Source organism: Bacteroides faecis MAJ27, from assembly GCF_900106755.1.
Classification (GTDB): domain Bacteria; phylum Bacteroidota; class Bacteroidia; order Bacteroidales; family Bacteroidaceae; genus Bacteroides; species Bacteroides faecis.
On record NZ_FNNN01000021.1, the window covers coordinates 1 to 57,671 of the forward strand.

At 41.7% G+C, this 57,671-nt stretch carries 53 protein-coding genes and 1 tRNA gene (1 of these 54 running past the window's edge); 15 read left to right on the forward strand and 39 right to left on the reverse strand.

Annotation, left to right across the window (positions count from 1 at the left end; genetic code table 11):
- The 3 genes from BLW31_RS17005 to BLW31_RS17015 all read right to left on the reverse strand — a co-directional run.
- A partial coding sequence (locus BLW31_RS17005; RefSeq protein WP_074759628.1) for a sugar porter family MFS transporter occupies positions 1 to 1,001 on the reverse strand: 1,001 nt, incomplete at its 3' end.
- Between the two features lie 5 nt (positions 1,002 to 1,006).
- Positions 1,007 to 2,107 (reverse strand): DUF4434 domain-containing protein, encoded by a 1,101-nt coding sequence (locus BLW31_RS17010; RefSeq protein ID WP_010537713.1) that lies wholly within the window; start codon positions 2,105 to 2,107, stop codon positions 1,007 to 1,009.
- 91 nt (positions 2,108 to 2,198) lie between these two features.
- A complete protein-coding gene (locus tag BLW31_RS17015) occupies positions 2,199 to 4,076 on the reverse strand; it encodes an FAD-dependent oxidoreductase (protein ID WP_010537712.1) in 1,878 nt (625 codons plus the stop codon).
- A gap of 342 nt (positions 4,077 to 4,418) precedes the next feature.
- On the opposite strand from BLW31_RS17015, the gene BLW31_RS17020 reads away from it, so the two are divergent.
- The 8 genes from BLW31_RS17020 (at position 4,419) to xpt (ending at position 12,168) form a co-directional block, all read left to right on the forward strand.
- The gene (locus BLW31_RS17020; protein ID WP_010537711.1) at positions 4,419 to 5,627 is read left to right on the forward strand and encodes an ROK family transcriptional regulator; all 1,209 of its coding nucleotides are present in this window, start codon (positions 4,419 to 4,421) and stop codon (positions 5,625 to 5,627) included.
- Between the two features lie 129 nt (positions 5,628 to 5,756).
- Positions 5,757 to 5,829 (forward strand) — tRNA-Thr (locus BLW31_RS17025).
- Positions 5,830 to 5,895: 66 nt separating this feature from the next.
- Positions 5,896 to 6,777 (forward strand): DNA/RNA non-specific endonuclease, encoded by an 882-nt coding sequence (locus BLW31_RS17030; RefSeq protein ID WP_010537710.1) that lies wholly within the window; start codon positions 5,896 to 5,898, stop codon positions 6,775 to 6,777.
- Between the two features lie 104 nt (positions 6,778 to 6,881).
- On the forward strand, positions 6,882 to 7,919 hold the full coding sequence (mltG, locus tag BLW31_RS17035; RefSeq protein ID WP_010537709.1) for an endolytic transglycosylase MltG: 1,038 nt from the start codon (positions 6,882 to 6,884) through the stop codon (positions 7,917 to 7,919).
- Positions 7,920 to 7,999: 80 nt separating this feature from the next.
- Positions 8,000 to 9,592, forward strand: coding sequence for a thiamine pyrophosphate-dependent enzyme (locus BLW31_RS17040; protein WP_010537708.1), 1,593 nt, complete (start codon positions 8,000 to 8,002; stop codon positions 9,590 to 9,592).
- Positions 9,593 to 9,595: 3 nt separating this feature from the next.
- A complete protein-coding gene (locus BLW31_RS17045) occupies positions 9,596 to 10,180 on the forward strand; it encodes an indolepyruvate oxidoreductase subunit beta (protein WP_010537707.1) in 585 nt (194 codons plus the stop codon).
- Positions 10,181 to 10,191: 11 nt separating this feature from the next.
- Entirely contained in the window at positions 10,192 to 11,499 is a 1,308-nt protein-coding gene (locus BLW31_RS17050; protein WP_010537706.1) for a phenylacetate--CoA ligase, read from the forward strand.
- A 96-nt stretch (positions 11,500 to 11,595) separates the two neighbouring features.
- Positions 11,596 to 12,168 (forward strand): xanthine phosphoribosyltransferase, encoded by a 573-nt coding sequence (gene xpt, locus BLW31_RS17055; protein WP_010537705.1) that lies wholly within the window; start codon positions 11,596 to 11,598, stop codon positions 12,166 to 12,168.
- On the opposite strand, the gene BLW31_RS17060 is transcribed toward xpt, so the two are convergent.
- The 18 genes from BLW31_RS17060 to BLW31_RS17145 all read right to left on the reverse strand — a co-directional run bounded on the left by BLW31_RS17060 (position 12,162) and on the right by BLW31_RS17145 (position 30,558).
- On the reverse strand, positions 12,162 to 12,932 hold the full coding sequence (locus BLW31_RS17060) for an EFR1 family ferrodoxin (RefSeq protein ID WP_010537704.1): 771 nt from the start codon (positions 12,930 to 12,932) through the stop codon (positions 12,162 to 12,164). The two genes, xpt and BLW31_RS17060, sit on opposite strands and share 7 nt — an antisense overlap.
- Positions 12,933 to 13,292: 360 nt before the next feature.
- On the reverse strand, positions 13,293 to 13,643 hold the full coding sequence (gene rplT, locus BLW31_RS17065) for a 50S ribosomal protein L20 (protein WP_004297540.1): 351 nt from the start codon (positions 13,641 to 13,643) through the stop codon (positions 13,293 to 13,295).
- Between the two features lie 99 nt (positions 13,644 to 13,742).
- The gene (gene rpmI, locus BLW31_RS17070; protein WP_004297539.1) at positions 13,743 to 13,940 is read right to left on the reverse strand and encodes a 50S ribosomal protein L35; all 198 of its coding nucleotides are present in this window, start codon (positions 13,938 to 13,940) and stop codon (positions 13,743 to 13,745) included.
- A 73-nt stretch (positions 13,941 to 14,013) separates the two neighbouring features.
- On the reverse strand, positions 14,014 to 14,619 hold the full coding sequence (gene infC, locus BLW31_RS17075) for a translation initiation factor IF-3 (RefSeq protein WP_010537703.1): 606 nt from the start codon (positions 14,617 to 14,619) through the stop codon (positions 14,014 to 14,016).
- A gap of 70 nt (positions 14,620 to 14,689) precedes the next feature.
- Positions 14,690 to 16,630, reverse strand: a complete 1,941-nt coding sequence (thrS, locus tag BLW31_RS17080) for a threonine--tRNA ligase (protein ID WP_008766072.1) — start codon at positions 16,628 to 16,630, stop codon at positions 14,690 to 14,692.
- Between the two features lie 82 nt (positions 16,631 to 16,712).
- Entirely contained in the window at positions 16,713 to 18,758 is a 2,046-nt protein-coding gene (locus tag BLW31_RS17085; RefSeq protein WP_022302403.1) for a tetratricopeptide repeat protein, read from the reverse strand.
- Positions 18,759 to 18,834: 76 nt separating this feature from the next.
- A complete protein-coding gene (gene def / locus BLW31_RS17090; protein ID WP_010537701.1) occupies positions 18,835 to 19,389 on the reverse strand; it encodes a peptide deformylase in 555 nt (184 codons plus the stop codon).
- Positions 19,390 to 19,434: 45 nt separating this feature from the next.
- Positions 19,435 to 19,851 (reverse strand): Holliday junction resolvase RuvX, encoded by a 417-nt coding sequence (ruvX, locus tag BLW31_RS17095; RefSeq protein WP_008760699.1) that lies wholly within the window; start codon positions 19,849 to 19,851, stop codon positions 19,435 to 19,437.
- Positions 19,852 to 19,925: 74 nt separating this feature from the next.
- Positions 19,926 to 21,071, reverse strand: coding sequence for an OmpA family protein (locus BLW31_RS17100; RefSeq protein WP_029425511.1), 1,146 nt, complete (start codon positions 21,069 to 21,071; stop codon positions 19,926 to 19,928).
- Positions 21,072 to 21,390: 319 nt separating this feature from the next.
- Positions 21,391 to 22,359, reverse strand: a complete 969-nt coding sequence (locus tag BLW31_RS17105) for a PCMD domain-containing protein (RefSeq protein WP_010537699.1) — start codon at positions 22,357 to 22,359, stop codon at positions 21,391 to 21,393.
- Between the two features lie 18 nt (positions 22,360 to 22,377).
- Positions 22,378 to 23,484 (reverse strand): cholesterol-responsive sulfotransferase, encoded by a 1,107-nt coding sequence (locus BLW31_RS17110; protein WP_010537698.1) that lies wholly within the window; start codon positions 23,482 to 23,484, stop codon positions 22,378 to 22,380.
- Between the two features lie 11 nt (positions 23,485 to 23,495).
- Entirely contained in the window at positions 23,496 to 24,980 is a 1,485-nt protein-coding gene (gene cysN, locus BLW31_RS17115; protein ID WP_255323266.1) for a sulfate adenylyltransferase subunit CysN, read from the reverse strand.
- A gap of 3 nt (positions 24,981 to 24,983) precedes the next feature.
- The gene (gene cysD / locus BLW31_RS17120) at positions 24,984 to 25,904 is read right to left on the reverse strand and encodes a sulfate adenylyltransferase subunit CysD (RefSeq protein WP_255323267.1); all 921 of its coding nucleotides are present in this window, start codon (positions 25,902 to 25,904) and stop codon (positions 24,984 to 24,986) included.
- A gap of 8 nt (positions 25,905 to 25,912) precedes the next feature.
- Entirely contained in the window at positions 25,913 to 26,518 is a 606-nt protein-coding gene (gene cysC, locus BLW31_RS17125; RefSeq protein ID WP_010537695.1) for an adenylyl-sulfate kinase, read from the reverse strand.
- 17 nt (positions 26,519 to 26,535) lie between these two features.
- On the reverse strand, positions 26,536 to 28,089 hold the full coding sequence (locus BLW31_RS17130; RefSeq protein WP_010537694.1) for an SLC13 family permease: 1,554 nt from the start codon (positions 28,087 to 28,089) through the stop codon (positions 26,536 to 26,538).
- An 11-nt stretch (positions 28,090 to 28,100) separates the two neighbouring features.
- Positions 28,101 to 28,925 carry a 3'(2'),5'-bisphosphate nucleotidase CysQ gene (gene cysQ, locus BLW31_RS17135; RefSeq protein WP_010537693.1) on the reverse strand — a complete coding sequence of 275 codons (825 nt, stop codon included), beginning with the start codon at positions 28,923 to 28,925 and terminating at the stop codon, positions 28,101 to 28,103.
- Positions 28,926 to 29,175: 250 nt separating this feature from the next.
- Positions 29,176 to 29,670, reverse strand: a complete 495-nt coding sequence (locus tag BLW31_RS17140; protein WP_010537692.1) for an SPOR domain-containing protein — start codon at positions 29,668 to 29,670, stop codon at positions 29,176 to 29,178.
- 117 nt (positions 29,671 to 29,787) lie between these two features.
- Positions 29,788 to 30,558: an SDR family NAD(P)-dependent oxidoreductase gene (locus BLW31_RS17145; protein WP_010537691.1), complete on the reverse strand. Its 771-nt coding sequence runs from the start codon at positions 30,556 to 30,558 to the stop codon at positions 29,788 to 29,790.
- 201 nt (positions 30,559 to 30,759) lie between these two features.
- Between BLW31_RS17145 and BLW31_RS17150 the strand changes: the two genes are divergently transcribed.
- From BLW31_RS17150 to BLW31_RS17160, 3 genes are read left to right on the forward strand one after another with little or no spacing between them, the layout of a single operon-like run.
- Positions 30,760 to 30,969 carry a YtxH domain-containing protein gene (locus BLW31_RS17150; protein WP_010537690.1) on the forward strand — a complete coding sequence of 70 codons (210 nt, stop codon included), beginning with the start codon at positions 30,760 to 30,762 and terminating at the stop codon, positions 30,967 to 30,969.
- 28 nt (positions 30,970 to 30,997) lie between these two features.
- Positions 30,998 to 31,357, forward strand: a complete 360-nt coding sequence (locus BLW31_RS17155) for a phage holin family protein (RefSeq protein WP_010537689.1) — start codon at positions 30,998 to 31,000, stop codon at positions 31,355 to 31,357.
- Between the two features lie 8 nt (positions 31,358 to 31,365).
- Positions 31,366 to 31,623, forward strand: a complete 258-nt coding sequence (locus tag BLW31_RS17160; protein ID WP_010537688.1) for a hypothetical protein — start codon at positions 31,366 to 31,368, stop codon at positions 31,621 to 31,623.
- Positions 31,624 to 31,645: 22 nt separating this feature from the next.
- Here BLW31_RS17160 and BLW31_RS17165 read toward each other — a convergent pair whose 3' ends face one another.
- Positions 31,646 to 32,008 (reverse strand): hypothetical protein, encoded by a 363-nt coding sequence (locus BLW31_RS17165; RefSeq protein ID WP_010537687.1) that lies wholly within the window; start codon positions 32,006 to 32,008, stop codon positions 31,646 to 31,648.
- A 156-nt stretch (positions 32,009 to 32,164) separates the two neighbouring features.
- On the opposite strand from BLW31_RS17165, the gene BLW31_RS17170 reads away from it, so the two are divergent.
- The 4 genes from BLW31_RS17170 to BLW31_RS17185 all read left to right on the forward strand — a co-directional run bounded on the left by BLW31_RS17170 (position 32,165) and on the right by BLW31_RS17185 (position 35,817).
- Positions 32,165 to 34,492: a DUF3987 domain-containing protein gene (locus BLW31_RS17170; RefSeq protein WP_029425510.1), complete on the forward strand. Its 2,328-nt coding sequence runs from the start codon at positions 32,165 to 32,167 to the stop codon at positions 34,490 to 34,492.
- A 251-nt stretch (positions 34,493 to 34,743) separates the two neighbouring features.
- Complete coding sequence (locus BLW31_RS17180) at positions 34,744 to 35,235, forward strand: HU family DNA-binding protein (RefSeq protein ID WP_010537685.1); 492 nt, start codon at positions 34,744 to 34,746, stop codon at positions 35,233 to 35,235.
- A 27-nt stretch (positions 35,236 to 35,262) separates the two neighbouring features.
- On the forward strand, positions 35,263 to 35,364 hold the full coding sequence (locus tag BLW31_RS24510) for a smalltalk protein (protein ID WP_022302409.1): 102 nt from the start codon (positions 35,263 to 35,265) through the stop codon (positions 35,362 to 35,364).
- A 9-nt stretch (positions 35,365 to 35,373) separates the two neighbouring features.
- Complete coding sequence (locus tag BLW31_RS17185) at positions 35,374 to 35,817, forward strand: N-acetylmuramoyl-L-alanine amidase (protein ID WP_010537684.1); 444 nt, start codon at positions 35,374 to 35,376, stop codon at positions 35,815 to 35,817.
- A gap of 71 nt (positions 35,818 to 35,888) precedes the next feature.
- On the opposite strand, the gene BLW31_RS17190 is transcribed toward BLW31_RS17185, so the two are convergent.
- The 17 genes from BLW31_RS17190 to BLW31_RS17275 all read right to left on the reverse strand — a co-directional run.
- Positions 35,889 to 36,122 (reverse strand): DUF4248 domain-containing protein, encoded by a 234-nt coding sequence (locus BLW31_RS17190; RefSeq protein WP_008760682.1) that lies wholly within the window; start codon positions 36,120 to 36,122, stop codon positions 35,889 to 35,891.
- An 87-nt stretch (positions 36,123 to 36,209) separates the two neighbouring features.
- A complete protein-coding gene (locus tag BLW31_RS17195) occupies positions 36,210 to 38,657 on the reverse strand; it encodes a GumC family protein (protein WP_010537683.1) in 2,448 nt (815 codons plus the stop codon).
- A gap of 12 nt (positions 38,658 to 38,669) precedes the next feature.
- Positions 38,670 to 39,464 (reverse strand): polysaccharide biosynthesis/export family protein, encoded by a 795-nt coding sequence (locus BLW31_RS17200; protein WP_010537682.1) that lies wholly within the window; start codon positions 39,462 to 39,464, stop codon positions 38,670 to 38,672.
- 542 nt (positions 39,465 to 40,006) lie between these two features.
- A complete protein-coding gene (locus BLW31_RS17210; protein WP_010537680.1) occupies positions 40,007 to 41,266 on the reverse strand; it encodes a DegT/DnrJ/EryC1/StrS family aminotransferase in 1,260 nt (419 codons plus the stop codon).
- Positions 41,267 to 41,289: 23 nt separating this feature from the next.
- Entirely contained in the window at positions 41,290 to 41,976 is a 687-nt protein-coding gene (locus BLW31_RS17215; protein WP_029425509.1) for a sugar transferase, read from the reverse strand.
- 1,020 nt (positions 41,977 to 42,996) lie between these two features.
- On the reverse strand, positions 42,997 to 43,818 hold the full coding sequence (locus BLW31_RS17220) for a glycosyltransferase (protein ID WP_010537678.1): 822 nt from the start codon (positions 43,816 to 43,818) through the stop codon (positions 42,997 to 42,999).
- A 4-nt stretch (positions 43,819 to 43,822) separates the two neighbouring features.
- Entirely contained in the window at positions 43,823 to 44,788 is a 966-nt protein-coding gene (locus BLW31_RS17225; protein ID WP_010537677.1) for a glycosyltransferase family 2 protein, read from the reverse strand.
- Between the two features lie 12 nt (positions 44,789 to 44,800).
- Positions 44,801 to 46,024: a glycosyltransferase gene (locus tag BLW31_RS17230; RefSeq protein WP_010537676.1), complete on the reverse strand. Its 1,224-nt coding sequence runs from the start codon at positions 46,022 to 46,024 to the stop codon at positions 44,801 to 44,803.
- A 5-nt stretch (positions 46,025 to 46,029) separates the two neighbouring features.
- Positions 46,030 to 47,190 (reverse strand): glycosyltransferase, encoded by a 1,161-nt coding sequence (locus BLW31_RS17235; RefSeq protein ID WP_010537675.1) that lies wholly within the window; start codon positions 47,188 to 47,190, stop codon positions 46,030 to 46,032.
- On the reverse strand, positions 47,183 to 48,586 hold the full coding sequence (locus BLW31_RS17240; protein ID WP_010537674.1) for an O-antigen polysaccharide polymerase Wzy family protein: 1,404 nt from the start codon (positions 48,584 to 48,586) through the stop codon (positions 47,183 to 47,185). Before BLW31_RS17240 ends, BLW31_RS17235 begins: the two co-directional genes overlap by 8 nt.
- A gap of 134 nt (positions 48,587 to 48,720) precedes the next feature.
- Entirely contained in the window at positions 48,721 to 50,190 is a 1,470-nt protein-coding gene (locus BLW31_RS17245) for an MATE family efflux transporter (RefSeq protein ID WP_010537673.1), read from the reverse strand.
- A 626-nt stretch (positions 50,191 to 50,816) separates the two neighbouring features.
- Entirely contained in the window at positions 50,817 to 52,007 is a 1,191-nt protein-coding gene (locus BLW31_RS17250; protein WP_029425507.1) for a UDP-N-acetyl glucosamine 2-epimerase, read from the reverse strand.
- 2 nt (positions 52,008 to 52,009) lie between these two features.
- Complete coding sequence (locus BLW31_RS17255) at positions 52,010 to 53,215, reverse strand: polysaccharide biosynthesis C-terminal domain-containing protein (protein WP_010537671.1); 1,206 nt, start codon at positions 53,213 to 53,215, stop codon at positions 52,010 to 52,012.
- A gap of 7 nt (positions 53,216 to 53,222) precedes the next feature.
- Positions 53,223 to 54,272, reverse strand: a complete 1,050-nt coding sequence (locus BLW31_RS17260) for a polysaccharide biosynthesis protein (RefSeq protein ID WP_008763183.1) — start codon at positions 54,270 to 54,272, stop codon at positions 53,223 to 53,225.
- A 43-nt stretch (positions 54,273 to 54,315) separates the two neighbouring features.
- A complete protein-coding gene (locus BLW31_RS17265) occupies positions 54,316 to 55,380 on the reverse strand; it encodes an NAD-dependent epimerase/dehydratase family protein (protein ID WP_010537670.1) in 1,065 nt (354 codons plus the stop codon).
- A 4-nt stretch (positions 55,381 to 55,384) separates the two neighbouring features.
- Positions 55,385 to 56,701 (reverse strand): nucleotide sugar dehydrogenase, encoded by a 1,317-nt coding sequence (locus BLW31_RS17270; protein WP_010537669.1) that lies wholly within the window; start codon positions 56,699 to 56,701, stop codon positions 55,385 to 55,387.
- Between the two features lie 25 nt (positions 56,702 to 56,726).
- Positions 56,727 to 57,671 carry the end of a polysaccharide biosynthesis protein gene (locus tag BLW31_RS17275; protein ID WP_010537668.1) on the reverse strand. Its footprint extends 990 nt past the window's final position, so 945 of the gene's 1,935 nt are visible here — the last part of the coding sequence; the start codon falls outside the window, past its right edge — the gene reads right to left on this strand; its stop codon occupies positions 56,727 to 56,729.

Here is a 57,671-nt window from a genome sequence, read left to right on the forward strand (position 1 = left end):
TAGTAAACCAGTTTCTTACGTCCCACTTTGTCGATGATGACAAGCGCCAGGACGGTGGTCAAGGTGTTAACTAGTCCTACGAGAACTTGGTAAAATAAAGAATCCCCTCCGGAAAGGCCTGCATTTTCAAAAATAGAAGGACCGTAATAAAGTACGGCATTCACGCCCATGAATTGACCAAGAATCGCAATGCACACACCAATGATGACTGCCTTAAAAATTCCCGGTTTCATCAGTAAAGCCCATTCAGATTTTGTTTCAGACGTCAAAACGGATTTCGTTTCATTTAATTGACTTGTTGCCTCTGAAACAGAATTATATATTTTCTCTAATATATTGACAGCTTTTTCTTCTTTTCCTTTTACGATCAGCCAACGGGGACTTTCAGGAATGAAAAATATAATAATGAAGAACAACACAGCCGGCAACATTTCCATTCCCAACATTCCTCTCCATACTTCAGTCACAAATATTTTATTCAACCAGTCTATACTCAACTGCGAACCGCTTTGCGCATATCCAAGTAATTGATAATTGACCAGATAAGCTCCGAGAAATCCAACAGTTACCGCCAACTGATACAGAGAAACCAGACGCCCTCTGTACTGTGCCACCGAGACTTCGGATATATATAAAGGAGAGACAATAGAAACGACTCCAATACCCACTCCACCGATAATGCGATAAATAACCAGTTGAGTGAAATCCGCAGAAATAGCACAACCCAAAGCAGATGTAGAAAACAAAACAGCCGAAATAACCATCGTTAATTTTCGTCCCAGTTTGTCACTCAAAATCCCTGCAAAAAGGACACCAACAATAGAACCTATCAAAGCGCATCCCACATACCATCCTTGTTGCAAAGCATCCAGTTGAAAAAGTTGACTAACCTGAGCAATTGTTCCGGAGATGACAGCAGTATCATATCCGAACAAAAACCCTCCTAATGCAGCCACAACAGAAAGGAATATAAGATAGCTAAAGTTAATTGCAGACTTCATATTGTTTATTTTATTTCAAAATATTCTCTATATCTATCATATAAATGTCCGGCCTGCAAATAAGCAGATTGAGGACTCATAAAATGAGAAAACTCGAAGGTAATAGCCTTATCATATCCGGCTCGTTTGGCAGCTTCGAGTTTCATCCGAAGCTTATCAAATTTAATGGGTAGAAAATTAATAGGCATATCACGGTCAAAAGACTCAGCATTTGTCCAGCATTGCATACCATACCTATCTGCTAATTTTTTATTGACAGAGAAGAATGCATCCAATTCATCATAGTCAATATGTCCATCTTGAAAAGCACATGCGTCTACCACCTCATGGATACCATCGAAAATTTCATTCCATTCTTTTTCGTGTTGTTGTACAGAAACCGCATCTTCTCTGGTCAATTTTCCTGTTCCCATGATCGCTTTTTTTCCGTCAATCCACGGAGAGATAAAAGTAGGAAGTCCGTTTGATACATCTTTACATTGCTTTCCCATAGCACGAAAGGCGTCAATGGCTCCTTTCGTTGCCCGGCTAATTTCTCCGCTGATGTACCAGCCTCCAAAACTTTTATACTTCTCTCCGTACATCTTCCACACTTCGTCAATCACATACTTGTTATCCTCAATCTCCCAACTTAAATCACCTGTATCCCAATAACGTCCTGAGTCATATAATCCAAAATAGAATTTCATATTATATTTCTCAGCCAGACGCAAATACATATCCACTAAATCGACTGATGGCATATAACATCCCTTCTTCAATAAATAAGGCGAAGGATAAGTCATAAATTTACGGTAACCGGAACGAATCATGATCACCGTGTCGATACCAATTCTCTTCATGTGCTGAAAATCCAGATCCCATTCTTTCTCACCCCAATTCTGATGAGGAATATCATGAGATATTTCATCCAAAAAGGTTCCTGTAATTTTCAAGCCATTATTTTTAGGAACAATTAATTTGCTTTCCAAATCGCCAGCCTTGTTTATCGGAGAAAGTCCTCCCCTTCCCTCTCCCTCGGCTGCAAATAACGAAGGGGCAACTAAAGCGGAAGCTCCGGCCAGAGCTGCCTTCTTCAAGAAATCTCTACGATTATTAGTTTCCATAGTTTTAATTTTTTTGTTTTTACTTCATATATATGTTAACCTATTGAATATACAGAGTCTCACAAAAACAATTGAGCGGCATTTATATGGTTCAGATATATTTCCCCGTTATGCTCACCTGTTTCTTATTGAAAGGATCTAAAACCTGATCAATCAAAACAGCCATTTCTCCTCTCAAGATATCCCGATTCATATCCAACGTCTGAAATCCGTATGCTTTCCATAGAGTTTCCGGATCAACGGTAACAGCCAGCCTTTCGTTTTCCGCTATTTTCCGGACAAGCTGAACGGCTTCTGCAATACTTAATTTCTCCGTTCCGGTTTTCTTCCATTCATCTTTTGATGCAGGATATACATCAAACAATCCATCCAGTTCGGAAGCGAGTAAAACTGTATCCGCTCTCAGCCAAGTCTGATTAGACCAATCCACGTTCTTCCCTTCTCCTTTTAATATACCGGTAGAGCCAATCCGTTGATAAGACGCAAACTTCACATCCGTCACAGGCACATCCAGATAAGGAAGCAGATATCCTTTTGCATCCAGAATAGCATTCTGGACATCACGGACAGAGACTTCATCAATCTTCTGATTATTTTTTACTGCAAGCGCAGCCAAAGCACCTGCTGCCTGTCCTATCTGCAATACCACCGGCTGTAAACGAGTCGTCCCATTTATGATATTCGATACTGAAATGGATTTTTCGGCAACAATCAAGCCATCAACATCCTTCGGAATCAATGTACCCAACGGTAAACCATAAGAAGGTATCGGATGAAAATAAAGATTAGGTAATTCCTCATAGCCATGATAGCGGGTATGATGATGATCTACAGGATAATCGCCTACTGCGATACAAGTACGATATAGTTTTTCATCTTGTGTATATGGATTCAGAGCGTGATTCAGATTAAAACGAACCAATCCATGAATTCTTCTGGACTCTCTGTGATAAGGAATAAAAGGCAGCTTGTCTTCGGTCGGATATTCGTCATCTGCCAGGCCCAATGTATTGTATCCCAGCTCATGCTGCAAGAAATAGACAAAACACATTGTATAATGTTTGGCATATTCCAAAGCTTTTCCGCGTTCCTCCGGAGACATCTCAATCAGATTGATATAATAATCATTACCTTCTATCGGCCAGTTAATCATATATTTATGATTAGGCAGCTTCCCATAAGTAATCATCATTTCTTTAGACCAGACACGGTCCGGCTCCTTGGGAGTAATACATACCGGATTAGCACACGCACAAGCAAATTCTTTAGGATCATAGCCTTCCGGTTCCGGAATAGTCACATCCTTTCCATAATCCTTCAGTATGGCAACATAAGTGATATCCTGCACAATATTGTTCGGCTTCTCAGGAGCAATATCTTCGTGTGTATCATTTTTGCTCTCCATACCAATGTCATATCCCACTCCGCACATTTTTGCCACATCTCCCAGTTCAGTAGCATCAATCATCACCTTTGACCGGACAGTCTTCATTCCCTGCCCTTCCACATTCACTTTAGCTATCCACTCATCACCCACCCTTTTTACTTCTTCAAGGCGAGTCTGTTTCCAGACTTTCAGATTCTTTTCTGCCGATACCATTTCGTGAAAGATCTTATTTCCAACTGAAGGCTCAAATAATACATTGCTCACCCAGCCTGTCTTCAAGGAATCTAACCCTCCATAATAATCTGACAATCTGTTTTTGAATTCTCCCCAAAGTCCGGCAGGCAATCTATAATTTCCATCGACGGCACTTACACCTGCCGAAGTCAACATCCCACCCAACCAAGTAGTTTCTTCTAAAATTAAGGTATTTGCTCCCATACGGGCTGCCTGAATTCCTGAGGTCACACCACTGGCGCCACCACCTACAATCAGTACATCTACTCTATTATCTCCTGAATTCATACAAGAGGAATAGAATACCACCAGAAATAGCCCACAGAGTGTTTGGAGTAAGTTTTTCATTTTAGAACGATTTGGTTACAACACTTCTTAATTAATATCACGACACAAAGATAGCTATATTTATTAAATAAACAATAGATAATAAAATATTTTATTAATAAAGTTGATTTTAGCACTATTATTCATTAATAGAGGAAATATATTTATCATTTTAGAGGATAACTCACTATAATACATCATCATATAAAAAGATTTCAAATAATTATCTATAATAGATTCCCTTCTCTATGGGAAATCAACAAACCATATATAGAGATTCAATTCTAATTTTTTCGTCGCAAAACTCTTTATTTAATAAAAAAATTAATTATCTTTGTGGATATTAGAAAATAAGTAAGACGTATGAACCAACAATTTTTGAAAGAAATAGAAATGGGCTCCAAAAATGCCCTAGTTAAAAAGAGGATTATTACACATTATATATATAATGGAAGTTCCACCATTCCCGATCTTTCAAAAGAGCTGGACTTAAGTGTGCCCACTATTACCAAATTTATTGGCGAGATGTGTGAAGATGGCTACATTAATGATTATGGGAAACTGGAAACCAGCGGAGGACGCCATCCGAATCTCTACGGACTGAATCCGGAATCCGGTTATTTTATAGGTGTAGACATAAAAAGATTTGCTGTCAATATCGGGCTAATCAACTTTAAGGGTGATATGGTCGAACTTAAAATGAATATCCCTTATAAATTTGAGAACTCGATAGAAGGAATGAACGAGTTATGCAAGCTCATTCTCAACTTCATAAAAAAGCTTCCTATTAATAAGGAGAAGATTTTAAATATCAATGTCAATGTATCGGGACGTGTCAATCCGGAATCCGGCTATAGTTTCAGCCAGTTCAATTTTGAAGAACGCCCGTTAGCGGATGTTCTATCAGAAAAGCTTGGCCATAAAGTGACCATTGACAATGACACCCGTGCCATGACTTACGGAGAGTATATGCAAGGATGTGTAAAAGGAGAAAAAGATATTATTTTCGTCAACGTCAGCTGGGGAGTCGGTATCGGAATCATTATCGACGGCAAAGTTTATACCGGAAAATCAGGATTCTCGGGAGAATTCGGCCATGTTAATGCATACGATAATGAAATCATTTGCCATTGCGGCAAGAAAGGATGCCTGGAAACAGAAGCATCCGGCTCTGCCCTTCACCGTATTCTTCTGGAACGCATCCAAAGTGGAGAAAGTTCTATCCTTTCTACCCGAATATCCGGAGAAGAAGATCCTATTACGCTTGACGAAATCATCACAGCCGTCAACAAGGAAGATTTGCTTTGCATTGAGATTGTCGAGGAAATTGGGCAAAAACTGGGCAAACAGATTGCAGGATTAATCAATATCTTTAATCCGGAACTGGTCATTATAGGCGGAACAGTATCTTTAACAGGAGATTACATCACCCAGCCCATCAAGACAGCGGTACGCAAATATTCACTCAATCTGGTCAATAAAGATTCTGCCATCATTACGTCCAAATTGAAAGATAAAGCAGGCATTGTAGGCGCATGTATGCTGGCACGCAGCAGAATGTTCGAAAGCTAAACCACCGCTACTTTATGCAAAGAGTTATGGCAGAGGACGATTTTAAATTAAAGCTCAAAAAATATTCAGAATCCTTTTGTTTTCTCAAATAAAGCTGTAATTTTGCACACCGTAAACGAGAGACAAACCGCCGCTATAGCTCAGTTGGTAGAGCAACGCATTCGTAACGCGTAGGTCGCCAGTTCAAGTCTGGCTAGCGGCTCTTGACAATAAAGCGCTAACTACAGAATAGTTAGCGCTTTTCTTATTAACCCCCAAAGCAAATCGCATGAAACGAGGTAAGAGCAGGAGATTATTTAAGAAGAAGAAGTCACATTCCAGTCAGAGATTAGGATGTATCATTGCCGTCATTGTACTCATTCCCATTTGTTACGGGCTCTATCTGTACTATCAGCAATACAGTGTCCAGCACAGCAGTAGTCAGAATCAGACAGAAACATCAGTTTCCCGCCCCATCCCTTCCGACAAAGATTTGGAAATTCCCGTTTCATCAGTTCCCCGTCAGGAACAGATCATTCATCACAAGGGATATACGGTTTCCTACAATAAAGATTTGAAAATTCCGAATTGGGTTTCTTATGAGCTGACCCGTCAGGAAACAAAAGGAAAAGAAAAGAGAAGCGACAACTTCATTGCCGACCCTTTAGTAAAAGGTACAATTGCAACCAATGCGGATTATGCACGTTCGGGATATGACAAAGGACACATGGCACCTGCTGCCGACATGAAATGGAGCCCTGAAGTCATGAAAGAATCCTTCTATTTCAGCAATATGTGTCCGCAACATCCACAACTCAACAGAAGGGGCTGGAAAAATCTGGAAGAAAAAATAAGAGACTGGGCGATAGCCGATAGTGCTATCATCATTATATGCGGACCTATCATCAACCAGTCATCCCGGACTATCGGAAAAAACAAAGTAGCAGTACCCGAACGGTTCTTCAAAGTAGTCCTCTCTCCTTTTGTCAAGCCGGTCCGTGGCATCGGGTTCTTATTCAACAACAGACAAGCGGTAGAGCCGCTTTCCACCTACGCAGTGACAATCGACAGCATCGAGAAGCTGACCAACATGGACTTCTTCTCTCCCTTGCCCGATGAAATAGAAAATGAAGTAGAAGCCAATGCCGATTATTACCAGTGGCCTCACTGACATCCGACAAATTCAGCCGGATTTCAACTATTCATCACTGAAAGGAATCGCTCCTATCCAAAATCTTCCTATCTTTGACGCAATTTTTAAAGTAACGTCTCAAAATGAAAAAGAAAACAAGGAATATCTTATTATCCATTCTGATCGGAGCCTTCCTTCTGTGCGCCATTGTCGGAGGAACAGTCTATTATTATCTGTTCGCTCCGCAGTTTCATCCTTCCAAAACAGTCTATGTATATATAGACCGGGATGATACGACAGATTCTATCTACAATAAGATCAGGCAAACCGGTCATGTCAACCAATTCACCGGCTTCCTCTGGATGGCAAAATATAAAAAACTGAATCAAAACATACACACCGGACGTTATGCAATACGACCGAATGACAACGTATATCATGTATTCAGCCGACTTTCCAGAGGTTATCAGGAACCGATAAACCTCACTATCGGAAGCGTGCGGACATTAGACCGGCTCGCACGGAGTGTCGGCAAGCAACTAATGATCGACTCCGCCGAGATAGCCCGCCACTTATTCGATTCCACATTTCAGGCAGAAATGGGATATACACCGATCACTATGGCTTGCCTCTTTATCCCCGAAACCTATCAGGTATACTGGGATATGAGCGTCGACGAGTTCTTCAAACGTATGCAAACAGAACACCAACGATTCTGGAACGACGAACGCCTTGCCCGGGCAACCGCCATCGGCATGACACCGGAAGAAGTCTGCACCCTCGCCTCCATTGTTGAAGAAGAAACCAACAACAATGAAGAAAAGCCAGTGGTAGCCGGCTTATACATCAACCGCCTGCACACAGATATGCCACTACAGGCAGACCCGACCATCAAGTTCGCCTTACAGGATTTCGGCCTGCGACGCATCACCAATGAACACCTGAAAGTCAATTCCCCCTACAATACGTACATTAACACCGGATTACCTCCGGGCCCCATCCGTATCCCTTCTAAAAAAGGATTGGACAGTGTATTAAACTACACGAAACACAATTACATCTACATGTGCGCGAAAGAAGATTTCTCCGGTACCCACAATTTCGCATCCAATTATGCCGATCACATGGCAAATGCAAGAAAATATTGGAAAGCACTTAATGAAAGAAAGATTTTCAAGTAATTTTGTGATAAAACGAGCTAAAAAGGCTATCTTTGCGCGATAGAATAACAAACTGTGATCAACACTAATAAAGGAAATATATGAGCAAGCAACTCTTACTTGGCGATGAAGCCATTGCACAAGCTGCACTGGATGCCGGACTTTCAGGTGTATATGCCTATCCCGGTACTCCTTCAACTGAGATTACTGAATATATCCAAATGGCGCCTATAACCACTGAGCAGAATATACATAACCGTTGGTGTGCCAACGAAAAAACTGCCATGGAAGCTGCACTGGGTATGTCATTTGTAGGCAAACGTGCCTTAGTGTGTATGAAGCATGTGGGCATGAATGTGGCTGCAGACTGCTTCGTCAATTCTGCCATCACAGGTGTGAAAGGGGGACTGATTGTGATAGCAGCCGATGATCCCAGCATGCACTCTTCACAGAATGAGCAGGACAGCCGTTTCTACGGGGACTTCTCCCTGATACCGATGTACGAGCCCAGTAACCAGCAGGAGGCATACGACATGGTATACAACGGATTCGAATTCTCAGAAAAGACAGGCGAACCGATTTTAATGCGCATGGTTACCCGTCTTGCACACTCCCGTTCCGGAGTAGAGCGCAAAGAGCAGAAACCGCAGAATGGCATCTCATTCAGCGAAGATCCCCGCCAGTTTATCCTATTGCCGGGAAATGCCCGTAAACGCTATAAAGCATTACTTGCACGCCAGGATGAATTCATCAAGGCTTCCGAAGAGTCTCCTTACAACAAATACACAGACGGTCCTAACAAAAAACTGGGAATCATCGCTTGTGGTATCGGTTACAACTATCTAATGGAAAACTATCCCGAAGGTTGCGAATACCCGGTACTTAAAATTGGCCAATATCCATTGCCTAAAAAGCAATTGCTGCAACTGGTTGAATCCTGCGACGAAATTCTGGTACTGGAAGACGGACAACCATTCGTAGAAAAGCACCTGAAAGGCTATCTGGGCATCGGTATCAAAGTAAAAGGACGTCTGGACGGCACACTGTCACAAGACGGAGAATTAAATCCGGACTCTGTAGCACGCGCAGTCGGCAAAGAAAACAAATCCGAATTCGGCATACCTTCTGTAGTAGAAATGCGCCCTCCCGCACTGTGCGAAGGATGCGGGCACCGTGATATGTACATCACACTGACAGAAGTACTTAAGGAAGAATATCCTTCCCATAAGGTATTCAGCGACATCGGTTGCTATACCTTGGGAGCAAACGCTCCGTTCAACGCAATCAATTCATGCGTAGACATGGGTGCTTCCATCACAATGGCGAAAGGTGCGGCTGACGGAGGTCTTCATCCGTCCGTTGCCGTTATCGGTGATTCCACCTTTACACACTCCGGAATGACCGGCTTACTGGACTGTGTCAACGAAAATGCCAACGTCGTTATCGTCATTTCAGACAATGAGACAACAGCAATGACCGGCGGCCAGGACTCTGCCGGCACAGGACGCATCGAATCCATCTGTATCGGTCTGGGAGTCGATCCCGCCCATATCCGTGTCGTTGTTCCATTGAAAAAGAACCACGAGGAAATGAGACAGATCATACGCGAGGAAATCGAATACAACGGCGTATCCGTCATCATCCCGCGCAGAGAGTGTATCCAAACATTAGCACGCAAAAAAAGAAGTAAGTAAGCCATGAAAAAAGACATTATACTATCAGGAGTAGGTGGACAGGGAATTTTATCCATCGCTACAGTAATCGGTAAAGCTGCTTTGAAAGAAGGACTTTACATGAAGCAAGCAGAAGTACACGGAATGAGCCAGCGTGGTGGAGACGTTCAATCCAACCTCCGCATCAGCGACAAGCCGATTGCTTCGGATCTGATACCATCCGGCAAATGCGACCTTATCATTTCGCTGGAACCGATGGAAGGTCTGCGCTATCTTCCTTATCTCAGTTCGGAAGGCTGGCTGGTAACCAACGAAACTCCGTTCGTCAACATCCCCAATTATCCGGAAGAAGACAAAGTAATGGCTGAAATCAATAAATTGCCGCACAAGATCGTACTGAATGTGGATAAAGTGGCAAAAGAAGTAGGTTCTGCACGGGTCGCCAATATCGTTTTGCTGGGGGCAACCATTCCATTCCTCGGTATCGATTATGAGAAGGTGCAAGACAGCATCCGCGAAATCTTCCTGCGCAAAGGAGAAGCAATTGTCGAAATGAATCTTAAAGCACTGGCTGCCGGCAAGGAAATTGCAGAAAAGCTAATGCAATAACTATCACAATCATGAGTACACAATACTGGGAAGAAGAAATTGAAACCATGAGTCGCGAGAAGTTGCAGGAACTGCAGCTTCAGCGACTCAAAAAAACGATTAACATAGCCGCCAACTCACCTTATTACAAAGAGGTCTTCAGCAAGAACGGCATCACCGGAGACAGCATCCGGTCATTGGACGATATCCGCAAAATCCCTTTCACCACTAAATCGGACATGCGCGCCAACTACCCCTTCGGACTAGTGGCAGGCGACATGAAAAGCGACGGTGTACGTATCCACTCTTCCAGTGGAACCACAGGAAACCCGACAGTCATCGTACATTCACAACATGACCTCGACTCGTGGGCCAATCTGGTAGCCCGTTGCCTTTATATGGTAGGAATCCGCCAGACAGATGTCTTCCAGAACAGTTCCGGATATGGGATGTTTACAGGTGGACTGGGCTTCCAATATGGCGCGGAGCGTCTTGGCTGCCTCACCGTACCTGCCGCTGCCGGAAACAGCAAACGGCAGATAAAATTCATCAACGACTTTAAGACAACCGCTTTACACGCCATTCCGAGCTACGCTATCCGCCTTGCCGAAGTGTTTCAGGAAGAAGGAATCGATCCGAGAGAAACAACTCTGAAAACCTTAGTGATCGGTGCCGAACCACATACCGACGAACAGCGCCGGAAAATAGAACGGATGTTGAATGTGAAAGCATACAACAGTTTTGGTATGACGGAAATGAATGGTCCCGGCGTTGCCTTCGAATGTCAGGAACAGAACGGAATGCACTTTTGGGAAGATTGCTACCTGGTAGAAATCATCGATCCCGAAACAGGCGAACCTGTTCCCGAAGGAGAAATCGGTGAGTTGGTACTCACTACACTTGACCGTGAAATGATGCCGCTCATCCGCTACCGCACCCGCGACCTCACCCGCATACTACCCGGAAAATGTCCGTGTGGCCGTACTCATCTCCGCATCGACCGAATCAAAGGACGCAGTGACGATATGTTTATCATCAAGGGAGTCAACATCTTCCCGATGCAGGTCGAAAAGATTCTGGTTCAGTTCCCGGAATTAGGCAGTAACTATCTGATTACACTGGAGACAGTCAACAATCAGGACGAGATGATCGTCGAAGTGGAACTAAGCGATCTTTCTACAGACAACTATATCGAACTGGAAAAGATCCGCAGAGATATTATCCGTCAATTAAAAGATGAAATACTGGTTACTCCAAAAGTAAAACTGGTAAAGAAAGGGTCTCTCCCGCAAAGCGAGGGAAAAGCCGTCAGAGTGAAGGACTTAAGAGACAACAAATAAATATTCAAATAGCCGATGTGCTAATATGCCAACCCAATACTGCGTGATATCAGTAACAAATGGCATATTAGCACATTATTTAATTATTAGATTATAATGCAATTACTAAAAAAAAGAATCCTGCAGGACGGAAAGTGCTACGAAGGAGGTATCCTGAAAGTAGATGGTTTTATTAATCACCAGATGGACCCTGTCCTGATGAAATCAATCGGAGTAGAATTTGTCCGCCGCTTTGCAGCCACAAACGTAAACAAGATCATGACTATCGAGGCAAGCGGCATCGCTCCTGCCATCATGACCGGCTATCTGATGGACTTACCGGTCGTATTCGCCAAAAAGAAATCACCCAAGACCATTCAGAACGCACTAAGCACTACCGTACATTCATTCACTAAAGACCGTGATTATGAAGTGGTAATCAGTGCCGATTTTCTGACTCCCGGTGACAATGTCCTTTTCGTTGACGACTTCCTCGCTTATGGAAACGCCGCACTAGGCATTCTCGACCTCATAGAGCAATCCGGAGCAAAATTGGTAGGAATGGGATTCATTATCGAAAAAGCTTTCCAAAACGGGCGCAAAATACTGGAAGAGAAAGGCGTCAGGGTAGAAAGCCTTGCCATCATCGAAGACCTGTCCAACTGCTGTATCAAAATAAGAGATCAATAAGCAGAGTCGGGGTTGAAATAATGCCCCTTGCCTTTGGTCTTTTTACCATACTGCACCGCTTGCTGAGGACACACATGATAACATGCCAGGCAGGCGGTGCAGTTATTCCCCCAGGCAGGCTTTCTGTCCTTCATCGTGATATTCCCTACCGGACAACTTTTCTCACACCGTTTGCATCCGATACAGTCGTCCGTAGCATAGAAAGGCTTGGGAGACATCTGATAACGGACAAATAACGGATTTATAATCCGTGTCTTGAGAAAAGGGAAACTCCCCTCTTTACAAGCAAACACATATTCCTTTTCGGCTATCAACCGATTGACCCTTTCCAGCGCCGGAACCGCTTCCGCCAGTTTCTTCTCTTCCAACTCCTTGCTATCCACATCAAATCCGGGAAACAAGACATAGTTATTGGGCATAATCACCGAAAATCCGGCATTACACGTCCATCCCTTCGCAGCCAGTGCTTTTTCCATCACCTGCCGAGTCAGCCCCGTATCATCTCCACACGAGCACACGAAAAACAAATATTGCCGCCGATAACCTTTCAAAGACAGCTTACGAATAAACTCCTGTACAATCACAGGAGGCGCCCACGAATATACCGGAAAGACAAAACCGATCTTCTCATCCTCCCGCAGAGAGAACTCCCATGTATCATTCTTCCATGCATCGGGAATAAAAAACAAATCTTCTTGTTGTTTTTTGGAAAGCTGATTCGCAATCCATTTAGAGTTACCTGTACCTGAAAAATAGAATATCATAGAAAAGTATATAAAAAAGCCGCATCGACGATGTGATGAAACTCTGATAGAACAAGATTTGAGCGCTCGCCCTCTTTGTAATCCACCGGCTTAAAAGCTGTCCCGAAGGATGTGGCCCGCCATTGAAGAACGAAGCTTTCTCGGTGCATCAGATTAATTTGAAGAGTTTCCCGATCCAGTCGATACGGCTAATATTTTTGTATCACAAATGTAATAAGATTCTCTGAGAATAGCAAGAAAAAGAAAGAATTTGTTTGCCTACTAACATTTTTTTTTCATCCTTTCTCTCCGCCTAACAAAAGAAAAGTGCCAGTTACCGCTTCGATAACTGACACTTTGTAAATCCTAAACGATTGAAACTTAAGCAGCTTTTGCTTTAGCAACCACAGCTTTGAAAGCTTCCGGATGATTCATTGCTAAATCAGCCAAAACCTTACGATTTATTTCAATACCGGCTTTGTGCAAACCGCCCATCAATTTAGAATAAGACATTCCTTCAAGACGTGCAGCAGCGTTGATACGTTGTATCCAAAGAGCGCGGAAGTTTCTTTTCTTATTTCTACGGTCACGGAACGCGTAAGTCAAACCCTTTTCCCAAGTGTTTTTAGCTACGGTCCATACATTTTTTCTTGCACCAAAGTAACCTCTGGTTAATTTCAAAATTTTCTTTCTTCTTGCTTTTGAAGCAACATGATTTACTGATCTTGGCATAGTTTTACTTTTTTTGAATGTTAGCGCCGTTACTTCACGCAACGAACTTCAGGCTAAAGCATTCGGTTAATACTTTAATAATACTTTGTACGCTTTTGATTACTTCATTGCTAAGAGTTCCTTAACCTGGCTTACATTTGTTGTATCAACAGTTGTTGAGTAGCACAGATTTCTTTTTCTCTTTTTCGATTTCTTAGTCAGAATGTGACTGTGAAAAGCGTGCTTTCTTTTGATTTTACCTGTTCCGGTAAGGGTAAACCTTTTTTTAGAACCGGAGTTAGTCTTCATCTTTGGCATCTTACTTGTTTTTAAAATTATTAAATATATAATGGTGACGCACTATACCTGCGCGCCACGCACTCATTCTTTTTTATTCTTCCTCGCCTGCTTCCGGCTTTTCAGCCTTTTGCCCCGGAGTTACCGGTTTGGAAACTGAAGGCTTCTTAGGCGCTTCTTTCTTCTTCGGAGAGAGCTGGATTGTCATACGCTTTCCTTCCAGTACCGGCATCTGATCCACCTTTGCATAATCCTCGAGATCGTTGGCAAAACGAAGCAGCAACACTTCACCTTGTTCCTTGAAAAGGATGGAACGCCCCTTAAAGAATACATAAGCCTTTACCTTATCCCCGTCTTCCAGAAAGCCTCTGGCATGTTTCAGCTTAAAGTTGTAATCATGATCGTCAGTCTGAGGTCCGAAACGGATTTCCTTCACGTTCACTTTAACCTGCTTCGCTTTCTGCTCCTTCTGGCGTTTCTTTAATTGATAAAGAAATTTAGAGTAATCAATAATACGACAAACAGGAGGTTGAGCATTGGGGGAAATTTCAACTAAATCCAGTTCTTTCTCTTCGGCCATTTTCAAGGCCTGAAAGATAGGATATACTTTCGGTTCAATCTCGTCGCCCACGATGCGGACTTCTTTGGCACGAATCTGTTCATTGATTCTATATTGCCCTTTTAAAGTGTCATTCTTCATTAAAAACGTTTACTTCCTAGTTTGATTTTTTATTGTTCTACTAAATATTTATCATGAAACGGCTGCAAAGTTACCATTTATTTATCATATTCTGAACTTCTTCGTTCAAAATTTTAGCAAATTCTTCATATTTCATGGTTCCTTTGTCGCCTTCCCCTTGTCTGCGAACAGAAACTTCACCATTTTCAGCTTCTTTTTCACCTACAATCAGCATATAAGGAATGCGTTTCATTTCATTGTCACGGATCTTACGCCCGATCTTTTCGTTGCGGTCGTCCACAATAGCGCGAATCTCATGCATTTTCAGATACATCTTCACCTGTTCCGCATACTCATTGAACTTCTCACTGATCGGCAGGATAGCCACCTGATCCGGAGTCAGCCACAACGGGAACTTACCGGCAGTGTGTTCGATCAGTACGGCAACAAAGCGTTCCATTGATCCGAACGGTGCGCGGTGAATCATTACCGGACGGTGTTTCTGGTTGTCAGATCCCATGTATTCCAGTTCAAAACGTTCCGGTAAGTTATAGTCTACCTGAATCGTTCCCAGCTGCCAACGGCGACCGATAGCATCTTTTACCATAAAGTCGAGCTTAGGACCATAGAAAGCGGCTTCACCGTACTCAATCTTCGCCGGCAGACCTTTTTCCTCACAAGCTTCGATAATAGCCTGTTCAGCTTTCTCCCAGTTGTCGTCGCTACCGATATATTTTTCACGGTTCACTTTATCACGGAGTGATATCTGAGCCTCGAAGTTCTGGAAATTCATTGAACGGAACACGATAGAAATGATATCCATCACACGGAGGAACTCATCTTTCACCTGATCCGGACGGCAGAAAATATGCGCGTCATCCTGAGTAAAGCTGCGTACACGAGTTAAACCGTGAAGCTCACCACTTTGTTCATAGCGGCATACCGTACCGAATTCTGCGATACGCAACGGAAGATCCTTGTACGAACGCGGGAAATTCTTGTATATCTCGCAGTGATGCGGACAGTTCATGGGTTTCAGGAAGTACTCCTCTCCTTCTTCCGGAGTATGAATCGGTTGGAAAGCATCCTTACCATATTTTGCATAGTGGCCGGAAGTTACATACAACAGCTTGTTGCCGATTGGCGGAGTAATTACTTCCTGGTAGTCATAGCGTGTCTGGATACGGCGCAGGAACTCCTGTAGGCGCAGACGCAACGCAGTACCTTTCGGCAACCACATCGGAAGTCCCTTACCTACCGTTTCGGAGAACATAAACAGCTGCATTTCCTTACCGATCTTACGGTGGTCACGCTTCTTGGCTTCTTCCAGTAATACCAGATATTCATCCAGCATTTTCTTTTTCGGGAATGTGATACCATAGATACGGGTCAGCATCTTACGGTCTTCGTGACCGCGCCAGTAAGCACCGGCAACTGTTGTCAGCTTGATAGCCTTAATCGGAGCAGTCGTCATCAAGTGAGGACCACGGCAAAGGTCAGTAAATGCACCCTGAGTGTAAGTGGTAATATGTCCGTCTTCCAGTTCGGAGATCAATTCACATTTATACGTTTCGCCACGGTCGCCGAACATTTTCAGAGCGTCCGTCTTCGAAATGCTTTCTCTGACTACCGCTTCTTTCTTTGCCGACAATTCAAGCATCTTCGCCTCGATAGCAGGCAGGTCACTTTCTTTAATCACGGCTTCTCCCGGGTCTACATCATAGTAGAAACCGTTTTCGATAGCCGGTCCGATACCAAACTGGATACCCGGATAAAGTTCCTGCAAAGCTTCAGCCAGCAAGTGAGCGCTTGTGTGCCAAAATGCATGTTTACCTTCTTCATCATCCCATTTATAAAGTACGAAATCAGCATCTTCATTAATAGGACGTCCTAAATCATAAGTCTCGCCGTTCACGCCACATGCCAGCACATCCTGTGCCAAACGTGAACTGATACTTTCTGCAATCTGTAAACCGTTCACTCCTTCGTTATACTCACGAACGGAGCCATCGGGAAATGTTATCTTTATCATAATATGATGATGTTATATTTTCATAATTAGCATGCAAAAGTAACGAAATCTTTTGAGTTTTCTATTTTTTATCAAAAAAATGTTATTCTGCCTGTTCTGTGAAACGTTTGATCACGTTGTAAGCAGAAACAACTCCCAGTTCGCCGGCTTTGCTCAAATCAGAGATTCCCGCCTTATTGTTACCCAAGAAAATATGCGTAAGGCCCCGGTTGAAATAAGCGTCCGCAAAGTCCGGAGCCAGCTGAATCGCCTTATCATAGTCGACAATCGCAGCCCGGTAATCCTTCAGCATAGCCGCTACATTGGCACGATTATAATAAGCGTAAACAAAGTCCGGAGCCAGCGTGATCACCTTGTCCAAGTCTTTTCTGACCACTTCATAATCCACCGCACTCACTTCCTTGGCAGCACCGCCGCTCGGCAAGTCCGCTTCGGCAGCCTGTTCAGCCTTCTGGTATTCCAGTTGCTTACAACGAATCAGCGAGCGCATGAAATAAGCCGGGAAGAAATCGCCGTCCAGCAATATAGCCTGAGTCAGGTCGGCAACCGCACTGGAGAAGTCCTGCACCAGATAAAAATCAATGGCACGGGCAAAACGCTTCGGAGCACTTTTGTCATCGGCTACAATAGCCGAGGTGTGCGTGTCTATCAAGGCAAAATGGAATTTCACCTGTTCTTCTGTCAGCGGAGCTTCCATATTGGTGATACGGATACGCTTCGGCAGTACATTCGACAGATTCAAATCTTCGATAAACTTGTGGAAATTCACCGAACGCTTCACTTCACTCGACTTCTCATAATAAGTCAGAGCAAACATCGGCTCCAGTTTAATGTTCACATTCTTATCCTGTACCCGTCCGCGGTAATCACTTGTATAGCGCTGGTCAGCTTCAGAATCATCGGCAATCACAATCTTACGATAGTTGTTCATGTTCTTATCAGACTTCTTACGAGTTTTTCCTTCCTCGCCTTCGTCTCCATTCTCGCCGTTCTGATTCTCCTTGTCCTTATTCTGGGCAACGTCTTTGTCCGCTACTCCATTCTGCTTGTCAAGCTGCGCCTTCAGCAGTTTAAAGTCATCCTGTTCCGCCCCCTTCTTGTCGCCGATCTTCTTGCGGGCTTCCGCACGATGATAATATCCTGCGAGGAAGTTCGGATACTGGTCGATAACTGTCGTATAGTCCTTGATAGCCCCACGGTAATCTCCCGTCTGTGCACGAAGCAACGCACGGTTGAAGATAGCCATCATATTATCCGGTTCCATCTGGATCACAAAATCGAAGTCTTCGATGGCACGGTTATCATCCCCGACACGGGCACGGAGCAAACCACGGTTATAATGTCCGATAAAGTTGTTCGGATCAATATCCAAAGCCAGATCATAATCGCTCATGGCCCCTCTCAGATTATTCTGATGAAATCTGGCCAAAGCACGATTAATATAATTTCCCGCATTCTTCGCGCTCAGATGAATCGCACGGTCCAGATCCGCTTCCGCCTCTGCATAGTTCGCCTGCTGCAAGCGGACGATAGCTCTTGCCGACCAGGCATCCGGATCATACTTATCCAGTTCGAGAGCCGTATTAAAGTCCTTCAATGCCGCAACCGTATCCTTCTGCTGCAAAGAGACCTCTCCCCTCATCAGATAAGCACGTGTATATCGCGGAGAAACCTTCAGCAAGCTTTCCAAATCCTCCTTTGCCGCATCGTAATCCTTTTTCTGAATATGAGATAAGGTCAGATTATGCCACAAAGTGATATTTTCGGGATCATAGTGCAATGCTTTCTGATAATCTTCGATCGCTCCGTCAAATTTATTCTGACGAATCCGCGCCAATCCACGAACCTGATATGCCCCTACAACAAACGGATTCCGCTTGATTGCTTCATTACAATCCGCTTCCGCTCCCTGGTAATCTTCCAGGTTCACCTTTGCCAGCGCCCTGAAAAAATAGGGCTCATACAAATAGGGCTTCGCGTTAATTACCTGGTTGAAATACTGGATAGATAGCACATAGTCCTCAAAATACAATGCATTGCGGGCAATAGTCATCACCCGCTCTGTATTAATCTGAGCACAAACCAGTGTGGGGAACAGCAATAAAACTGTTAGTATTCTTTTTATCATTGATATTTTATGCTTGTAAACGAAACAAAAATAATGCTTTTCGCTTACTTAACAGGGATATAAACGTTTTTTATCTTTATTTCACCTGTTTCATCTTATATGAACTACGTGCTTTTCCTTTCAGCATCGTATTTAATTTTCCTCTTATCATTTGTTTGCGTAGCGGAGAAAGGTGGTCGATAAACATCTTTCCGTCCAAATGGTCGAACTCGTGCTGCATCACCCTTGCCAGATAGCCTTCCACCACCTCATCGTGCTCCACGAAGTTCTCGTCCATGTATTTCACACGGATCTTATCCCCTCTTTTCACAGCCTCATGAATACCGGGCAGACTCAGGCAGCCTTCTTCCATACAGACTTCTTCGCCACCTACTTCGATGATATGAGGATTTATATATGCTTTATTAAAATCCTTAAATTCCGGATAGTCCTCCGAAAGCGGATCTAAGGTAATTGTAACGACACGGATCGGCAGTCCGATCTGCGGAGCAGCCAGTCCCACGCCATCTGCATGCACCATTGTTTCAAACATATTTGCAATCAGCTCTTTCAGGTTCGGATACTCCGGGGTTATGTCCTCTGCCACCTTTCTCAGAACAGGCTGGCCATATACATAAATTGGTAAAATCATATTTTTATACTCTGCTAAAAAATTAAATTATTCTCTGTCTTATTATTAAAAACGTTTACTCTCCAAATATGTTTGCAGAATAATAGTCGCGCTTATCTCATCCACCAGTGCTTTATTCTGCCGGTCCTTCTTTTTCAGCCCCGCCTCCAGCATGGTGCGATGCGCGAGAACGGACGTAAAACGCTCGTCCACATATTCTACAGGAAGCTCCGGAAAGCGTTTCTTCAATGAACGGACAAAGGGTTCGATGTTCTTCATATTTTCCGACGCTTCATTATTCATCTGTTTGGGCAATCCTATGATGATCCGCTCTACCGGTTCCTTTGCCACGTACTCACCGATAAAATTCAAAAGTTCGTGTGTAGGCACCGTGGTCAGTCCGTTTGCAATCAGTTGCAACGTATCGCTTACGGCTATTCCCGTACGCTTCCTTCCATAATCTATAGCTACTATTCTGCTCATGGGGTACAAAAATACAAAAAAGACGCTTCCCGCGAAAGGAAACGTCTTTTTTATTCTATTATTTCAAATCTGGATTATTCTTCCACGATAGCAACACGGCTCAACTTAGCGTCGTCGTAGAACATATTGCCTACACCACCCTTGTAATCAACCTTCAGTTGAGAAGCAGGTACACCAAATTCGTTTACCATCAAGTCACGTACAGCTTCAGCTCTCTTCTTGCTCAACTTCATGTTGTATTCAGCAGAACCGGTACCCTTGTCAGCATATCCTGTAACAGTAAATGTCTTTTCCGGATTAGCCTTGATACCCTTAGCCATAGCTTCGATGTTCATGTATTCTCTCTTGCTGATGTTGCTCTTGCCAATGTTGAATACAACTACCAGACGCGGAACGAAACCGCCTTCTTTCTTCACGATAACTTCCGGCTTCTTGTTGCGTGCTTCAACCAGGTCACGTTTCAGAGATTCGTTTTCACTCTTCAGAGAGTTCATTCTGTTTCTCATGTCGTCCAACTGGCTTTCCGGTACCATCGGTACAGTAGGAACAGCGTTGAATCCGCGTTTCTTGAATTTGTAAGTTACACCCACAGTTACACCGGCCATACCTTCTTTAGAAGTTCCGCCGAATGCATCCTTCATCAAAAGGCCACGCAATTCAAGGTTGATATCCCAAGCGTCCGATACACGGAAACGGTTGATCAAACCAGCGTTGATACCCAAGTTTTGCTGATGAGGTTCTGACCAGGAAAGAGCCACACCCGCACCTACGTAAGGAATGAATGAGTAAAGACGGTCTTCGTTGTAACCGCAGAACATGTTAGAAAGGTTGAAAAGAACATCACCGTGGAAGTTAGCCATGTTCCATTTCTGCTTGTAGTAGCCATTAGAGTAAGTCCCCCCCTTTGTATACAAGGCACTGGCGCTGGGAGCAGCTCCCTTAGCTTGAAGACCATTGTATGCTACACGCAATCCGATACCCGGAGTAAACCATTTACCTACGGCAATATCAAGTGCCGGAGCAATGCGTTTTCCGAAATCCGCTTTACCGTCGTTGTCGCCAAAGTACATTTGACCACCAACGCCACCACTAATGAACCAATTGGCCCCAAAACGATTAGTTTCTACAGTGTAGGCTTTACCTTCTGTTTTTCCTTTTTCCTGAGCAGACAGGCACACAGAAGCCCCTACCATTAAAATAAACAATAAACCCTTTTTCATCTCAATTTATTTTAGTAAATAATATAATGCAGTTTGTGTTACGCTATAACAACAACTCTACAGGCTCTAAATCTTAATACTAAAGAGATATAAATCTCCACCCTTTTTCTATAAATTTAGTGCAAATATAGAAATTTATTGTAATACACGCAAAAAAACTCGTAAAAAAACATTTCCCCATGATATTTATATGAGATGATAAAAGTGTTAGATAGGCTACAGCCGTCTTAGCCAACATTTTTGAAAGAAAAACAAAAGCAAAAAAAATAACCAATGATATCGATTATCATTGGTTATCCTTCCTTTTTCCGTTACATTATCAATATACCAGTTTTACATTATCCACCCATAATGAATTTCCGGGTGAGCCGATGTAAGCTCCGCCGTGGCTGGCTGTAAACTGAATATACAGGTGAGTCGGTTCGTCATTTTCATCTCCCCATCCTACTTCATGGATAGGCACACTCTCACCTTTACTGTTGACTGTATAGTTCTCCGTCACCTGCAGACGCATCATATGAGGTTTATATTCGGGACGGCTGGTGATGTCTCCATACATAATTTCATACGTGGCATTATTCTTCCAGTCGGTAGAGTGATAGTAATAAGTCACCAACGTTCCGATGCGCTTGGCATAAACATTTCCGTCGGCATCTTCCCAGCGTTTCTGCAAAAATAAAATAGCAGCCGGATAATCCTTGCCCGCTACATCTGTAATTTTACTGAAACCGGTAGCACGAATACGGTTTTCCCTGCCGGACATCTTCACTTTATAGTCAAACTGGAGAGCGACCGGTTTCTTTGTAAACGGAATCCCGGTCTGCAGCATTTTCTGTGGGTTCTTGGTGCCCTTGATCGGTTCGTGCACAGATCCCGTAAAGATAGAGCCGGCGGCCAATACGGTAATATTGACAAGTCCCAATACCTTCACACTTTCCATACGTGTATCTAGACGTGCGCAGTAACCATCTCCCCGCTTTTCCGGGAAAACCGACGTATTCGTTTTGGTAATACCCGCTACTTTCGCCATCACGTTTGACGTCGCCCACGGCGAGCCACCCATATTCTTATACACCTGATCTCCCTTGACCACGCTCGTCGGACCTATCGCATATACATTCTTCGTATTTCCCCCGATAATCCCCGACTCTTTTATCTGGCGGTCTACCCACTGGTCCATATCCCCGAAGGGGACCATTTCCACTTTAGGCTGCGCCATCAAAGACAAGGAAGAAAAAAATGCAACGAAGCCTGTCAGAAACAGGCGATGAACCATTTTCTTAATCATCAATACTTATCCTTTCTTTTATAAATTATAATCCCATTGTTTCAAAGCAAAATCCCAGTTTTCTTCTACCAATCGAATTGTCCGGTCGTCATATTTATATTTATTCTTCTTGTATCCCTTCTTGCCGCCGACATATTTCGCGATATCTCCTTGTGCTTCGGCGAAGCCGGGGATAGAAAGTGACTGATAAATATTCTCCGTCATTCCCATCGCGTCCGCTTCGAAGTCTTCAAACTTCACTTCGATCAGGTTGCCTTCGGGAATGTATTTCTTATCCGATTCATACTTATGATACAGCTTTGCATAGATAGAAAGGATATTCTCCTCCAATTGTTCATTGCTGATATCTTCCAGTTTCAGGGGTTGGATGGTATTTGTAAAGAAACTGCGTGTAGATTCAAATACCGTATACGGGTTACGCATCAGGTAGATAAACTTGGCGTTCGGGAACATTTTCACCAGTTCTTTCACCCTGCCCGTATGAGGAGGGTTCTTGCTGAGAAATTGCGTACCCTTGGTGTTCCACAAAGAAATCTTGATCAATTTCGTGAATACCTCTTCAAATACTTTCAGTTCCTCGTCGCTGATATCATCAAACAGCAGATACTTGTCCGCATATTCCTGTTGATATTTAGGCAGGAACCAGAAGTTATAATAGGTATAAGGCATCATGTTCGACAAGGCAAACTCTTCCTCCTGAGGAAGATCCACAGCCAGTTCCATATTATCAGTCGGACGTTTGTCCGGCATCAGCCAGCTCATATTCTTCTTGAAGAAAGGCTGTCCCCACATCATCAGATGCGGGAATACAGTCTGGTAAGTCGTATTATAGCCAAAATGCTTATCGCAAGAAAATACGTTATGTACAAAAGTCGTTCCACTCCGCCAATGTCCCAGAATGAATACCGGATCATGTTCGAGCGGTTGATTTGCCAGCAACTTTTCGTAACGTCTATCCTGCAATGCAGCCAGCGGAGAAAGCAGGCGGCACACCGCTTTAGTCAACCGATACTTCCCTTTATAAGCAGCATCAATATCACGACCGGCAGTGATCGCCTTAAACGTTTTCCAGTCGGCACCTACCAACGTATTAATCGGAAGTTTATTAAATTCTAATAATCCCATCGTTCTACATTTTATTTAATCACTTTTATGGAGAGTCCCTGGCGTTCCAGTTCCTTCACGGCTTTCTCTATGGCAGCGTGATGTTCCGGAGCGATGTCCAGCTTCGACAGATCCAGTACGGGGATATCGTCTGTGGCGGCCATATCTTTCATTTCTACCCGGTCGATAATCATACCTACGGCAGAAGTATTGTTCGTAATCGGATCGATCAGAATAAACGAACCGCAAGATTTATTTTTCTGATAAGGATCAAAGAAAAGCTCCTTGGCAGTAGTCAGCACAACGCGGGCGATCTGATTGAGCTGCAATGGCAAATTGTCCTTTGTCAGTTGTCCATTGTCAATGGAAAGATGCTCCATCGTGTTGACATCCACTTTGTATTTGATCGCGTCGATACGGGTACGGCTTAAGTTGGTCGTCTGCTTGATAAAGAAGGATTTATTGATATCCATCGGTTCTTCATCCATCCATACCATCATTGCTTCAAAGTTACGGTCGATCACCGGCAGGTTATCCGGGTGCACCAGCATTTCACCGCGGGAGACGTCGATCTCGTCCTCCAGTGTCAGCGTAACCGACTGCGGCGGGAAAGCATACTCCAGTTCGCCGTCATACGTCACGATGCTCTTCACTTTGGAAGTCTTTCCGGAAGGCAGTGCCATGACTGTATCTCCTTTGCGTACGATACCCGATGCTACTTTACCACAGAAGCCGCGGAAATCAAGATTCGGGCGCAGCACATACTGTACGGGAAAACGGAAATCCGTGAAGTTATGGTCATTATCGATCTGTACTGTTTCGAGGAAGTCCAGCAAAGAGATTCCTTTATACCACGGCGTACGTTCGGACTTGTCTACTACGTTATCTCCGTCCAGTGCAGAAAGAGGAATACAGTTCACATCCGGAATACCCAATGGTTCTACAAACTTCTTGTATTCCGCTACGATTTCATTGAACCGTTCTTCAGAAAAGTCCACCAGGTCCATCTTATTGACAGCCAGCACCACATGTTTAATGCCCAGCAAAGATACCAGAAATGTATGGCGACGTGTCTGAGTGATGACACCGGTGCGGGCATCTACCAGAATAATTGCCAGATTGGCCGTAGAGCCACCGGTAATCATATTACGTGTATACTGTTCGTGTCCCGGAGTATCCGCAATGATAAATTTACGGCCATTGGTAGAGAAGTAACGGTAAGCCACGTCAATCGTGATTCCCTGTTCACGCTCCGCTTTCAAGCCATCGAGCAACAAAGCATAGTCTATATGTTCGCCTGCATTCCCTACGCGCTTACTGTCACGTTCCAATGCATCCAGCTGATCTTCGTACAGTTTCTTACTGTCGAACAACAGACGTCCGATCAAAGTCGATTTTCCGTCATCTACCGAACCGGCGGTCAACAGTCTCAGCAAGTCCTTCTGTTCATCTTTGTCCAGAAAAGCCTTTATATCCAGCTTATTATCCATTTCCATTTTTAGTCTCTGATTTTTAATTGCTTAAAAGTACCCTTCACGTTTCTTCTGCTCCATACTTCCTTCCTGATCGAAGTCGATCACACGGGTAGTACGCTCGCTCTTGGTAGTTGTCATCATCTCTTCCACGATCTCTTCAATGGTAGCCGCACTGCTCTCTACCGCGCCTGTCAACGGCCAGCAGCCCAATGTACGGAAACGCACCATCTTCATCTCGATCTGGTCACGGTATTTTTCCGGCAGACGTTCATCATCCGCCATAATGATATTACCATCCAGATTGATCACAGGACGCTCTTTAGCATAATATAGCGGAACAATCGGGATATTCTCCAGGCGAATATATTGCCAGATATCCAGTTCCGTCCAGTTACTGATCGGGAACACACGGATACTTTCTCCCTTGTGCACACGGGCGTTGTAGATATCCCACAATTCAGGACGCTGATTTTTCGGGTCCCACTGGTGGAATTTATCACGGAAAGAGAAGATACGTTCCTTGGCACGCGATTTCTCTTCGTCACGACGAGCGCCGCCGAATGCGGCATCAAATTTATATTTATCCAGCGCATGCAGCAATGCCTGCGTCTTCATCAGGTCCGTATGTACCTTGCTTCCATGCGTGAAAGGTCCTACCCCTGCATGAAACGCTTCCATATTACTTTCCACAATCAGGTTCCAGCCATATTTTTTGGCATATTCGTCGCGGAACTGGATCATTTCCTTAAACTTCCACTTCGAATCGATATGCATCAACGGGAAGGGAACTTTTCCCGGATAAAACGCTTTTTCAGCCAAGCGCACCATCACCGAAGAATCTTTTCCGATGCTGTACAGCATCACCGGATTCTCAAATTCCGCCGCCACCTCGCGGATGATATGAATTGACTCGGCTTCGAGTTCTTTCAAATGGCTCAGTTTATATTCTTCCATCTTTTTTGAGATTTCTTCATTTATTTCTTTTCTATTTTCGGCAACACCATCTCCAACAGACGATTGACCGACTCTTCCAGACTCAGCTTCGAAGTATCCAATGACAACGCCGGATGTTCGGGCACTTCAAACGGTGCAGAAATTCCGGTGAAATTCTGAATTTCCCCTCTGCGTGCCTTGGCATACAGCCCTTTCACATCCCGCTTTTCGCATTCTTCCAGCGGAGTACTTACGAAAACTTCCAGAAAATCATCCTTTCCGATAATATTCGCCGCCATTTCACGGATATCATTATTAGGGCTGATAAATGCCGCAATCGTAATGATACCGCTGTCCAGAAACAGTTTGGAGACTTCGGCGATACGACGGATGTTCTCCACACGGTCGGTTTCGGAGAAGCCCAGATTGTTATTGATACCGCTGCGGATATTGTCGCCGTCCAGAATACGGCAAAGCAATCCGCGCTTATGGAGCTCGCGCTCCAATGCAATCGCAATCGTGCTTTTTCCCGATCCGCTCAGACCTGTAAACCAGATCATCACGCTGTGCTGTCCCAGAAGTTCTTCTTTGTCCTTCCGCGTCATCATGCGGTCAAAGATCGGATATATATGATTCTTTTCTTCCATTTATAAATTATGTTTATTTAAAAGTTCCAGATCAACGGGATCAGGATAACAGAGATTAAGAAAGTGATAATATTGAGCGGCAGACCGATACGGACAAAATCCGTAAACTTGTAGTTGCCGATACCCTGCACAATCAAATTCGTCTGATAACCGATCGGTGTGGAGAAGCTGGCAGACGCAGCCATACAGATCACGACGAAGAAAGGAGTCGGACTTACGCCCAACTGTGCCGAGATAGACAGTGCCAAGGGGAATGCCAGAGCCGCTGCCGCATTGTTCGTGATCAGTTCCGTAAATAAATTCGTGATGACAAACAATATAGCAAGTAATACATGCGGTCCGTAATCGTCACTCAAACCGATGATAAATCCTGCCACACAATCGGCCACACCGGAGTTCACCATAGCCTTACTGATGGCAAACGCGCAGGCAATCGTAATCAGAATATCCCACGAAATATATTTGGTATATTTACGGGCAGGGAAAATATTGGTCCACGCCATGATAATAGTAGTAATGCAGACAAAGAAAAACATATCCAGCTTGATATCGGGAAACATCTCTTTGGTTGCCGGCAGTTCGCCCACCGTAGCACCGACAATCATCAATACCAGCAAGATCAGCGCCAGCCAGCGCTTCTTCTTTCCCGAAGTATCCGGATCATTGCCGTTGGTAAGCAGCACGAATACCGAAGATTCTCCCCAAGTCGGGATAAACGTATCATCCGCCATCACCACAAGCGTATCACCCTCACGGAGCACTACATCCTCCAGATGATCGACATAGCGCTGACCGTTACGTGTTTTGATCTCTTTCACTTCCGCACCATAGTGACGCTGGAAATTGAAATCACTCAGTTTCTTGTTGATACCGGGGAAACGGGCTCCCAATACAGCTTCTACACGATGCAGCTTCTCTCCTTCCTCCACTTCTTCATCGGGCACAGCCGTATCCGGACGTGCATCGGGCAAGAGCCGTTTGGAGAAAATGAAAAGATATATGATACCGGCAATGGCAATGAAGATGCCGACCTTTCCCAGTTCGAACATGGTGAAGCCTTCATAGCCGGCTTCCAGAATCATGCCGTGCACAACCAGATTGGTAGAAGTACCGATCAGCGTACAGATACCACCCAGAATGGTCACATAAGAAAGAGGAATCAGGAACTTGGTGGCCGGAAGCTTTACCGATTTCGCCCAATGCTTGATGATCGGGGCAAAGATGACTACAACCGGAGTATTATTCAGAAAAGCAGAAATGAATGCTACCGAAGGCAGAATACGCAACTGTGCCTTAAACACCGTCGTTTTTCCCTGCGGAAGCAGTTTTTTGATCACCTGCCCCAATGTACCCGACTGACGGATACCCTCACTTACCAGGAACAACAGGGCAACGGTAATCATCCCTTTATTACTGAAGCCCTCGAGCATTTCTTTCGGAGTCAGAATGCCGGCACACAGGAATAAAACCACTACCGAAAAGAGCACCATGCCCGGTCGCATCTTATCTGCGATCAGGGCAGCCATCATTCCTAATAAGGATAATAGTACAAATACAATTTCGAATGTCATATAAACATTAATTAGTGTTCTCTTTTTGCTTCAACAATAAACCACGGATTCAGCAGATCCTCTTTGTTGTATCGCAAAGGTTCCTCTTTTCCAGCCTGATACACTTCCATTCCCGCGGCACGGGCTATCGCATGTCCGGCAGCCGTATCCCACTCCATCGTCGGAGCAAAACGCGGATAGACATCCGCCTTTCCTTCGGCAACCAGGCAGATTTTAATAGAACTTCCGCTCGATATCAGTTCCACACTGCCGTGTTTCTTTTTTAAGTCTGCAATATATGTTTCTGTTTCAGGCGTCAGGTGCGAACGGGAAGCGACAGCAATAAAATGGTCGCGCGCATCCGCCAATGGCATCCGTTCCGATTTCCCAATCATCTGTTGCAGGGTCACTCCCCCGTCTTCCAGACCGACAATGCCGGAACACTTATAGGCACCTGTCCCTTCCACTGCAAAATAAAGTTCTTTTTTTACGGGCACGTAAATAACACCCATTACAGGTACAGCATTCTTCACCAAAGCTATATTTACCGTAAATTCTCCGTTACGCTTGATGAACTCCTTCGTTCCGTCCAGCGGGTCTACAATCCATAAAGTATCCCAATCACGCCGCACCGCATAGTCCATATGCTTTCCTTCTTCACTAAGAACCGGAAAAGGAGTTTCATTCAAAATGGCAACAATCGCCTCATGGGCTTTTCTGTCTGCTATCGTTAAGGGAGAGTTATCCGCCTTCCTCTCTATTTCAAAATCCGACTTCGGATCTTCATAGATAGAAAGGATTTTTTCACCTGCTTTCAACGCTGCATCGATAGCAGCCATTACATATTTCTGTTCCATTCAATTTCATTATTAAAACCTCTTTTACACTAAGGCAATAAATCCTCCAAGATAAGAGTTGACAAAAGTAAAAACTTTCTTTGCTATAAAAGTTTCCCACCTGCTATTTATAACTTCTTTTAGTAGAATGATAAAAATTTCTAAAAAACGAATTTACATTGTGCAACAAAAAAGCAGTAACTTCCCAGTTACCGCCTTCTTATTTCGGGAAAATAATTCATTCATCCCGATATATATTACCAAAAAGAAATCAATAAATGCGATACAGCAACCAAGCTCCCTGGAAGTCTGTGCGACTCGGGTATTTAGCCTTGAATGCATTACGTGCATCGATAGCAGCCGCTTTATCAGCGAATGAGCTTACAATCACACGGTACATTGCTTTTTCTGCATTGAACGCAATTGTAGCGTTGTAACCCTGACCGTCCAACCAGTCTTTCAAGCCTTCCGCATTTGCCTTCACGCCAAAGCTGCCCACTACTACGCTGTAATCTTTCAGTCCGTCCGTTCCGGAAACAACTGTAACCTTTTCCTGACGAACGCCGGTTGTATCTGTAGCCTTAGGTGTTGTCACAGGAGCTGCAACTACTGGAGTCACTTCTACCGGAGCTTCCACCTGCGGTTCTGCCAATTCTTGCTGTTTTGCTTTCTCGTAAGCTTTTTTATAGGCGCTCTCACTGGATTTACAAGATGCAAACGCAAGCACCATGCATACTCCCATTCCTAATACGACCAATTTTTTCATATCCAATACTCTGTATTTAATTAATAATTCAATAATCTTGTTCGTTCACATTTAGTTTTCGGGCAACAAAATAATAGAAATTTTATCATCCGGCAAAGAAATCCGGCGAAAAAACGTCTATTCTGCCTTCTTCTTATAAGAAATAGTGCCTGTTGCCTGATAAGTTGGCATCAAAAGCACCTCTGCAATCTGAATATGCGCGGGAGCCGAAGCTGCATAATACACCGTTTCGGCCACATCGTCTCCGGTCAGCGGACGTATCCCTTTGTAAAAATTGTCAGCCGCCTGCTTGTCGCCACGATAACGTACTACTGTAAAGTTTGTTTCTACCATGCCCGGTTTGATATTCGTCACCCGCAGCGGAGTATCCACCAAGTCTATCCGGAGTCCGTCCGAAAGTGCCTTCACGGCAGCTTTGGTAGCACAGTAAACACTGCCTCCGGGATAAGCGGCATCTCCGGCGATAGAGCCTATATTAATAATGTGTCCGCGTCCGCGCTCCACCATGCCGGGAACAACCAGGCGCGTCATGGCCAGCAGACCTCTTATATTCGTATCGATCATGATATCCCATTCATCCAGACTGCCTTCGAACTCCTTGTCTACTCCGATCACCAGTCCGGCATTATTCACCAATACATCGATCGATTTCCATTCTTCCGGCAATGCTTCCAATGCGGCAGCAGCCTGTTTCCGGTCGCGGACGTCAAAAGGCAGCACACAGACCTGTACTCCATATGCCTTTTCCAGCTCCTCCTTCAGTTCTTCCAGCTTCGAAACGGTGCGGGCATTCAAAATCAGGTTCCATCCTTCCTTCGCAAATTTGCGCGCGCATCCCTGCCCTATTCCGCTGCTTGCTCCGGTTATAAAAACAATCTTTGCTTTCATTATGTTCTGAATTACAATATTGAATGACAAAAGTACGCCTTAAGTCCCATTTGTTAGTCCAAAAGTCTAGTTAAATAAGATTAAACCATAAAAGAAATCAAGAATGATAAAAAGAGAGTACTTTTTTCTTGCTTTTGCGAACAACCTTTTAAGAAAAATGTTATATTTGTTGTATCATAATCATTTTAAACAGTATAAATTATGAAAGGATTAAATGTATTAGCAGCTTTTTTGGGTGGTGCAGCCGTAGGCGCAGCCCTTGGTATTTTGTTTGCTCCTGAAAAAGGAGAAGATACCCGTCACAAGATCGCAGAAATTCTTCGTAAAAAAGGAATCAAGCTGAATCGCAACGAGATGGATAATCTCGTTGATGAAATTGCAGCTGAAATTAAAGGAGAAATAGGAGAATAAGTAAGTAAAGGACTAAAACAGAGCGACCATGTTTGCAGACGATAAGAGTATTGAGAACTTTCAACAGTTGTTTTTTGAGTTCAAAAAGTATCTGGAACTTCAGAAGGAATACACCAAATTAGAATTGACGGAGAAGTTAACCATACTTCTTTCTACGTTGATCATGATTGTAGTACTTATTATCCTCGGCATGGTGGCCCTGTTTTATCTGTTATTTGCTCTGGCTTATGTACTGGAGCCTTTAGTAGGCGGACTCATGGTAAGTTTCGCCATTATAGCCGGTATCAATGTCCTGATTATGGCTTTAGTCATTATTTTCCGCAAGCAGCTTATCATCTCTCCCATGGTAAACTTCCTCGCCAACTTATTTTTAAACGATTCAAAATAATTTAAGTTATGAGTGCGCAAACACCTGCCAAAATTACATTAGAAGAGATTACTCAACGCAAAAAGAAGCTCTTGAACGAGATTCATGCCCAGAAACGAGCCATGACAGCTACCACCCGTGAGATATTCGCTCCGCTTGCGCCCGCCACCAATAAGGCGGATTCGCTCATGCGTTCGTTCAATACCGGTATGGCTATCTTTGACGGAGTAGTGATGGGCATCAAGATCATGAAGAAAATACGCGCCTACTTCCGGAAGCTGAGATAACATTCAGGGTAAGACAATCCAATCAGCCTCTTACCCCGTCCCATTTCATTACCACCATCCACTCTGCCGGCTGACTGTTTCCATAAGGCCGGTGAGGAACTGTACCAATCACCAAGTCACAATGGGCTGTCAATACCGTTTTCAGTTCCTTCAACAATACATTCAACAGAATTTCCAGATGTATCTCATCCATGATACAGTTCATCACGCGCACATATTGATAGAGGTGTAAGTCTTTCCCTTGCCGCATGGCACACACATCCCTTCTGGAAACATGTATTTCCGTCTCCAGAAAAGAGATGGATACTGACGGATCGACATTCATTAAACTCACTACCATATTTCCCAAAAACTCATAAGGTCCATGATTGTTTTCTTTTGTCATGTTTGCTCTTTGTTTAAATATTTATAAAAAATAGATTTATATTTGGTTATTCAACCTGTTTCAACCTATGAAACCGCCTCCAAATCCGTATTCTTTACCTTTGCACCCGTTATCCCGATAGCGGGTGCAAAAGTAATTCTAAAACTTCAAAATCAAATGAAAGTACTCGAAGAAATTAAAGTTTCCGTTTACGAAAACGTGTATTCTAAAAAACCAAAAGTCATGTCTTTTCTCGAAGTCATCTTTATGTGTATCCATCCGGTTTATGCCTCCATCATTCAGGCGATCCGGCGGTATCATCAGGAGGGAGACCATGAAGCGGCACAAAAAATAAAAAGCCAGCTCCCCTGCTTCACCCCTGCCGGCACTTTCGACGGAGCGCATGCCATCCGAAATTTCCGGCTGCCCAGTCACATTATCGGGCTCGACTACGACCACGTTCCCAACCGGCTGGAGATCATCCGTCTTTGCGCTGCCGACCCTCATACCGTAGCTGCTCTGGAAAGCCCTACGGACGGCGTGAAAATCTTCGCCTATGTGGAAGGCATCGAAGGCCGTCACCGGGAAGGGCAGCTACTGGTCAGCCGTTACTACGACCAGCTGACCGGCCTTACCAGCGATCCCGCCTGTAAAGACGAAAGCCGCCTGTGTTATTTCACCTATTCACCGGACGGATACGTAGCCAGTCTTTATCAGTCATTCGTTCTGGAAGCGGCTGTGGAAACACAACCGTTCCAGCCGACAGCAGAAAACCTCCCCTCTCCTCCGCTACCGGCAAAAACAAGCGAAACCTCAGAGAACTTCTCGGAAGAGGAAGTCAGCTTGTTCCTTTCGTCCTACATTTTCTTAAATCCATTGACTGCCGGGCAACGACACACCAATCTGTTTAAACTCGCCTGCGAAGCTTGCCGGAGAAGGTATTCGCAAGAAAGCATATTACGCGGGATTACGGTTTATTTTGAGCACTCCGACTTTCCCGCTCAGGAAATCAGGAGCATCCTACAATCTGGTTACCAAAAAGTTACCTCTACCCCACATGTCTCCGCCTCTCCGCTTTGCTCTTCTCCTCATAAGGACAAAATGACAAAAGCGACATATAGCCCATCCGAAAACGTCTATGAAGCAGATGAAGCATATTGGCAAGGCGAAGAATTCAGAAAAAAAACGCCCTGTTTTCCCAAGAGCGTGTACAAATATCTGCCCGATCTGCTGAACGAATGTATCCTCGAAGAGGAAGGTGATCGTGAACAGGATCTTTCCTTTCTCTCCAACCTCACCGCATTGAGTTCCGTACTGCCCGCCACATTCGGCATCTATAATCACAAAAAGTATTCGCCCCATTTCTACAGTTTCGGCATTGCCCCCGCCGGAAGCAACAAGAGCATTGCGCAAACAGGACGTTATCTGCTGGAAGAGGTCCACGACTGGATACTTTCCAATAGCGAACTTCAGCAGAAAATTTATAACCATAAATACACCCAATGGAAACTGGACTGTACTTATAAGAAAAAGGAACATAAAGAGTGTCCCGAAGAGCCGGAAAAACCGGCTTACAAAATGCTTTTTCTCCCTGCCACTACCAGCTACAGCCGTATGCAAATCCAGATGCGGGACAACGGCCCGCAAGGAAGCATCATATTCGATACCGAGGCGCAGACGCTGGCTACAGCCAATCATCTGGATTGCGGTAACTTTGACGATATGCTCCGCAAGGCATTCGAGCATGAGAATATTGATTCCGCTTTCAAGATCAATGGCTTAACCCCCATTTATATCCGTTTTCCCATGCTTGCCATGTTCCTCACCGGCACCCCGAGTCAGATGGCTTCACTGATAGAGACTTCGGAAAAAGGACTTCCGAGCCGTATCATGCTCTACACTTTCCGCAGCATTCCGAAGTGGAAGCCCATGGGAGATGACAGTATCTCGCTCGAAGAGTCTTTCAAGCCGCTTGCCCATCGTGTTTTCGAACTTTATCATTTCTGTGAGAATCATCCTGTATTGTTTCACTTCAGCCGTTCTCAATGGGATTATCTGAATCATACGTTTTCCAAGCTGCTTGCCGAAGTGGTTCTGGAAGGTAACGATGACCTTCAGGCCGTAGTCAAGCGGTATGCCTGTCTTGTGATGCGCATCAGCATGATCCAGGCACGCATCCGCCAGTTCGAGGCGAATGATGGCGCACCGGATATCTATTGTAAGGATGTAGATTTCGAGCGCTCTCTCCAGATCGTTCTCTGCTGTTATGAGCATAGCAGGCTATTATTGTCTTCCATGCCGTCTCCCCAGTTCCATCCGTTGAAAGATCCGAACAGTACACGAAAGTTCATCGGCGAGTTGCCGGAAACATTCACTACCGAAGAAGCAATACAGATTGGCGTAAAATACGATTTCAGCCGCCGCAAGATCAGCAGACTGTTGAAATCGCTCATTGACGTCAAAATCAATAAGATATCTCATGGGAAGTATCAGAAGATCTCATAAAATAGTCCTATCTGTCCTTTTGGTCCTTTTGTCCTTTTGAAGACTCCCTGAAAACATTGGGAAGTTTGAAAAAAACGTCTCAATGATCGGATGCAAACATTGGGAAGATTCAATACAATCTTCTCAATGTTTTTTCCTTTTATCAGTGCGTCTGTGTGCGTCACTGCACATCACGAGCACTTGCTCATGTAGTATCTTTGCTAAGTAATCGGTTACAGGTAATAAGTATTAAGTAATAAGTATTAAAAATTATGGCACAGAATTATGTTGTTATGGCTCGCAAGAACCTGTTGAAACCTAGTGAAGCACCCAAGTATTATGCAGTGGCACGCAGCGGACGCAAAGTTACCGTTAAGGAAGTCTGCAAGCGTATTACGGAACGTTCCTCGTACTCCAAAGGAGAGCTGGAAGGCTGTATCGGTGAGTTTCTGCTCGAAATCGTCAATGTACTGGATGAAGGGAATATCGTTCAGATGGGCGATCTGGGGAATTTCCGCATGAGTCTCAAGACGGCAACGGCTACCGCAACGGAGAAGGAATTCAAAGCATCGTGTATCGAGAAAGGTAAAGTGCTTTTCTATCCGGGAAGTGATCTCCGCAAGTTGTGTAAAACGCTGGACTTCGCACTGTATAAGAGTGACGGCAAAACTGATTCGGGAGACGAACCGCTGCCGGACGATGGAAAAGGCGGAAATACAGATGGCTCAGGTGACGACGAAGAAGCACCGGACCCGACCGTTTAATTGATTAATCATTAAAATTTAAATCGTATGAAAAAACAAGTTTGGAAGAATATTCTTCAGTTCATTGTGACAATTGCAACGTCTATCATTTCTGCTCTCGGAGTAACGTCCTGTGCGGCTCATCTGTAATACATCCGTATGGAAAGTTCTAAAGATGAGTATCTCCCCAGAGAGATTAAGTTGTTGGTGATTCATTGCAGCGCTACGCGCTGCAATGTTCGCTTCAGTGTAGAACAGCTTCGCGAATGTCATTTGCAACGGGGCTTTCTTGATATCGGTTACCATTTTTATATTACCCGTGACGGAGTTCTTCACCATTGCCGTCCCATCTCTGAGATGGGTGCTCATGTGCGTGGATTCAACAGGCATAGTATCGGAATCTGCTATGAAGGCGGACTGAATGAAGATGGCAAACCGGCGGATACAAGAACTGCCGCGCAGCGTTTTGCCCTGATCGATCTGCTGACGATTCTCAGGCATCAGTATCCGGAGGCGCAGATAGCGGGACATTATCAGCTTAGTGCCTCGATTCATAAAGCATGTCCTTGCTTTGATCCGAAAAAGGAATATTCAGGGTTATAAAAAAACTGCGGGAGATAGCGAAAGTGCTGCCTCCCGTAGTCATTGTGATGAATAATAAAAGGATTTTGAGATTATAAATCTCCCGGCTTACCCAAATAGTAAGTAATCAACCTTACTTCCCGCACAGAAAAAGCTTTCGTTTTCGGATGAAAATCCGTAGAAAGTATCTCATCCATTAATGGCTGACATCTACGCATCCAACGACGAAGTTTATTTACTGAAGCGCGAACTGTTATATCAGGAAAATACATTTGGGCTAAGTCTTGTTTATTGTAGCATTTCACTACAAAATCTGGTTGATTCATTGTATCTTTATGCTTGGTTTATAAGCTATAAAGATACAAAATAAATCATCCTTTTTCAACGTTTTTTTCATATTTATTTCAAAATTACTAGTCTTTTCTTTCACTTTTGGTCTGACCATATCCATAGCCGTAACCATAGCGTTTGCCATAGCCGTAGTGCTTACCGTACTTGCCGTAGCCGTAGTAATAACCGTATTTTCTCTTTTTCAAGTCCACACCGTTGATTACGGTACAAAGATTAGGAAGTTTCTTCTCAATAGACAACTCATTGATCAATGTATATTCGGCTTTATGAGTATAGTCGGCACGGCATACGTAGACGGACAAGTCAGCTACACGGCCTATCAATAAGGTATCGGTTACCATACCGATAGGGGCAGTATCCATTATTACATAGTCGAAGTGCTTCTTCAAGGTTTCTATGGCCTTGTCCAGTCCGTTACGAGCCAGCAGTTCGGTCGGATTAGGAGGAACAGTGCCACCCAAAAGGATATATAGGTTCTTATTGATATCCGAAGGCTGTACCAGTTCCATCAAATCCGTTTCAGGATTGGAAAGATATTGGGTAATACCTTTTTCCCTGTTCGAAAGCTGGAATACCTTATTAAGTCCCGGCTTACGAATATCAAGACCGACAATCACCACTTTCTTTCCCAAAAGAGAAAGACTGATAGCCAGGTTTGCCGAAACAAACGATTTTCCTTCTCCACTAACGGTCGAGGTCACAAGGATAACCTTCTGGTCATTATTGAGCATAAACTGAAGATTGGTTCGAACATTACGGAAAACCTCACTCATCAGATTGTTCTTATTCTCAAATACCGCAATAGAACCATTTTTATCATTCTTTTCGTCTGTCAATGGAATATCACCGACAACAGGGACAGTCGTTAGCTTCTCTACATCGGCACGACCTTCGATTTTGAATTTCGTCAGGTCAATCAGGTAGATGATGCCAACAGGGATTCCAATACCTAACACCAATGCAATCAAATAGATCATAGATCGCTTGGGAGACACTGGAATATCATCAGCTATCGCTTCATCAATAATCTTTGCATTATTCGCTGTAGCAGCTAGCGCGATCGCATTCTCTTCGCGTTTCTGTAACAACATCAGATACAAGCCTGCTTTAATCTCTTGCTGGCGGGCAATACTTACATAAGCTCGTTCCTGCCCCGGAGCATTACTGATACGACGAGAGTAGCGGCTCGCTTCACGGTCTAGGTTTGATTTAGTGATCATCAATCCCTGCAAAGTTCCTTCAAGGGTAGCCTGTACATTGGCTTTCATAGCACGGATGCTCGTATCCAGATTCACAATAGTTGGGTTATTTTCAGTTGATGTACGTAACAGACGTTTACGTTCCACCAACATTTCATTATAGCGTTCAATCGCACCAATCAAGGCAGCATCCTGTAAACCCACATTACTCGGCAATACTTCATATTCATTACCTTGCATATATTTACGAAGGTCATTTACCAAACTGATTTGAGTACGATTCTCCACGCTCTTCTTTTCATATTCAGCATTACCGGCCAAAGCAATCTGAGCTTCACTCGTCAAATCTGTGATACCCGCATCACGCTTAAAAGTCTCTAAATCCGCTTCTGTACTTCCCAATTCTTTTGAAATAATACTAATACGTTCATCAATAAACTCAGCTGTTTTCTGAGCAATTTCATTCTTATCATTATTCGTATTGCGATTATACATTTCCAGTAATTGGTTGATGAAATCCTGCCCACGCTGCAAACTGGAGTTCTTCAATGAAATCACAGCCACAGAAGTAGTTTTGGAAGTAGGCGCAATAGACAGGCTTTTACAATAGCTTTTTGCCACTTTCATCGGTTTGTTGATAGTCGCAGTTATATGACGTACATTCTTCTCTATTCGAGATACTTTCGTCCCATCCTGCAAAGCTACCGAATCCGCTTCCTGAAAGAAAGCCAGTGTACCTTCATCAGTCGGAAAAATGGCAGGCAACTTTTCAAAATGCTTCTGATATCCTTTCTCACCTACAGTCACGTTCACATCCATACTACCCTTAGGTTGCAGTGTCATTTCCACTACCATCGGAGAGCTTAGTTTCTCAGCCTCCTGAGGTGTCAAACTCACTTGTACCGGAGACGTCTTATATAAACCTTTAGCTGGGAATTCATCCTCATCTGCATAAGTTATATACAGATTTAATTGATTAACAACCTCTTTCACAAGCGTTTTAGAACGTAAAACCTCCAACTCATTGTCAATATTTTTGGAGGAAGTCATCAGACCGCTTAAGCCCATATCCTCCAATTCCGAAGAGAGTCCTACACCTCCACCTTTCTTCTCATCTTTTATAAGAACAGTAGCTGAAATATTATAAATAGGTGTAGCCCAATGCAGATAAAGCCATGCAGCAACAAGACATAGTAACACTGCCGTTACAAACCAAGGCCAATGGATAATATATTTAAAAAGTAACGCCTGAAAATCTATCTGTTCTTCACTAGTGACATGACCTTTCTCATATTGTTTTTCTTCTTTCATAACTCTTTCTTTTTATTTCAGGATATTAAACAACAAACTGGCAATCGACACAAGGATAGAAGTAGCAGAGAACCACAAGCTCGTACTAGTACCGATATCTGAATTTCGAGCTTTTGCCTTATTCGGAGTTACGTAAATAATATCATTCTGCTGCAAATAATAATAAGGAGAAAGGATAGTCTCCGCTTTATTCAGATCCAAAGGAATAATTTCCTGTTTGCCATTGGCATTCTCTCGTATAAGTTTAACATCATCACGCAGACCATATACAGTCATATCTCCTGCCATAGCCAAAGCTTCTAAGACATTCACCTTTTCATTAGAAATAGTAAATGTACCGGGACGGGCAACCTCACCAATCACAGAAATCTTATAATTCACCATACGGACCGTTACAATAGGGGATTCCGTTATATAAGGTTTCAGTTTTTCTACGATCATCTGTTCGGTCGCCTTCTTGGTCAGTCCGCCTACATGGAGTTCCCCCAGTACAGGGAAATTTATATTACCGTCATTATCCACTAGATATTGCTGTAGGACCGGCTGAGTGGTAGCATAATTCAAGGCCATATTATTCTGTGTTGCAACAGTCAAATTGAAAGGTACTGCCAATTCAGGACTGGTGCACGAAACTACAATGGTTAACAAATCCTTTGGCATAATCTTTGCGTCATATAGTTGCGCATCTTGAGTACTATACAATACCACTTCAGCATCCTGTAGGTAAGGCACTTTTTTGTAAGACTGACAGGCTGTTAATAGAAAAGCTGCCAATACGTAATAGATTAATTGTTTCATTCCATTCATAATATTTCTTTCTATTGCTTTTATTTTATCCTATTAAAACTCAATTCCTTTTTATCAGTAGCATTCCTCGATTCATTATATACCCATCTTTTACTTCAAAAATAACAGAAGACGCTATAACATTTATGTATACCCATACCTCCTTCAGGTATTTGGATATCTAATTTACCTTCTAAAGGAGATAGTATTTGATGTAAAACTTCTTCAGAACTTTTTTGTCTTATCACATCATCATAACAGAAAGCTGTTTCATATAGATATTTCATAGATAATTTCTTCTAATTTAGCAACAAGACATATTACAGTTTCTGCTGTCTTTGCATGTCGATGAATAAGCATTTCTATTTTTGGCTGATACCAGCAGATAAAGTACGTAAGTCGAGGAAGTAATGTAAACGTGGATTTTTCACCACTTGTTCAAAGAGTTTTCCTAATAGTTTTTATCTAATTTCATTGTTATCAGTTATTAGGCAATCTGTTGGGTTTTCTTAGAATGAAAAGATATCGGCAGAAAATCCAAACAGAAACAGGTAGCATCTCCATTATTTTACAATAGCCTCCTTGATACTCTCCACAATATAACGTACATCATCATCCGTCACATACGGACCAGCAGGCAAACACATACCGACCTTAAAAACAGCCTCCGATACTCCATTCACGTATGCAGGAACATCTTTGTATACCGGCTGCTTATGCATCGGTTTCCATACCGGACGTACCTCAATCCGCTTCGAAAGCATGAATACGCGTAGTGCCTCCACATTATCGTTCGGTTGACAGTCTGTAGTCGGGCAATCCACTACATGAATTACTCCAGCAGCACCTCCCACGGCAGTTTTAATAACCTCTTTGTAAACATTCTCCTGACCCTTGATTTTGATAGAAGGATCTAAGATGATGGTGCAAAGCCAAAAGTTTGAATCATACTCTCCTGTAGCTGGTTGTTTGTGTACAGTTACTCCCGGAACATTCGCCAATAGTTCCTCATAGAGAGCCTGTACATGCTTATGGTGCGCTATATGAGCATTCACCACCGTCATCTGACCACGACCAACACCTGCGCAAATATTCGACATACGGTAATTATAACCAATTTCCTCATGTTGGTAGTAAGGATAAGCCTCACGAGCCTGAGTAGCATACCACATAATCTTATTTTTGAGTTCTGCATTTTCACAGACTAATGCGCCACCTCCAGAAGTTGTAATCATTTTATTTCCATTGAAACTCAACACTCCAAACTTGCCGAAAGTACCTAAAACACGACCAGCAAACTTCGAACCAAATCCTTCAGCAGCATCCTCGACCACGGGTATATCATAACAGTTAGCTATTTCCATGATGCGTGTACAGTTATAAGGCATACCATATAAAGCTACAGGCACAATCGCCTTCGGTTTATTGCCAGTTTTAGCAATACGATCCTTGATCGCTTCCTCCAACAAATCCGGATCCATATTCCAAGTATCAGGTTCCGAATCTACAAATACAGGCGTTGCACCAAGATATGTTATCGGATGTGAAGAAGCACAGAATGTAAAACTTTGCACTAACACCTCATCGCCCGGTCTCACACCACAAGCTAGCAAAGCCAAATGCACTGCTGCTGTTCCTGACGAAAGTGCCACAACTTCATTTTTTCCACCTACAAAGTTTTTCAAATCTTCTTCGAAAGCGTTCACATTAGGCCCCAAAGGAACCACCCAATTTGTATCAAATGCTTCCTTTACATATTTTTGTTCGATGCCCCCTTCGCTCATGTGAGCAAGACAGAGATAAATTGTTTTTCTTTCTTCCATAGGTCTATTAGCTTTATTTATTTTTAAATTATTTCACCAGCATACTGTATCCGCTTACCCAAAATGGTAGCAAAAATCATTTGAATATCTTTTATAAAACTGTAATTATGATAATAATAACAGTTTATGCGTACTTTATCTGGATAAATAATATTGTCGTTATACCAAATAGCAATTTGTTCATCAGTCATTCTCGTAAAGTCTACCTCTTTGTATTGATTGAGTATAGACAAATCTCTTTTTTTTACCTTTCCAACAAACTGTGCTATCATTTCTTCTTCATCTCGATATTTAAGAGAGGCAGGTCCCGTAATTCCCGGACGAAGCTTCAATACATCTCTATCAGAATCTTCCAACAGATCCGCATATCCCGGAACATCCGGACGAGGTCCCACAAAGCTCATCTTTCCGATAAAAACATCCCATAATCCAGGTAACTCATCTACTTTATATTTACGAAGTTTTGAACCTAATGGTGTTATACGAGTTTCACCTGCAACACTAACTGTAGAACCACCATGATCCACTTTCATTGAACGAAACTTATGGCAATTAAACACTTTTCCTCCTTTACCCACTCGTTTCTGTACAAACAGCACAGGACCAGGCATTTGTTTTTTAATCAACAGAGCTACGATTAACAATAAAGGCCATAAAAATAATAAGCCGAAAAACGCTACTATTCGGTCAAAAAGATATTTTGAAAACATTTTTTACATTAGCGTCCAATCTAGATATATAATGTATTGGAAAGTACTTCTCAGAACTTTCTACATATATAAATATCAAAATGGACATTGTTTTTTAAATTTTATTTTTGTTTTAAACCTATAGTCATCGGTAAGAGATTTTCATAACACCAATAATTCATTACTATTTCTTTAAAGAATTTATTAAAGAATTCCAAAACTGAAATACCATGTATTTAGATATAAAAACAACAGGAAGCCTTCGTCAACAATTCACCTCTTAGTGGATGACTGTCAGCCAACCAAACACTTAATTTACTTTGAAATGAACCAATAACTTCCTAGCTTATTAAATTAAAAAAATCTGTTTGAGTGATAATCTCGCTGGTTGAAAAATCCGTATCTGGAAGAGGTTAAGAATTGAATGTGTCACCAATCAAATCACTTGAAATACACGTAATGTCATCGTTTTTTATCCAATAGCCAAGGTCATCATTTTATGCTTTTAAGTTAGGACATCAAAATTGGACGCTTATCGGAGTTATCCCTCGTTTTATTTATGAATTTTATTATAGATAAGACATTTTTTGCAACAATTCCATTACGACAAACAAACTTGTGTTTCTAAGTCCAACCTGCTCCCCCCCTTCAGAAGACTTCAGAACCCATGACTCCACTTATTATGTTAGAGGATTGGCTATTTCATCTTTTATTGATAGCGGAAAAAGATATCTTGTATCAGAGAGGGACTTTCTGCTCCTTTAACTGACAAGTCTTCTTAAACCTGACCAACCAATCAAATTCCACACCTCATCCTTACAATACTTACACATACGATATTACGGTTTTAATTGTAGTCCTACATGACCTTTCTAACACTCTTTGCTTTCTTTTTTGTCGTTTTCATCAAGAAAAGAATAAACACATTTGTTCTGATTCATAGAATACTAAGCTGTATTGACGGCCTACCCTTTAATATATTAAAAAATTGATCTAAGTATTTGGAAGGTACATTTTTCATACAACAAATGCTGCTCTAGTTTATCTAAATATTTTATATACAATTTTCTTGACCCAAGGAGGAGACACTAGCATACCAAACATCATATAGCCAAATACAGTGGCCCCACCCCCATAGCCAAGTGTCTTATTTATAATTTTGCGATCATGCAATTGCTTCTTTGCGAAAGCCCAACCGTTGCGCCTCTTTTTGAATAATGAGTTAGTAAACCGAAAATACAAAACAACATCTTGTAAATTCGCATGTTGTGTACCGGCTTTCATACCATCAAACCAAAGCATAGTATCTTGATTTTGTCGATATTCAGGACGATACTTACAGCCTGTCTTATCGAAAAAACTCTTTCTGAACATCACAGCAGGATGAGCATGAGGGTTTCTACGAGAGAAGAAATTATAGCATTCTTTGGGAGTTAAAGGGTATACTATTCTCTTGCCTCTACTTTCACTATTTTCATCTATCTCCTCTATAGCTCCACCTACAACATCAATATTGGGATGCTTCAGTAGATAATCCATTTGCTTTGCAAAACGTTCCGGCATAGATATGTCGTCTGCATCCATACGAGCAATGTATTCATAGCCACTATCGAAGCAGATATCAAGCAAATCGTTAAGAACAATGGCAAGTCCTCGATTCTCCTTAAACCACTTTACCGTAACATGCTCATAGTGCTCATACTGCTGCAAACATTCTTTCAGATCATCACCGACAGGACCATCCACTCCAATATAGAGGGATAAGGCCTCGTAAGTTTGGTTTAGTATACTGTTAAAAGACAACTTAATATACGGAACTTTATCGTTTTTATATACCGGTAAAATTACTGCAATACTTTTCATATAATTATTTCATAAGACGTTTACTTCTGCTAATCGCTCTAATTAATGAGAAATGCCGTCCTAAAAGCAGTTTACCTAAGAATTTTGCTTTCAGAGACATATGATTGTAATCTATGGGATATGCCTTATCAAGTTTGTCTATTAAAGAGATATACAGACTTTCAATTTTTTTTCTATACTCTTCCCTTTTGTAATTTACTGCCAATCTATCCGCAGAGACGGCAGCAGCCGTTAAAATGAAAGCATTAACTGTATCTGCGTATTTAGCATAAGATCCATTATCGAGAGTCTTTGCTTTAAGAGCCAAAGCCACTTCCCCCCATGGGTCATCCATTTTTGTATGCGACAAACTATCCGCCCGCAGAATGTAAAAATATGCCGGCTTCTCTATAAAAGCAATTGTTTGGGAATAATATACCGAGCAGTATGTAAACAGTGCTTCTTCACCTACCTTATGATTCGAATACTTGATGTTATTCTTTTCAAGAATTTCACGCTTCACTACCTTTCTGACACCACCCCAATTTATTTTACCTGTCATCTGCGCACGCATGAAGTCGTCTTTTTTCATGTTCTTATATACTGAAAGATACTCCTTGCGAACTATAGATCCATTTCCATCTACAGCTTCAACATTAATAAAAACGACATCCTCAGTATGGTTTGATAGTAACTCAAAGTAATATTCAGCCACATAATCATCAGAATCGATGAATACAATATACTCTCCCAATGCCTTGGTAAGCCCTGTATTTCTTGCCGCACCTGCTCCTGCATTCTCTTGATGCATAACTTGAATACGGTCATCTATCTCAGCATACTTCTGACAAATCGCCAAACTATTATCATTTGAACCATCATCAACCAAAATCATCTGCCAGTCACCGAATGTTTGAACTTGCACACTCTCAATACAACGCCCGATATAACTTTCAGCATTATAAACCGGTATAATAACACTAATTTTCATCTATTCATTGAATCAAATATTACTAATAAGATTAGCAGTATAAGAGGGAGTTGAAGATTCAAAATTGGATACAAACTCATCAAACACTTTCCTATCATGAGTATCTAAGAAATTAAGTAATAAGTGAATATCAAAATCTTTATTTTCATTAATTAATATCGCATTACCATACTTTTTAAGTGGTTCTATACATGGATCCTTGTCCCAAGTATAAAAATGGATAATTGGCTTACCCGTCGAGATATATTCATAAATCTTTGAAGGCGCCATAGGACTTTCTTTATTACCTATACTTAAAAGAACATCTGCGTTATCTAGATATTTTAAAGCGACATCATGAGGCTGCATACCAATATACTCAATTGCATTGTTTGTTTGCCTTTGATAGTTGCGCAATATATCAAAACAGTCTCCTCCTCCCATAAAAACAACTTTCATATCTATATAGGTAGTTAGACTCTTAAGAATTGTACAAGAATATACAGGGTTTCTGAGTACTTTGTATAATGTTCCTACATACACGAACAACTTTTTTCTACTATCCTTTTTCTCTTCAGCCATTTTTGTTTCTATGGGTCTAATAACCATTGGAAAATTCGCAAAAGACATTTTACTAAAAAACTTTTCAAATCTATTAGTTTTATAAAACGGAGCATGACATTCCATAATAATTATCTTATCAAATGCGGAGAAAAAATCATGTTCCCACTCAAACCCTTTTTTTTCTCTTTTTTCTGAAGTGAGAAACCCCGCATCTCCTTGCTCGTTTGATAAAGTATCTGTCGAATAGTATACAGTCCTTATATCTGGGTACTTTTCTTTTATCTTTTTTAATGCAACAACTCCCTCCAATGGAGTGTATGATGCTATTATCGTTGTTTTATTAACATCATCTATCAATGGAAGAATAGTCTTAACATAGCGTCCCACTAGAGTTGTACTTCTTAAAGGATATTTATTAATGTGGACTAATTTTGCTAGAATTGATAGAGCTCTTATTGCTAACACAAATAACGGTATATTATTTTTTACATCTCTAAGATAGACAGGAGTTGGTATATAAAAAACCTTAACATCATCTATTACTTGTACATGATAGTTTCTATCAAAACTATAGCATACCGTTGCTACTGATTCTCCTCTCTTAGCCAATTCTGTAGCAACATTATGCACACACATGCCTGTTGCTCCTGGTTTAGGAAGATATTGATTTGTCAAAAAGATATATTGTTTCATAATAACTACGAGAACAATTTATTAATATTATTAAGGACTCTTGCATTAAATGAATGTGATTCGGCAAGTTCTTTTTGAAGCCCTTGATATATTTCATCATTTGTGAGAACCCAAAAGATTTTTTTTGCTAATCCATCTATATCACAAACAAAACCATTCTTATTATTGTGAATAAATTCTGATGCAGATCCAAAATTTGTAGTAACTACAGGAGTATTTAATATCATTGCTTCATTGAATACCATTGGGCAAGCTTCTGATTCTGACGTACACACATACAAATCAGAATTTACAAAATAACTATATGGATTTATTTTATTACCTAAATAATGAACATAATTATCTACACTATATTTTTCAATATTAGCTTCAAGCCTATTATATTCATCTCTTACAGCAATAGGTCCCAATATATACCATTGAAAGCATAAACCTCTATCTATTAATTCTTTAGCAATCTTCGGTATAGATGAAAATCTTTTCACAGGGTCTATTCGCCCTGCAGAAATTATGACACTTCTTTTCCCAATTTCAAATCGATCGTCATCTATAGGCTTTCTAGATTTTACAAGAATTGATTCTGTATCAATAAGATTATAAATAGAACTAACCTTAGCATTTAAACGTGGATATCGAGATACGAAAAGCCGTGAAGTATATTCTGATACACAAATGATATTCTTATATTGACTGTAAATATCTTCTTCGCTTACTCCTAGAGGGCAATACTTATTATAGTTACAATGAATCCACGCTATTTTATTCGCATTTTTAAAGTATAACACAAACTTAGTAGGATAACTTTCTTCGAAGGCTACGACAAAATCATAAGTATATTTTTTCTCAATAATATGTGTCATCCGTTTATACAAATAATCTAATATATCGTACCCTAATAACCTTCTTATTATGGTTCTAATAGTCTTTAAAACCAAAACAGCAAGACATTTATACCATTTTTCTTCGATAGCATTCACATGAAAAGCAGAAATTATAAATGGCGAATACCTAACAACTTCATCAAAGTTATATTCTGCATTACGTTGGTTCGACAATGTGAATACAGTAATGTCATATTGTTTTTTGATATTTGAATATAAGGCAGATAGTGATGAATTCGTTCCACCAGTTTTTAGGCCAGGGATAACAAAAAGAATTTTATACATACGTTTTGGGTTTTGTATAGAAATAAATACCTATTAAAAGAAGTAAATATGTAGGACTTAAAATATCTGAGACAAAATCAGCTGCACCTGCTCTAGGTGCATAAATAATTGCATTTACCATATAGAATGAGATAGCGCAAATCCATACATTTTTTCTTGCCCAAACAAAGAATTTTGCTAATATTACTCCATAAACGACACTAAAACCAACAACACCCAAGTAACCAAAATCCAGCCAAGACTCCGCAATGAAACTTGATCCCATTCCTCCTCCAGCAAGATATCGTTGGGTTTGATAAGTATATGTCAAGTAGTTAGCGAGAGAATGGCCATTGATTGCAAAATCAACAGTATTAGCTTTAAATGCTTGTCCAATACCCAATATTTGGAATAGAAAATTATTATCATAACTATCTATAACTCTACCAAATGACCATATTCTATATGGAATACGATCTGCATTTTCATAAGAAACTCCAAGAACTTCAAGAATACTGCCTTGCTGATAAATAGAGTTTATTACCATATCCACAAAGCTAATATTACTTACAGAAGACTCCCCTCTCATTAGCATTACAATAAACATTAAAGCTGTAATGAAGGGCAATGAAAAAAGAATCGCTATTTTCACCTTTCGTGTCAACCAAGGATCATAAGGATCGATTCTATTACGAAGTAGTAAATATACCAAAAGTGTTATAAGGCTCATTATAAATCCTGTGCGTGCCCCTGTTAATAATGAGAAAACAGCAACTAGCATAAATACAATCAGTATTGGCTTTGCCTCTTTTTTAGAAGGCAACGTTACAAGAAAGAGATAAAAGCAAAGTGCATTTGTTGAAGCAAACTTACTTAAAACTGTAGGCAAACTGTTACTGTAATCAATATAGGAATCCATATAGCCATATGCCGCAACAAAACTAAAACGAGTATATATTGAATAAACGACAAGAATTACAGATAGCAAGTATAAATACTTTGATATTTTGCGAATTTGGGTTATTTGATAGCTGTTTGGGTCAATATTCAGCCTATAGTCAGAGTTAATATTTGCACTCACTAAGTTGAATCCTACTAAAGCTCCGACCAGCGACAGAAAACATGCTCTTGCTACAAAATTATGCACATCCTGACTAAAACTCATTGAATAGAGTTGACTATCCTGTATAAAATCATTTATATAATACTCAGGAATAACAATTCTTGTCATACAAAAAACAAATACCGTAAAAGCAAAAAGCATGAGCAGTACTCGTTTTTCAATATTTAACATACAGTAAAACATCAAAGCCACCCAAAAAAGAAACGATATATGTACATCATATTCTGGTGTAACAATTAATACAATCCCTAAAATGACTGCTAGAGGATATATTAAGTTTTCAATTTTAATCATATAGAATGTTGTTTATTGATTCCCATGTAATCCATACATCTCATCAGACAAATAATACACAATATTTTACAATTTATACAATTATATTTGTTTTAGATTAAAAATCAATTGAACATCAGATATAGCTATAATTATCATAGCTTATTTTTAACTTTTTCAACAAATACTTTTACTAAATACTGTTCATCCTTTGACAAAATAATGAAATAAGCTGCCCCAGCTGAAAAGAGTATAGATATTATTCCGACAATAGCAAGTCTGCCCCAAGACTCGCCCATCAAACTGTGAATAACAAATGGAATTAGCGGAGTTATTAGACTGAAAAGCAAACATGGTAACAAGACCTTTCTATAATAATCAAGATAGGAATAATTAAAAACCTTCCTTAACAAAAACATACTTACAGGCTGATTAATCAAATTAACAATTATCAACACAACAAACACCATATAAGCAGGAGTTCCATCAGCTAGAATTAGCCAAGAAACAGGAAGAGCACTTATTACAATTACACTTCGTACTGTTTGATAAATTCTAATTTTTCCAACAGCTTGAATCGCCTGCGAAATTGGAAGATTAAGACTTCCTAGGAGCATATTTAAAAGAATTAAATTGGTAAAAATTGAAGTATATTCTGGTACTTCCCCCCCTAACCACATATTCAAAATATATTCAATTTCAATAGATATTGGTAATGATAATACAAAAACCATTAGGTAGCACAACCTAGACATGCAAAACATCAAATTCTTTGTTCTTTCAAATTCGTTCTTAGCATAACTTTCTACCAACTGGGGTTTGAATGCAACAGCAATATTTTCGGTGAAACCACTAAGCGCTGCTTGTACCTGATAGGCAACACCGCGTGCAGCATTAACTACTGGACCAAAAAATACGTTCATTAGCATATTCAACCCCTGCCCTTGCATAGTGTAAGCAAAAGAATCAAAGACATTCCACCCCGAAAAAGCCAACATACTTATAAACTGCTGTCGATAAAAGACATGATGATACCTAATCTCCTCAAAGTTTTTTTTAGCATATACAAAATAAAGGAATATATTCGCTATTGATATTATCAACATAAAGATTCCATAATAAATCAATCGATCATAAGGAATATATGGAAGAATAAAGGCAATAAACAATTTCAGGATTACATCAACCATACTTACGATTGCATAAAAACCCATCTTTTCATGTGCCACTACCGCAGCTCCATATGGGATTTGCAGTATTAAGAGAAATAAAGAAATTACAGAAAATTGGAAAACACACATTGCTGCTGAAATTCTATCAACAGGAATTACCATTTTATTATTTATGTACCAAATACCGATAATCTCAAGTAAAACAACAGTTATTATCCCTAGTGTTATTTGAATTTGAAGTGACGTTATATATACTTTGTTAAGGTTGTCGCTATTCGAATTTCCTCGTTCAAAGTTAAAAAAACGTTGTATTGTATTTGTCATTGAAGAGTTCAAAAAAGCGAACATTAGCACAAACCCTGCAACAACATTATATATACCATAGTCCACTACTCCTAATGCATTAAGAATGGCACGAGTAGAATATAAAGATACAAGTAATACAAATATCATTCTGATATACAGAAACAAAGTATTCTTGGCTATTCGTTTATTATTTGATGTATTGTCTGACATTATTAAAATAGCATTAAAAAATCGCTACAATATTCTACAAATAAGAGATACAATCCCACTTATTTTCTTTGACTACCATTTCCTTTATTTATATTACTCTTCAACTTCAGTACAAGGCTTAGCTCCAAAGACTTATTTTTATAAAAACATAATAGAACCTCAGATAAGTCAATCCATTTTTATTCGTTTCTACCATTATTATAATGTAAATCTACCTGTGACAATAAGCAAAAATCGTCTTTTACAACTTCCATTATTATCTATTTGTCCGCAATAAGATTCCTTTATGGAATTTTATAAAACATCTACAGCCTATTGAGATATGTATAATCCTCTAAAAAACATCTTAGAGGATTCCTCCAAAGATGTACATTTATAAGACTAATAATTTAATATCATCGTGCCACTTAATATAATCTTGTATTTCTATATTTATTTTGTTACCTGTTAACGTGTAAATTCTGAAGCAAGTGAGAGTATCGGACCTTGTATTCAAATGAGAGCTACCTGTACACTTACTTAACCTCATATTATGAATTAATGGAATAGAAAGGAAAAAGGGCCTACATTTCCTTTCTCCAAACCATCTTATTAACCACCCCTACGTAAGACTGGATAATCTTCACAACCTTATTAGAGACATCATCAGTATAGTTAGGAACAGGGATACCATGATTACCATCCTTAGTCATACTGACTGCAAGATCAACCGACTGGAGAAGTCCCTTAGTGTCAATACCAGAAAGAATGAAACATGCCTTATCAAGAGCTTCCGGACGTTCTGTACTCGTACGGATACATACTGCAGAGATTGGCTTGCCGATAGATGCATAAAACGAAGATTCCTCTGGAAGTGTACCACTATCACTGACTACACAGAAAGCATTCATCTGAAGACAATTGTAATCATGAAAGCCAAGCGGCTGTTGTACTTGTACCCGAGAATCAAGTTTGAAACCAGAAGCCTGCAAGCGATTGCGGGAGCGCGGGTGACAACTATAAAGAATTGGCATATCATACTTATCTGCCATAGCGTTGATAGCAGTGAAAAGTGAGAAGAAATTCTTCTCGGTATCTATATTTTCCTCACGATGAGCGGAGAGAAGAATATACTTGCCTTTCTCTAAGCCAAGACGCTGGTGCACATCGCTTGCTTCTATTTCTGCGAGATTATTATGAAGTACTTCTGCCATAGGAGAGCCTGTAACGTAAGTACGCTCTTTAGGAAGACCGCAATCTGCAAGATATCTTCGCGCATGCTCTGAGTATGCCATATTTACATCACTGATGATATCAACGATACGACGGTTGGTCTCTTCAGGGAGACATTCGTCTTTACAACGGTTTCCAGCTTCCATATGAAAGATAGGGATGTGCAAACGCTTGGCTCCTATAACACTGAGACACGAATTAGTATCGCCTAGCACAAGCACACCATCAGGCTTTGTCTGCGCAAAAAGTTTATAGGAACAGTTGATGATATTGCCACAAGTGGCTCCCAAATCATCGCCTACAGTATCCATATATACTTCAGGCTCTGCCAACTTCAAATCTTTAAAGAATATACCGTTGAGGTTGTAGTCGTAATTCTGACCGGTATGGGCAAGAATCACATCAAAATACTGACGACATTTGGTGATAACAGCTGCCAAACGGATAATCTCGGGACGAGTACCCACTACGATGATAAGCTTCAACTTACCATTATCCTTGAACTTTATATCTGAATAATCGAATTTGGGTTGTTTTTCCATGATCATTTTTTCACTTTATCAAAGTATGTATCCGGTTTATCCGGGTTGAATATCTCATTGCAGTACATAACCGTTACCAGGTCTTCCGTATCGGAGAGATTGATGATGTTATGGGTATATCCGGGAAGCATGATAACGGATTGTATTTTGTCACCACTTACCTCGTAGTTCAGTACTTCGTCTGTACCTTCCTTGCGGAGTTGGATAAGTCCATGACCGCTGACAACGATAAATTGTTCCCATTTGGTATTGTGCCAATGTTCACCCTTAGTAACACCCGGTTTGGAGATATTTATACTTACCTGGCCACAGTTCAAGGTATGTACAAGTTCTGTAAATGAGCCACGCTGATCTACATTCATCTTCAGATCAAAGATTGCTTTTTCTTTGGGCAAATAACTCAGATAAGTGCTATACAATCTTTTGGCAAACGAGTCTGACGGGATTTCAGGGATCATCAGCGTCTCTGGCATTTCTGCAAACTGATGCAGCAAATCAACTATTTCACCTAATGTAACCTTATGGGTAACCGGACAATAACAGTATCTGCCATCCACCAATGGATGTACATCAAGACCTTCAAACTCGCAACGATATTCCTCGCCTTTCAAGGCATGAATCATCTCGTCTACGAGATCGTCAATGTAAAGCAGCTCCAGTTCTACACGTGGGTCATTGACTTGTATCGGAAGGTCGTTAGCGATGTTGTTGCAGAATGTAGCGACAGCACTGTTGTAGTTGGGACGACACCATTTGCCGTAAAGGTTCGGAAAACGATAAACCAGCACTTTGGCTCCCGTATCTTTACCATACTGTAGAAATAAATCTTCACCAGCCTTTTTGCTGCGACCGTATTCGCTGTTGCCAAAACGACCTGTCAGAGAAGCTTGTGCACTGGAAGAGAGCATGACAGGACAAGTATTATGATGTTTCTTCAGTGTATCAAGCAATGTGCCTGCAAAACCGAAATTACCTTTCATGAACTCCTCATTGTCTTTGGGACGGTTCACTCCGGCAAGGTTGAACACAAAGCCGGCTTTCTGACACCAGACATCTAATTGTTCGGAAGTGGAATCGAGATCGTACTCAAAGACTTCATCAATCTTCAGATCACCATAACAACGAGCCTTTCCGTTTTTGATATTATTAAGTTGGGCACAAAGATTTCTACCAACAAAACCTCCGGCACCAGTAACTAAAATATTCATAACTCTATTATTGTACGAAATTACCCTCGCCACTCAATTCCTTTTTGATGTAATCAAGAGCAGCTATTTTAGCCTTGGTCTCTTCTACATTCAATATATAAGTATTATTAGAATTGAACTCCGTAAGTGTGTTACGTTCCGTTTCACCTTCTTTGAAGAATTTGTCATAGTTCAATCCACGATTATCTGCAGGAACGCGATAGAAATTGCCCATATCTTCTGCCTTGGCACATTCCTCATTGGTGAGCAATGTCTCATACATCTTCTCACCATGACGGATACCGATAACCTTGATATCTTCTTTCTTGCCGCCAAATAATTCACAAACAGCCTCCGCCTGAGTCTGAATAGTACAAGCCGGAGCTTTCTGTACGAGGATATCACCGTTCTGCCCATGTTCGAATGCAAATAATACAAGGTCTACTGCTTCTTCCAGCGACATGATAAAGCGCGTCATCGTAGGCTCAGTTAGTGTTATAGGATTACCGTTGCGGATTTGGTCAATCCAAAGAGGAATTACAGAACCACGAGAGCACATCACATTACCATAACGGGTACTGCAAATCTTGGTCTTACCTGAATAGCGGCTCTTAGCTACAGCAATCTTCTCCTCAATAGCTTTCGTGATACCCATAGCATTGATAGGATAGGCAGCCTTATCTGTTGAAAGACAGATTACAGCACCAACGCCAGCCTCAATAGCAGCTGTCAATACATTATCTGTACCGACAACATTAGTCTTTACTGCCTCCATCGGAAAGAACTCACAACTTGGAACCTGTTTCAAAGCCGCAGCATGAAAAATATAGTCAACACCAGGCATTGCATTCTTACATGACTGCAAATTACGTACATCGCCAATAAAGAACTTGATTTTATGTGCCACATCAGGATACTTTACCTGATATTCGTGACGCATATCATCCTGCTTCTTTTCATCCCGTGAAAAAATACGGATTTCGCCGATGTCGGTACGGAGGAAACGATTCAAAACCGCATTGCCGAAAGAACCTGTTCCACCAGTAATCATAAGGGTTTTACCTGCAAAAATGCTCATAATGATTTTATCTTTTTATTTTTATATAATCGATTTATGGATGTTATTTAAATGTGCCATAATACTTAGCATACCACCCCGCAAACTTTCTCAATCCCTCACGTAGTGATGTTGACGGTTTAAATCCAAAATCTTGTTCCAAAGGGGTCGTATCAGCATATGTCACAGGCACATCCCCAGGTTGCATCGGTACCAATTCTTTGTGCGTCTCAAAATCGTAATCATCAGGAAGTACCTTGGCTGCTATGAGCTCTTCCTGAAGAATGGTCACAAAATCAAGAAGATTCTCGGGTGAGTTGTTACCAATATTATATACCTTGTATGGTGGAATTGGAAGTCCGTCATCGCCATTCTGTTTCTCAGGTGCATGTCGCATGATCCGAACAACGCCTTCCACAATGTCATCAACGTAGGTGAAATCTCGTTTGCAGTTACCGTAATTAAAGATCCGAATAGTCTTGCCTTCACGGAGTTGGTTGGTGAAACCGAAGTATGCCATGTCGGGACGACCGGCAGGGCCATATACCGTAAAGAACCGCAAACCTGTACTTGGTATGTTGTAAAGCTTACTGTAAGCGTGAGCCATTAGTTCATTACTCTTTTTAGTAGCAGCATAGAGTGATACAGGATTATCCACCTTATCATCGGTACTATAAGGCACTTTCTTATTACTTCCATATACACTACTGGAAGATGCATATACCAAGTGCTCGACACCATAATGACGACAGGCTTCTAAGATGTTATAAAATCCAATAAGGTTACTTTCAATATAGGCATCAGGGTTAGTGATGCTATAACGCACACCGGCTTGAGCAGCAAGATTCACGACTACCTGTGGGTGGTGGTCAGTGAAGATGGAGTCAACAACTCCCTTTTTAGCAATGCTGTCTTTAATGAAAACAAATCTGTCACCATAAGCAGACAATTCTTGCAAGCGTTCATATTTTAAACGTACATCATAGTATTCGGTAATACTATCAATACCGACAACCTTCACGCTATCAAATTCATTCAGCAAGCGTTTTACCAAATTGGCTCCGATAAAACCGGCTGCACCAGTCACCAAAACCACTTTATTCGCTAAACTAACATTGTATGTCACCATAAAGTTAATCTCTTTGGAAAATGTCACGGGTATATACCTTGTCTTTCACATCATCCAGACAAGAATCGTAGCGGTTGGCGATGATGGCCTGACTTATTTCCTTGAATTTGATCAGGTTATTGACCACTTGGCTACCAAAGAATGTTTCACCATCCTGCATAGCAGGCTCGTAAATTACAATAGTAGCGCCCTTCGCCTTGATACGTTTCATAATCCCCTGAATGGCACTTTGACGGAAGTTGTCAGAATTGGACTTCATGGTCAGACGATATACGCCAATGGTTATTTTTTGCTCTTTCTGGGCATCCCATGAACAGGAGGCAGTATAATACCCCGCTTTACGCAGCACTTGATCTGCGATGAAGTCTTTTCTTGTACGGTTACTTTCTACAATAGCACTCATCATGTTCTGAGGTACATCCTGATAGTTAGCCAAGAGTTGTTTCGTGTCTTTAGGCAGACAATAACCGCCATAACCAAACGATGGATTATTATAATGTGTTCCAATACGAGGATCAAGACCAACACCCTGTATGATTGACTGAGAATCCAGACCTTTTATCTCTGCGTAAGTATCCAATTCATTAAAATAACTGACACGCAAAGCGAGATAGGTATTAGCAAACAGTTTGACAGCTTCCGCCTCCTTTATTCCCATAAAAAGTGTAGGAATATCTTCCTTGATTGCACCTTCCTGAAGCAATGCTGCGAAAGTATGCGCAGCTTTCTCTAGGGCGGGAACATCAGCAATGGACTTAATTGCTTCGTTTTCCTCGTCAAACTGCTCGCCATCAATCAGTTTTGGATAGCCAACAATGATACGACTTGGATATAAGTTATCATAAAGAGCCATACTCTCACGAAGAAACTCCGGAGAAAAAAGCAGGTTAAGCTTCCTGACTCCCTTACGGGCATACTTCAAATAAAGTCCCCGGCAATATCCAACAGGAATAGTAGACTTGATTACCATTACCGCATCAGGATTGACACTTAAAACCAGGTCAATGACATCCTCTATATGATGGGTATCGAAATAATTCTTCACAGGATCATAGTTAGTAGGAGCCGCAATGACCACAAAATCAGCGTCACTGTATGCCTTGGCACCGTCAAGCGTAGCAGTCAGGTTCAATGTCTTTTCAGACAAATACTTTTCAATATATTCATCCTGAATAGGTGATTGCTTACGATTGAGCATATCTACTTTCTCAGGAATCACATCGACTGCCGTCACCTGGTGATGTTGCGACAAAAGTGTTGCTATGCTAAGACCAACATAGCCGGTACCTGCAACAGCAATCTTCAAATCTTTTGTATCCATTGTTGATTTATGTTAGTGTTATAGATTATTCCGGTTGCTTATCCAGAACTTCAAATCGAGGTGAATTCTTGGATTTAAACTCAGGCACCACTTTCTTCATCAGCTTCACTGTATCCATGATCTTTACCGTACGGGATAGCTTCTCAAACTCTGTATAAGTATCAAGGATATCAGCATATTTATAGTGACGTACCTTCGCTATCATTATCTTCTTATTCTCAGTAGGAATCGTATTCTCCTTATCACTCAAGACTTCTTCATAAAGCTTCTCACCGGGACGCAAGCCCGTAAACTTGATCTCAATATCTTCACCAGGACGATAACCGGCAAGTTCAATCATACGGGTAGCCAGGTCGACAATCTTCACAGCCTTTCCCATCTCAAAAACAAAAATCTCATTGCCCTCACCCATCGTAGCGGCCTCCATTACCAGACGACAAGCTTCGGGAATTGTCATAAAGAAACGGATGATATCAGGATGAGTCACTGTGACGGGACCACCATTCTCGATCTGCTCTTTAAAACGGGGAATGACAGAGCCGTTACTACCCAATACATTGCCAAAGCGGGTAGTGATAAATTTGGTATGGCCTTTCACTTTGCCCTCACGGATAGCACATCCCAGACTCTGTACATAGATTTCGGCTAATCGTTTCGAGCATCCCATGACATTAGTAGGATTCACAGCCTTATCGGTAGAAACCATGATCATCTTCTCAGCTCCGTATTCCACTGCCATATCGGCAACCTGACGGGAACCGACAACATTGACCAATACAGCTTCACAGGGATTTTCCTCCATTAACGGAACATGCTTATAAGCAGCGGCGTGAAAGATTATCTGAGGCTGATAGATATCGAACACCATACGAAGACGTTCTTTCACGCGGACATCTCCAATGACAGGAACAAAATCAAGACCGGGATAATTCTTCTCAAATTCAAGACGGACATTATGCAAAGGAGACTC

Bases quoted from the DNA above. Each gene is read 5' to 3' on its own strand.
- BLW31_RS17010 (WP_010537713.1), bottom strand. From the start codon at position 2,107: ATGGAAACTAATAATCGTAGAGATTTCTTGAAGAAGGCAGCTCTGGCC.
- BLW31_RS17015 (WP_010537712.1), bottom strand. From the start codon at position 4,076: ATGAAAAACTTACTCCAAACACTCTGTGGGCTATTTCTGGTGGTATTC.
- BLW31_RS17020 (WP_010537711.1), top strand. From the start codon at position 4,419: ATGAACCAACAATTTTTGAAAGAAATAGAAATGGGCTCCAAAAATGCC.
- BLW31_RS17030 (WP_010537710.1), top strand. From the start codon at position 5,896: ATGAAACGAGGTAAGAGCAGGAGATTATTTAAGAAGAAGAAGTCACAT.
- mltG (WP_010537709.1), top strand. From the start codon at position 6,882: ATGAAAAAGAAAACAAGGAATATCTTATTATCCATTCTGATCGGAGCC.
- BLW31_RS17040 (WP_010537708.1), top strand. From the start codon at position 8,000: ATGAGCAAGCAACTCTTACTTGGCGATGAAGCCATTGCACAAGCTGCA.
- BLW31_RS17045 (WP_010537707.1), top strand. From the start codon at position 9,596: ATGAAAAAAGACATTATACTATCAGGAGTAGGTGGACAGGGAATTTTA.
- BLW31_RS17050 (WP_010537706.1), top strand. From the start codon at position 10,192: ATGAGTACACAATACTGGGAAGAAGAAATTGAAACCATGAGTCGCGAG.
- xpt (WP_010537705.1), top strand. From the start codon at position 11,596: ATGCAATTACTAAAAAAAAGAATCCTGCAGGACGGAAAGTGCTACGAA.
- BLW31_RS17060 (WP_010537704.1), bottom strand. From the start codon at position 12,932: ATGATATTCTATTTTTCAGGTACAGGTAACTCTAAATGGATTGCGAAT.
- rplT (WP_004297540.1), bottom strand. From the start codon at position 13,643: ATGCCAAGATCAGTAAATCATGTTGCTTCAAAAGCAAGAAGAAAGAAA.
- rpmI (WP_004297539.1), bottom strand. From the start codon at position 13,940: ATGCCAAAGATGAAGACTAACTCCGGTTCTAAAAAAAGGTTTACCCTT.
- infC (WP_010537703.1), bottom strand. From the start codon at position 14,619: ATGAAGAATGACACTTTAAAAGGGCAATATAGAATCAATGAACAGATT.
- thrS (WP_008766072.1), bottom strand. From the start codon at position 16,630: ATGATAAAGATAACATTTCCCGATGGCTCCGTTCGTGAGTATAACGAA.
- BLW31_RS17085 (WP_022302403.1), bottom strand. From the start codon at position 18,758: ATGATAAAAAGAATACTAACAGTTTTATTGCTGTTCCCCACACTGGTT.
- def (WP_010537701.1), bottom strand. From the start codon at position 19,389: ATGATTTTACCAATTTATGTATATGGCCAGCCTGTTCTGAGAAAGGTG.
- ruvX (WP_008760699.1), bottom strand. From the start codon at position 19,851: ATGAGCAGAATAGTAGCTATAGATTATGGAAGGAAGCGTACGGGAATA.
- BLW31_RS17100 (WP_029425511.1), bottom strand. From the start codon at position 21,071: ATGAAAAAGGGTTTATTGTTTATTTTAATGGTAGGGGCTTCTGTGTGC.
- BLW31_RS17105 (WP_010537699.1), bottom strand. From the start codon at position 22,359: ATGATTAAGAAAATGGTTCATCGCCTGTTTCTGACAGGCTTCGTTGCA.
- BLW31_RS17110 (WP_010537698.1), bottom strand. From the start codon at position 23,484: ATGGGATTATTAGAATTTAATAAACTTCCGATTAATACGTTGGTAGGT.
- cysC (WP_010537695.1), bottom strand. From the start codon at position 26,518: ATGGAAGAAAAGAATCATATATATCCGATCTTTGACCGCATGATGACG.
- BLW31_RS17130 (WP_010537694.1), bottom strand. From the start codon at position 28,089: ATGACATTCGAAATTGTATTTGTACTATTATCCTTATTAGGAATGATG.
- cysQ (WP_010537693.1), bottom strand. From the start codon at position 28,925: ATGGAACAGAAATATGTAATGGCTGCTATCGATGCAGCGTTGAAAGCA.
- BLW31_RS17140 (WP_010537692.1), bottom strand. From the start codon at position 29,670: ATGAAAAAATTGGTCGTATTAGGAATGGGAGTATGCATGGTGCTTGCG.
- BLW31_RS17145 (WP_010537691.1), bottom strand. From the start codon at position 30,558: ATGAAAGCAAAGATTGTTTTTATAACCGGAGCAAGCAGCGGAATAGGG.
- BLW31_RS17150 (WP_010537690.1), top strand. From the start codon at position 30,760: ATGAAAGGATTAAATGTATTAGCAGCTTTTTTGGGTGGTGCAGCCGTA.
- BLW31_RS17155 (WP_010537689.1), top strand. From the start codon at position 30,998: ATGTTTGCAGACGATAAGAGTATTGAGAACTTTCAACAGTTGTTTTTT.
- BLW31_RS17160 (WP_010537688.1), top strand. From the start codon at position 31,366: ATGAGTGCGCAAACACCTGCCAAAATTACATTAGAAGAGATTACTCAA.
- BLW31_RS17165 (WP_010537687.1), bottom strand. From the start codon at position 32,008: ATGACAAAAGAAAACAATCATGGACCTTATGAGTTTTTGGGAAATATG.
- BLW31_RS17170 (WP_029425510.1), top strand. From the start codon at position 32,165: ATGAAAGTACTCGAAGAAATTAAAGTTTCCGTTTACGAAAACGTGTAT.
- BLW31_RS17180 (WP_010537685.1), top strand. From the start codon at position 34,744: ATGGCACAGAATTATGTTGTTATGGCTCGCAAGAACCTGTTGAAACCT.
- BLW31_RS24510 (WP_022302409.1), top strand. From the start codon at position 35,263: ATGAAAAAACAAGTTTGGAAGAATATTCTTCAGTTCATTGTGACAATT.
- BLW31_RS17185 (WP_010537684.1), top strand. From the start codon at position 35,374: ATGGAAAGTTCTAAAGATGAGTATCTCCCCAGAGAGATTAAGTTGTTG.
- BLW31_RS17190 (WP_008760682.1), bottom strand. From the start codon at position 36,122: ATGAATCAACCAGATTTTGTAGTGAAATGCTACAATAAACAAGACTTA.
- BLW31_RS17195 (WP_010537683.1), bottom strand. From the start codon at position 38,657: ATGAAAGAAGAAAAACAATATGAGAAAGGTCATGTCACTAGTGAAGAA.
- BLW31_RS17200 (WP_010537682.1), bottom strand. From the start codon at position 39,464: ATGAATGGAATGAAACAATTAATCTATTACGTATTGGCAGCTTTTCTA.
- BLW31_RS17210 (WP_010537680.1), bottom strand. From the start codon at position 41,266: ATGGAAGAAAGAAAAACAATTTATCTCTGTCTTGCTCACATGAGCGAA.
- BLW31_RS17215 (WP_029425509.1), bottom strand. From the start codon at position 41,976: ATGTTTTCAAAATATCTTTTTGACCGAATAGTAGCGTTTTTCGGCTTA.
- BLW31_RS17220 (WP_010537678.1), bottom strand. From the start codon at position 43,818: ATGAAAAGTATTGCAGTAATTTTACCGGTATATAAAAACGATAAAGTT.
- BLW31_RS17225 (WP_010537677.1), bottom strand. From the start codon at position 44,788: ATGAAAATTAGTGTTATTATACCGGTTTATAATGCTGAAAGTTATATC.
- BLW31_RS17230 (WP_010537676.1), bottom strand. From the start codon at position 46,024: ATGAAACAATATATCTTTTTGACAAATCAATATCTTCCTAAACCAGGA.
- BLW31_RS17235 (WP_010537675.1), bottom strand. From the start codon at position 47,190: ATGTATAAAATTCTTTTTGTTATCCCTGGCCTAAAAACTGGTGGAACG.
- BLW31_RS17240 (WP_010537674.1), bottom strand. From the start codon at position 48,586: ATGATTAAAATTGAAAACTTAATATATCCTCTAGCAGTCATTTTAGGG.
- BLW31_RS17245 (WP_010537673.1), bottom strand. From the start codon at position 50,190: ATGATATTTGTATTACTTGTATCTTTATATTCTACTCGTGCCATTCTT.
- BLW31_RS17250 (WP_029425507.1), bottom strand. From the start codon at position 52,007: ATGGAAAAACAACCCAAATTCGATTATTCAGATATAAAGTTCAAGGAT.
- BLW31_RS17255 (WP_010537671.1), bottom strand. From the start codon at position 53,215: ATGAATATTTTAGTTACTGGTGCCGGAGGTTTTGTTGGTAGAAATCTT.
- BLW31_RS17260 (WP_008763183.1), bottom strand. From the start codon at position 54,272: ATGAGCATTTTTGCAGGTAAAACCCTTATGATTACTGGTGGAACAGGT.
- BLW31_RS17265 (WP_010537670.1), bottom strand. From the start codon at position 55,380: ATGGTGACATACAATGTTAGTTTAGCGAATAAAGTGGTTTTGGTGACT.
- BLW31_RS17270 (WP_010537669.1), bottom strand. From the start codon at position 56,701: ATGGATACAAAAGATTTGAAGATTGCTGTTGCAGGTACCGGCTATGTT.